48 protein-coding genes, 2 pseudogenes and 1 riboswitch (2 of these 51 cut by a window edge) are annotated in these 57,671 nt (G+C 48.5%); of the genes and pseudogenes, 33 read left to right on the top strand and 17 right to left on the bottom strand.

Going from position 1 to position 57,671, the window contains the following annotated elements; all coding sequences use genetic code 11:
• Positions 1-14: the beginning of a type II toxin-antitoxin system HicA family toxin gene (locus B5F87_RS09145; protein WP_087280070.1), read on the bottom strand. Its footprint begins 184 nt before the window's first position; only the first 14 of its 198 coding nucleotides appear in the window; the start codon lies at positions 12-14; the stop codon falls past the left edge of the window.
• Between the two features lie 173 nt (positions 15-187).
• Here B5F87_RS09145 and B5F87_RS09140 point away from each other — a divergent pair, with 173 nt between their 5' ends.
• The 8 genes and pseudogenes from B5F87_RS09140 to B5F87_RS09095 all read left to right on the top strand — a co-directional run bounded on the left by B5F87_RS09140 (position 188) and on the right by B5F87_RS09095 (position 9,881).
• Positions 188-592 (top strand): type II toxin-antitoxin system HicB family antitoxin, encoded by a 405-nt coding sequence (locus B5F87_RS09140; protein ID WP_087280143.1) that lies wholly within the window; start codon positions 188-190, stop codon positions 590-592.
• Positions 593-802: 210 nt separating this feature from the next.
• Complete coding sequence (cas13d, locus tag B5F87_RS20960; protein ID WP_158097005.1) at positions 803-3,808, top strand: type VI-D CRISPR-associated RNA-guided ribonuclease Cas13d; 3,006 nt, start codon at positions 803-805, stop codon at positions 3,806-3,808.
• Positions 3,801-4,625 carry a type II CRISPR-associated endonuclease Cas1 gene (gene cas1, locus B5F87_RS09135; RefSeq protein ID WP_158097004.1) on the top strand — a complete coding sequence of 275 codons (825 nt, stop codon included), beginning with the start codon at positions 3,801-3,803 and terminating at the stop codon, positions 4,623-4,625. Before cas13d ends, cas1 begins: the two co-directional genes overlap by 8 nt.
• The gene (gene cas2, locus B5F87_RS09130; RefSeq protein ID WP_087280065.1) at positions 4,618-4,935 is read left to right on the top strand and encodes a CRISPR-associated endonuclease Cas2; all 318 of its coding nucleotides are present in this window, start codon (positions 4,618-4,620) and stop codon (positions 4,933-4,935) included. The genes cas1 and cas2 overlap by 8 nt, the downstream gene beginning before the upstream one ends.
• Positions 4,936-5,733: 798 nt before the next feature.
• Positions 5,734-6,615: pseudogene (locus B5F87_RS09120) on the top strand (YafY family protein); the annotation flags it as partial.
• Between the two features lie 370 nt (positions 6,616-6,985).
• Positions 6,986-7,618, top strand: a complete 633-nt coding sequence (locus tag B5F87_RS09110; RefSeq protein ID WP_087280059.1) for a GyrI-like domain-containing protein — start codon at positions 6,986-6,988, stop codon at positions 7,616-7,618.
• A gap of 838 nt (positions 7,619-8,456) precedes the next feature.
• Positions 8,457-9,038 carry a TetR/AcrR family transcriptional regulator gene (locus tag B5F87_RS09100; protein ID WP_087280056.1) on the top strand — a complete coding sequence of 194 codons (582 nt, stop codon included), beginning with the start codon at positions 8,457-8,459 and terminating at the stop codon, positions 9,036-9,038.
• Positions 9,039-9,119: 81 nt separating this feature from the next.
• The gene (locus B5F87_RS09095; protein ID WP_087280051.1) at positions 9,120-9,881 is read left to right on the top strand and encodes a nucleoside phosphorylase; all 762 of its coding nucleotides are present in this window, start codon (positions 9,120-9,122) and stop codon (positions 9,879-9,881) included.
• Positions 9,882-9,890: 9 nt separating this feature from the next.
• Here B5F87_RS09095 and B5F87_RS09090 read toward each other — a convergent pair whose 3' ends face one another.
• A complete protein-coding gene (locus B5F87_RS09090; protein WP_087280048.1) occupies positions 9,891-10,793 on the bottom strand; it encodes an AraC family transcriptional regulator in 903 nt (300 codons plus the stop codon).
• A gap of 202 nt (positions 10,794-10,995) precedes the next feature.
• Between B5F87_RS09090 and B5F87_RS09085 the strand changes: the two genes are divergently transcribed.
• Positions 10,996-12,663 carry an alpha-glucosidase gene (locus B5F87_RS09085; protein WP_087280043.1) on the top strand — a complete coding sequence of 556 codons (1,668 nt, stop codon included), beginning with the start codon at positions 10,996-10,998 and terminating at the stop codon, positions 12,661-12,663.
• 74 nt (positions 12,664-12,737) lie between these two features.
• Here the strand turns inward: B5F87_RS09085 and B5F87_RS09080 are convergent, their stop codons facing one another.
• The 4 genes from B5F87_RS09080 to nadA all read right to left on the bottom strand — a co-directional run bounded on the left by B5F87_RS09080 (position 12,738) and on the right by nadA (position 16,467).
• Positions 12,738-13,277, bottom strand: a complete 540-nt coding sequence (locus tag B5F87_RS09080) for a transcription repressor NadR (RefSeq protein WP_087280040.1) — start codon at positions 13,275-13,277, stop codon at positions 12,738-12,740.
• A 102-nt stretch (positions 13,278-13,379) separates the two neighbouring features.
• Positions 13,380-14,255: a carboxylating nicotinate-nucleotide diphosphorylase gene (nadC, locus tag B5F87_RS09075; protein WP_087280037.1), complete on the bottom strand. Its 876-nt coding sequence runs from the start codon at positions 14,253-14,255 to the stop codon at positions 13,380-13,382.
• Positions 14,256-14,310: 55 nt separating this feature from the next.
• On the bottom strand, positions 14,311-15,501 hold the full coding sequence (locus B5F87_RS09070; protein WP_087280034.1) for an L-aspartate oxidase: 1,191 nt from the start codon (positions 15,499-15,501) through the stop codon (positions 14,311-14,313).
• Positions 15,502-15,552: 51 nt separating this feature from the next.
• Positions 15,553-16,467 (bottom strand): quinolinate synthase NadA, encoded by a 915-nt coding sequence (nadA, locus tag B5F87_RS09065; protein WP_087280031.1) that lies wholly within the window; start codon positions 16,465-16,467, stop codon positions 15,553-15,555.
• Between the two features lie 369 nt (positions 16,468-16,836).
• Between nadA and B5F87_RS09060 the strand changes: the two genes are divergently transcribed.
• Complete coding sequence (locus B5F87_RS09060; protein WP_204246063.1) at positions 16,837-17,880, top strand: type II CAAX endopeptidase family protein; 1,044 nt, start codon at positions 16,837-16,839, stop codon at positions 17,878-17,880.
• Between the two features lie 187 nt (positions 17,881-18,067).
• On the opposite strand, the gene B5F87_RS09055 is transcribed toward B5F87_RS09060, so the two are convergent.
• Positions 18,068-19,942 (bottom strand): CDP-glycerol glycerophosphotransferase family protein, encoded by a 1,875-nt coding sequence (locus B5F87_RS09055; protein WP_158097003.1) that lies wholly within the window; start codon positions 19,940-19,942, stop codon positions 18,068-18,070.
• A gap of 16 nt (positions 19,943-19,958) precedes the next feature.
• Positions 19,959-20,801, bottom strand: a complete 843-nt coding sequence (locus B5F87_RS09050; protein WP_087280022.1) for an acyltransferase family protein — start codon at positions 20,799-20,801, stop codon at positions 19,959-19,961.
• A gap of 311 nt (positions 20,802-21,112) precedes the next feature.
• On the opposite strand from B5F87_RS09050, the gene B5F87_RS09045 reads away from it, so the two are divergent.
• The 5 genes from B5F87_RS09045 (at position 21,113) to B5F87_RS09025 (ending at position 27,589) form a co-directional block, all read left to right on the top strand.
• A complete protein-coding gene (locus B5F87_RS09045) occupies positions 21,113-22,585 on the top strand; it encodes an O-antigen ligase family protein (RefSeq protein ID WP_143405241.1) in 1,473 nt (490 codons plus the stop codon).
• Positions 22,545-23,018, top strand: coding sequence for a YbaK/EbsC family protein (locus tag B5F87_RS09040; protein ID WP_087280016.1), 474 nt, complete (start codon positions 22,545-22,547; stop codon positions 23,016-23,018). The genes B5F87_RS09045 and B5F87_RS09040 overlap by 41 nt, the downstream gene beginning before the upstream one ends.
• Positions 23,019-23,269: 251 nt before the next feature.
• A complete protein-coding gene (gene carB / locus B5F87_RS09035) occupies positions 23,270-26,494 on the top strand; it encodes a carbamoyl-phosphate synthase large subunit (protein WP_087280137.1) in 3,225 nt (1,074 codons plus the stop codon).
• Between the two features lie 125 nt (positions 26,495-26,619).
• The gene (locus B5F87_RS09030) at positions 26,620-27,174 is read left to right on the top strand and encodes a phosphatase PAP2 family protein (RefSeq protein ID WP_087280013.1); all 555 of its coding nucleotides are present in this window, start codon (positions 26,620-26,622) and stop codon (positions 27,172-27,174) included.
• 4 nt (positions 27,175-27,178) lie between these two features.
• Positions 27,179-27,589: an Rrf2 family transcriptional regulator gene (locus B5F87_RS09025; RefSeq protein ID WP_087280010.1), complete on the top strand. Its 411-nt coding sequence runs from the start codon at positions 27,179-27,181 to the stop codon at positions 27,587-27,589.
• A gap of 75 nt (positions 27,590-27,664) precedes the next feature.
• On the opposite strand, the gene B5F87_RS09020 is transcribed toward B5F87_RS09025, so the two are convergent.
• Positions 27,665-27,886 (bottom strand): hypothetical protein, encoded by a 222-nt coding sequence (locus B5F87_RS09020; protein ID WP_087280007.1) that lies wholly within the window; start codon positions 27,884-27,886, stop codon positions 27,665-27,667.
• A gap of 530 nt (positions 27,887-28,416) precedes the next feature.
• On the opposite strand from B5F87_RS09020, the gene nifS reads away from it, so the two are divergent.
• The 3 genes from nifS (at position 28,417) to B5F87_RS09005 (ending at position 30,927) form a co-directional block, all read left to right on the top strand.
• Positions 28,417-29,604, top strand: coding sequence for a cysteine desulfurase NifS (nifS, locus tag B5F87_RS09015; RefSeq protein WP_087280004.1), 1,188 nt, complete (start codon positions 28,417-28,419; stop codon positions 29,602-29,604).
• A complete protein-coding gene (gene nifU / locus B5F87_RS09010; protein WP_087280001.1) occupies positions 29,594-30,019 on the top strand; it encodes a Fe-S cluster assembly scaffold protein NifU in 426 nt (141 codons plus the stop codon). The genes nifS and nifU overlap by 11 nt, the downstream gene beginning before the upstream one ends.
• Before the next feature lie 140 nt (positions 30,020-30,159).
• Positions 30,160-30,927 (top strand): YoaK family protein, encoded by a 768-nt coding sequence (locus B5F87_RS09005; protein WP_275532335.1) that lies wholly within the window; start codon positions 30,160-30,162, stop codon positions 30,925-30,927.
• A 133-nt stretch (positions 30,928-31,060) separates the two neighbouring features.
• Here the strand turns inward: B5F87_RS09005 and B5F87_RS09000 are convergent, their stop codons facing one another.
• From B5F87_RS09000 to B5F87_RS08985, 4 genes are read right to left on the bottom strand one after another with little or no spacing between them, the layout of a single operon-like run.
• On the bottom strand, positions 31,061-31,990 hold the full coding sequence (locus tag B5F87_RS09000; protein WP_087279998.1) for a thiamine pyrophosphate-dependent enzyme: 930 nt from the start codon (positions 31,988-31,990) through the stop codon (positions 31,061-31,063).
• A gap of 12 nt (positions 31,991-32,002) precedes the next feature.
• A complete protein-coding gene (gene porA / locus B5F87_RS08995) occupies positions 32,003-33,184 on the bottom strand; it encodes a pyruvate ferredoxin oxidoreductase (protein WP_087279996.1) in 1,182 nt (393 codons plus the stop codon).
• A 1-nt stretch (position 33,185) separates the two neighbouring features.
• Positions 33,186-33,491, bottom strand: coding sequence for a 4Fe-4S binding protein (locus B5F87_RS08990; RefSeq protein WP_087279993.1), 306 nt, complete (start codon positions 33,489-33,491; stop codon positions 33,186-33,188).
• Positions 33,491-34,063, bottom strand: a complete 573-nt coding sequence (locus B5F87_RS08985; protein WP_087279990.1) for a 2-oxoacid:acceptor oxidoreductase family protein — start codon at positions 34,061-34,063, stop codon at positions 33,491-33,493. The genes B5F87_RS08990 and B5F87_RS08985 overlap by 1 nt, the downstream gene beginning before the upstream one ends.
• Before the next feature lie 363 nt (positions 34,064-34,426).
• Positions 34,427-34,510: riboswitch (cyclic di-GMP riboswitch) on the top strand.
• A 274-nt stretch (positions 34,511-34,784) separates the two neighbouring features.
• Between B5F87_RS08985 and B5F87_RS21405 the strand changes: the two genes are divergently transcribed.
• From B5F87_RS21405 to B5F87_RS08955, 6 genes and pseudogenes are all read left to right on the top strand, one after another.
• Positions 34,785-35,777 carry a hypothetical protein gene (locus tag B5F87_RS21405; RefSeq protein WP_242964355.1) on the top strand — a complete coding sequence of 331 codons (993 nt, stop codon included), beginning with the start codon at positions 34,785-34,787 and terminating at the stop codon, positions 35,775-35,777.
• A 133-nt stretch (positions 35,778-35,910) separates the two neighbouring features.
• A pseudogene (locus B5F87_RS21590) lies at positions 35,911-36,846 on the top strand (hypothetical protein); the annotation flags it as partial.
• Positions 36,847-36,951: 105 nt separating this feature from the next.
• Positions 36,952-37,422 carry an HD domain-containing protein gene (locus tag B5F87_RS21395; protein WP_087280127.1) on the top strand — a complete coding sequence of 157 codons (471 nt, stop codon included), beginning with the start codon at positions 36,952-36,954 and terminating at the stop codon, positions 37,420-37,422.
• Positions 37,423-37,468: 46 nt separating this feature from the next.
• Positions 37,469-38,173, top strand: a complete 705-nt coding sequence (locus B5F87_RS08965) for a 2-C-methyl-D-erythritol 4-phosphate cytidylyltransferase (RefSeq protein WP_087279984.1) — start codon at positions 37,469-37,471, stop codon at positions 38,171-38,173.
• Positions 38,174-38,175: 2 nt separating this feature from the next.
• Positions 38,176-39,201: a ribitol-5-phosphate dehydrogenase gene (locus tag B5F87_RS08960; RefSeq protein WP_087279981.1), complete on the top strand. Its 1,026-nt coding sequence runs from the start codon at positions 38,176-38,178 to the stop codon at positions 39,199-39,201.
• Positions 39,202-39,758: 557 nt separating this feature from the next.
• Entirely contained in the window at positions 39,759-41,207 is a 1,449-nt protein-coding gene (locus tag B5F87_RS08955) for a sodium:alanine symporter family protein (RefSeq protein ID WP_087280123.1), read from the top strand.
• A gap of 54 nt (positions 41,208-41,261) precedes the next feature.
• Here B5F87_RS08955 and B5F87_RS08950 read toward each other — a convergent pair whose 3' ends face one another.
• Positions 41,262-42,170, bottom strand: coding sequence for a S1 RNA-binding domain-containing protein (locus B5F87_RS08950; RefSeq protein WP_087280120.1), 909 nt, complete (start codon positions 42,168-42,170; stop codon positions 41,262-41,264).
• A 308-nt stretch (positions 42,171-42,478) separates the two neighbouring features.
• Here B5F87_RS08950 and B5F87_RS08945 point away from each other — a divergent pair, with 308 nt between their 5' ends.
• The 4 genes from B5F87_RS08945 to metA are packed head-to-tail and all read left to right on the top strand — an operon-like array spanning position 42,479 to position 46,686.
• Positions 42,479-42,871: a thioesterase family protein gene (locus B5F87_RS08945; protein ID WP_087279978.1), complete on the top strand. Its 393-nt coding sequence runs from the start codon at positions 42,479-42,481 to the stop codon at positions 42,869-42,871.
• Positions 42,872-42,884: 13 nt separating this feature from the next.
• Positions 42,885-43,766 carry a pseudouridine synthase gene (locus B5F87_RS08940; RefSeq protein WP_087279975.1) on the top strand — a complete coding sequence of 294 codons (882 nt, stop codon included), beginning with the start codon at positions 42,885-42,887 and terminating at the stop codon, positions 43,764-43,766.
• Between the two features lie 13 nt (positions 43,767-43,779).
• Complete coding sequence (gene ligA, locus B5F87_RS08935) at positions 43,780-45,735, top strand: NAD-dependent DNA ligase LigA (protein ID WP_087279972.1); 1,956 nt, start codon at positions 43,780-43,782, stop codon at positions 45,733-45,735.
• A 21-nt stretch (positions 45,736-45,756) separates the two neighbouring features.
• Positions 45,757-46,686, top strand: coding sequence for a homoserine O-succinyltransferase (gene metA / locus B5F87_RS08930; protein WP_087279969.1), 930 nt, complete (start codon positions 45,757-45,759; stop codon positions 46,684-46,686).
• A 138-nt stretch (positions 46,687-46,824) separates the two neighbouring features.
• Here the strand turns inward: metA and B5F87_RS08925 are convergent, their stop codons facing one another.
• The gene (locus tag B5F87_RS08925) at positions 46,825-47,448 is read right to left on the bottom strand and encodes an N-acetylmuramoyl-L-alanine amidase (RefSeq protein ID WP_242964349.1); all 624 of its coding nucleotides are present in this window, start codon (positions 47,446-47,448) and stop codon (positions 46,825-46,827) included.
• A gap of 157 nt (positions 47,449-47,605) precedes the next feature.
• On the opposite strand from B5F87_RS08925, the gene B5F87_RS08920 reads away from it, so the two are divergent.
• Complete coding sequence (locus B5F87_RS08920) at positions 47,606-49,063, top strand: 5-bromo-4-chloroindolyl phosphate hydrolysis family protein (RefSeq protein ID WP_087279963.1); 1,458 nt, start codon at positions 47,606-47,608, stop codon at positions 49,061-49,063.
• Between the two features lie 36 nt (positions 49,064-49,099).
• The gene (locus B5F87_RS08915) at positions 49,100-50,251 is read left to right on the top strand and encodes a toxic anion resistance protein (RefSeq protein ID WP_087279961.1); all 1,152 of its coding nucleotides are present in this window, start codon (positions 49,100-49,102) and stop codon (positions 50,249-50,251) included.
• Between the two features lie 218 nt (positions 50,252-50,469).
• Here the strand turns inward: B5F87_RS08915 and B5F87_RS08910 are convergent, their stop codons facing one another.
• Both B5F87_RS08910 and B5F87_RS08905 read right to left on the bottom strand, forming a co-directional pair.
• Positions 50,470-51,357: an NlpC/P60 family protein gene (locus B5F87_RS08910; protein WP_158097002.1), complete on the bottom strand. Its 888-nt coding sequence runs from the start codon at positions 51,355-51,357 to the stop codon at positions 50,470-50,472.
• 217 nt (positions 51,358-51,574) lie between these two features.
• Entirely contained in the window at positions 51,575-54,427 is a 2,853-nt protein-coding gene (locus tag B5F87_RS08905; RefSeq protein ID WP_087279956.1) for a hypothetical protein, read from the bottom strand.
• 233 nt (positions 54,428-54,660) lie between these two features.
• Here B5F87_RS08905 and B5F87_RS21715 point away from each other — a divergent pair, with 233 nt between their 5' ends.
• The 3 genes from B5F87_RS21715 to dnaG all read left to right on the top strand — a co-directional run.
• The gene (locus B5F87_RS21715) at positions 54,661-56,319 is read left to right on the top strand and encodes an HAD hydrolase-like protein (RefSeq protein ID WP_087279953.1); all 1,659 of its coding nucleotides are present in this window, start codon (positions 54,661-54,663) and stop codon (positions 56,317-56,319) included.
• A gap of 18 nt (positions 56,320-56,337) precedes the next feature.
• Positions 56,338-57,096 carry a sigma-70 domain-containing protein gene (locus B5F87_RS08895; protein ID WP_087279950.1) on the top strand — a complete coding sequence of 253 codons (759 nt, stop codon included), beginning with the start codon at positions 56,338-56,340 and terminating at the stop codon, positions 57,094-57,096.
• A gap of 99 nt (positions 57,097-57,195) precedes the next feature.
• Positions 57,196-57,671, top strand: partial view of a DNA primase gene (gene dnaG / locus B5F87_RS08890; RefSeq protein ID WP_087279947.1) — the 5' end (the start) only. It continues 1,300 nt past the right edge of the window; only the first 476 of its 1,776 coding nucleotides appear in the window; its start codon is at positions 57,196-57,198; its stop codon lies off the right edge, out of view.

Here is a 57,671-nt window from a genome sequence, read left to right as displayed (position 1 = left end):
CTAAAATTAGGCATCGTATTCTCCTTTTCAGTGCTAGATTAATAGAGTTACAAAAAAGTCTATTACTAACCCGGAAAATACAATATCTAATTACTGTTTATTATATATAAAATCTTTGCTTAAGTCAATGGGAGGGCGTATAATTGATTTATATTAAAAAATTGTTGTGAAAGAGGAAGGCAAAATAGTGAAAGAAAATTATATTTATCCTGTGGTATTGCACAAAGAAGAAGATGGTTACCTTATAACATTTCCAGATTTTCCTGATCAAATGACAGAAGCTGAAACAGAAGAAGAAGCTGTAAAAGCAGCACAGGAAGTATTGGCACTTTGTATTAGTCAGAATGAAGATATGGGAAAGGAAAATCCGAAAGCAAAAAGTCAGGAAGAAATTACGCTTGATAAAAATAGCAAGCTTGTTTATGTTCATTTGTGGATGCCATATTTTAGAAAAATAGAAAAGGTAGTCTATGTAAAAAAGACATTAACCATTCCGAAATGGCTGGATGAAATGGCTAAAGTGAAAAAAATAAATTTTTCTGCAGTTTTAGTAAAAGGATTAAAAAAAGAGTTGGGAATTATAGAGAAATGAATTATACCCATTTTTTATAAGATGAAAAGAGTGTGTTAATTAATATCAGCAATATAAAAATCAAAAAATAGTAGGAGGTAAACTGTGAAAATGGATAAGTGGACTATTGCTAGAATAATCGCCAAAGTTGTGTTGACAGTTGTTGACGAAATTCAAAGATAAGGAAAACAAGTTACTTGTAGCAGTTGCAAAAGAATAGGGAGGAGTAATATGGCAAAAAAGTTAAGACCAAAAGAACTTAGAGAAAAAAGAAGAATGGCAGAAAAGGAAGAACATAAAAAACAAGAAAAATTAAGGAAAGAGCAAGAAGAATTAAGGAAAAAGCAGGAGAAACAAAGGGAAGATCAAAAAGAATTGGAGAAAATTAAGAAAGAAGAGGGAGGAGAGGGCGAAAAAAAGAAATCCGGGGCAAAGGCCCTTGGTTTGAAATCAACATTTATTTTGGACAGAGATGAGCAGAAAATGTTAATGACCTCTTTTGGGAGGGGAAATAAAGCAGTCCGAGACAAATATATTATCGGAGACAAAGTTTCAGATATCGATGATAGCTGGGAAAATAAAAAAGCAGCGTTGTCGGTGGAGGTTTGCGGAAAAAGCTTTAATATATCAAAAAAAGAAAATGATGATTGCGAGCCCGTGAAAGTGAATAATCCAGTTTTATCTGGAAATAAAAAAGACGATGATTTGATTCATTGTCGGAAAAATTTGGAAGAAATGTATTTTGGGCAACAGTTTAAAGATAATATACATATTCAGCTTATCTATAATATTCTTGATATAGAGAAAATTCTTGCTGTTCAGATAAATAATATCGTCTTCATCCTGAATAATCTTTTGAGGTGGTCGGGAGAAGAAGAGTTTGATTTGATTGGATCGTTGGGGGTAAATCATACTTATGAAGAATTTCGTGGAAGGAATAAAAATTATGGTAAGTTTTCTGAATTGATAAAACAATCACAGATGAGATATTTTGGAAGTACGTTTTGCCTTTTTAATGAAAATGAGGAGAGGATTACCAGCGAGAATAAAAAAGAGTGGAAACGGTTTGAGAAGAAATGCTATCATTTGCTGGCTGTTCTTGGAATGATGAGACAGGCGACGGCACATGGTGATTCAAAAAGACGCGCAGAAATTTACAAATTGGGAAAAGAATTTGATAGATTAGAGGCGCGAGGCTGTCGACCGGAAGCAAGGAAAGAATTAGATGAGTTGTATAAGAAGAAGATTCATGAAATGAATCAGGGCTTTTTGAAGAATTCAAAAAGTGATATTCTTATGCTGTTTCGTATCTACAATGCAGAGAGTAAGGAAGCAAAAAGAAAACTGGCGCAGGAGTATTATGAATTTATAATGCTAAAGAGTTATAAAAATACAGGTTTTTCTATTAAACATTTGAGAGAAACTATGATCGACAAGATGGATGAGGATAAAAAGGAAAAGCTCAAAGATGATAAATATAATCCAATACGAAGAAAGATCTACAGAATAATGGATTTTATGATTTATCAATATTATCAGGAACCGGAACATCAGGAAGAAGCAGAGGAACTTGTCAGAAAACTTCGCAATGCTGAAATAGAAGCAAAAAAGGAACTGGCATATCGTAAAGAGGCAGAGAAGTTGAAGAAAGAATTAGAAAAAATTATTTTTAACAGTGTTCTTCCTTCATGTGATAGAATTCTTTCTGAAATGGATGAAAGACGTAATAAAAAAGTAAACCAGGAGTCTTCAGATACAGACAAAGAAGAGCCTTTGGATTCGGAAATAGCAGAAGGAATTACCTTTATAAAAGAAACCGCACATAGTTTTAGCGAAATGATATATCTGCTGACAGTATTTCTGGATGGAAAAGAGATTAATATTTTGCTGACACAATTAATCCATTGTTTTGATAATATTAGTAGTTTTATGGATACAATGGAAGAAGAAAATCTCCTGACAAAATTAAAAGAAGATTATGAGATTTTTGAAGAAAGTAAAGAAATATCAAGGGAATTACGAATTATCAACAGTTTTGCAAGAATGACCGAACCGGTCCCGAAAACAGAAAGAATTATGTTTATTGAGGCAGCGCAGATTTTAGGATATTCCAATGGTGAAAAAGAATTGGAAGGATATGTTGATGCCTTGCTGGATACTAAAAATAAAACAAATGATAAGAAGAAAAAAGGATTTGTAAGATATATTTGGAACAATGTAATTAAATCAACGAGATTTAGATATCTGGTGCGTTATGCTGATCCTAAAAAAGTACGCGCATTTGCTGCAAATAAAAAAGTTGTGGCATTTGTTTTGAAAGATATTCCGGATGATCAGATTAGAGCGTATTATAATAGCTGCTTCAGACAGAATAGCGATTCTAGTAGCAATAATAGCAATGCATCTTGGGATGCTGATAGCAATAAAAGAGATATTTCCGTTTCGGACATGAGAAAAGCGTTGACAGAAAAAATTACAGGTCTAAATTTTGGGGATTTTGAAGAAGAATCGAAAAAAGGCATAAGAAAGGAAGAAAGCGATAAGAATATTATACGTTTATATTTGACTGTGCTTTATCTCGTGCAGAAAAATTTGATTTATGTTAATTCCAGATATTTTCTTGCGTTTCATTGTGCCGAAAGAGATGAGATGCTTTATAACGGAGAAACAATAGATAATAATAAAGAGAAAGGCTCAGAAAAAGATTGGAGAAAATTTGCTAAACAATTTATAATGGAACATTCTCCGAAAAAAAAGGTGAAAGATTATTTAGCAAAGAATTTTGAATATTCAAATAAGTGGTCACTAAAAGAATTTCGCAATTCTGTACAGCATTTGAATGTAATTCGTGATGCTCATAAATATATTAAATACATTAATGATAATAAAGATGTGCAATCATATTTTGCTCTCTATCATTATCTTGTACAGCGTTATATTAGTGAGCGGGCTGCAAATCGAACAGACAAGGAAAGCCTGTCAGAAGGAAGGCTTCAGTACTATTTAAGTCAGGTAAAAGAGTACCGGACATATTGTAAAGATTTTGTGAAGGCCTTAAATGTACCGTTTGCATATAATTTACCTAGATACAAAAATCTGTCCATTGATGAATTATTTGACAGAAATAATTATCTGCCAAATAAAGCAAAAAAGTGGATTCCTGAGAAAAAGGAGAATGGCGAATATGTCATGGAGGACTGTGGTAACAAAGACGCAGGACAAGTTGAAAATGCGTGACAATCAGATGGTCATTATATCAGAAAATGAGGAGAAATGTTTCCCGGTCGAACAGATTGGGAAACTCCTCATAGCTTCCAATATTGGCAGTATCTCATTTCCACTATTAGTAAAATTAGCGTCACAAAATACAAAGGTTATATTTTGTGATGGAAAAATGAATCCGGTGTGTGAGGTCAATGCGTATTTTTCAAACTATGAAACCGCAGGAAGATTGATGGATCAGGCGGTATGGACAAAACGAAAAAAGGGTGCAATCTGGAGACAGCTGGTGAAAATGAAAATTTCGCGGCAAATGGACCTTCTTAAAGTTTTAAAATTAGATATTCCGGAACAAATGGTGGATTATTTAAATCAAGTGGAAGTAGACGATGTGACTAATCGAGAGGCAATGGCGTCAAAAATATATTTTAATGTTCTTTTTGGTAAAGAATTTCGACGTTTTGATTCTGATAATATTAACGCAGCATTAAATTATGGATATACCATTTTATGCAGTGCATTTAACCGGGCAATTACAATGATGGGATATAGTACTGCTTTGGGAATCCATCATTGTAACAGACAAAATAATTATAATTTTTCCTGTGATTTAATGGAACCATTCCGACCTTTTGTTGACAACATAGTTTACAGATATCAAAATTGTGAATTGGATTGGACATATCGACAGAAATTAATAGGTTTGCTTCGGAATGAGTGTATTTATAAAGGGAAAAAGACAGAGTTAGAAACGGCGATACAAGTTTTTGTAAAGGACGTGGCAAAAGGAATGAGTATGTCACGTTATCATGTAGAGGAGATACAGTTTGCATAGACGCAGAGCAGTTGTTTTGGTAATGTATGATTTACCCGTAAAAACGGGTGACAATAAAAAAGAAAGTGAGAAATTTCGGAAATATTTAATTCAGCATGGATATGTGTTTGTTCAAAAATCCATATATGTAAAGTTACTTAGGAATAAGGCAGCACTACGGCATGAAGTTTCATTATTGAAAAAAGAGGCTCCTAAAGGAGGGAGCATAAATATTTTGCCTTTATGTATTAATGATTTTTGTAAAATGGAGTCGATATCTGAATCATCGTTCAATATGTCGAGGTTTGCTGATGATATGATTATCGTTTGACGAAATATGCAGAAAGAAGAAATATTTTTTCAAATTGGAGTAAAACTGTTTGTTTTGTTTGACATCCAGAATTGTAAAAAGTATAATAAAAACAAGCTCTATACAAAGTCTATTTGTGTAGAGGAACTACACTCTGGCTGAAAGTCAGGGTCTAAAACAAAACTCTGATGGATTATCTGCTTCTGATAAGAACTACACTCTGGCTGAAAGTCAGGGTCTAAAACATGAAACTTCTGGTGGAATTTCTCCATTTTCGGAACTACACTCTGGCTGAAAGTCAGGGTGTAGTTATATAAATGAATTTAGAAAAGAAAAAAATTAACTTATTTGTAAGATGAGGTGTAAATGCAGATTGATGGATGAGATTGTCGTATATATGGAGGATTAAAAAATGATTGGAAGAAATGTAATTGTTCGGAGGTTGCGAACAGCTGTACTAAAGTAAATTAACATTGAATTGGGATTTATAATCAGATAGAGATAAAGATGAAAAATGTAACATGACAAATAAATGTATAATCCGTAATTTGTGATAGAATGAGCGAGCTTTCAGGAAAAATTTTTGTATGACGTTCTTCATATTTTAAAAGCTGTGAAAGTTTTCGTAGGAAGTATCAAAAAAGTTCGAAACGGGGATGGTACGTTAAAACTTTGGAAAAAGGTATTGGTTTACAAAAGACCTGCGGTTACCTTAAATAAAGTAACCGCGGGTCTTTTTTCGTATCTTCCAAAATGTTATGATAAGCATGACAGACAGTTGTCATGTTTGGATTGTTATGATACAAGCGGGAGGGGCAAATGAAAACAGATCGACTGATTGGTATTTTGTCGGTTCTTTTGCAGAAGGAGAAATGCACCGCTCCGGAGCTGGCGGAGAGGTTTGAGGTTTCAAGGAGAACGATCAACCGGGATATAGAGGCGCTGTGCAGGGCAGGGATACCTATCTGTACCATGCAGGGAGCCGGCGGTGGTATCCGCATTATGGACGGATACCGGATGGACAGGACATTGTTGACTTCCAGGGATATGCAGATGATTCTGGCGGGACTGCGCAGTCTGGACAGTGTCAGTGGAAGCAGTTATTACAGGCAGTTAATGGAAAAACTGCAGGTGGGCGGAGCGGATTTTGTCAGCGGCAGGGATTCCGTACTCATCGATCTGTCCTCGTGGTATAAGGAATCCCTGGCTCCCAAAATCACACTGGTCCAGGATGCCATTGCCGAAAGAAAGCGGATTACATTTCATTATTACGCGCCGGGAGGAGAGAGTGTCCGGCAGGTGGAGCCATATTATCTGGTGTTCAAATGGTCCAGCTGGTATGTGTGGGGATGGTGTCTGACGCGAAAGGATTTCCGGTTATTTAAACTGAACCGGCTGGAACATTTAAAAATGCTGGAGGAAGGTTTTGCACCCAGGCAGGTGCCGATGCCGGATTTGTCCAATGAGAGAATCTTTCCGGCGAATATCCGGGTTAAAGTTGTATTTGAACCAGATGCAAAATGGAGACTGGTGGAAGAGTTCGGTCCCGGATGTTTTGAGGAGCAGGAAGACGGGCGCCTTCTGTTTCAGATGGATTATACCGACGAGGAATCCCTGCTGAGCTGGCTGCTGACCTTTGGAGCGAAGGCGGAGGTTCTGGAGCCGGAAACAATAAAGGAAAAATTGCTGAGAACGGCGGAAGGCATGATGTACATTTACCGAAAAGGAGGAAAGCTGATGGCACAAAAAGAACTGGCGCTTTATGTGGCGGAACAACTGGAACCGCTGGGAGATATCCGATACATTCCCATGATGGGCGGCTGGTTGTTTTATTATCGGGAAAAGCTGATCGGAGGCATATACGAAGACGGATTTGCCGTGAAGGACACCCCGGCGTCCAGAAGATTTATGCCGGATTGCCGGGATGAGGTGTGGGAAAATACTCCGGTGGCACTGCTGCCCTGCACTATTTTGGAAGACAGCGGGAAGCTGTGTCAGATGGTAAGGGAAATGTATCCGGAACTTCCGGCTCCGAAGGCGAAGAAACCGGGAAAAAGAAGGAGGAAATCAGATGGCATTTGATTATAAGAAAGAATACAAAGAATTTTATCTTCCGGGCAGGAAACCGCAGATCATAGAAGTTCCGAAAATGAACTTTATCGCAGTCAGAGGAATGGGCGATCCCAATGAGGAGGGCGGCGCTTATAAAGAATCCATCAGCCTTCTGTACGGCATTGCATTTACCATTAAAATGAGCAAGAAGGGCAGCCATCAGATAGAAGGATATTTCGATTATGTGGTGCCGCCGCTGGAGGGCTTCTGGAAACAGGAAGGCGTTCAGGGAATGGATTATGAGCAGAAAGATAAACTGCAGTGGATTTCAGTCATCCGCCTGCCGGATTTCGTGCAGAAAGAGGATGTTGACTGGGCAGTTGCGGAGGCAGAGCGAAAGAAAAAACAGGACTATTCCAAGGTGGAATTTCTTACCATAGAAGAGGGGCTGTGCGTCCAGTGTATGCATATCGGAGCCTTCGATGACGAGCCAGCGACCGTTGATCTGATGAATACATTTCTTGAGAAAAATGGTTATGTAAATGATTTTTCCGATGACCGGATGCATCATGAGATTTATCTGTCCGACGCCAGACGTGTCCCGGCGGAAAGATGGAGGACGGTGGTACGGCATCCGGTGAGGAAGGTGTGACAGATTAAAATATGTTTTGTTTAGTCAATAAGTTCTGCAAGCATGATTTGTTCCAGGCGAGTTATATCTGGAAACACAACTTTTTTTCCTCTTGCATGAAGATGACGAAGTCGTTTCATGTTGGTGCTGACTTCTTTGTGGATGGAGTGTTTTACAGGTACGGGGTTGTTATTGCGGGTATGTATATGATCCAGATAGTACTCCCGGACTGGAAACATATTCTGAAGGGGTACTTAATGGGACCATCCACAGCAGGGAGGTTTTTGTGTCACGGAGACAATAAAAGGTAGGACGATATGTGCCGTTTTCTTTATTCTGCATTAGACTGCTGTCGTGCACTTTTTCGAAATATTCGTCTTTAATATGGTAAACATAACCTTCCTGATAAATCATTTTTCCTCCCTATAAAAATCAGCCCTGCCATGCAGCAGGGCCGAGAATTTTCAAGCTGGACATTTATTAGACGCTTCCGGTGAGCGAGCCATATTTTCGAGCCGTTCATTTATAGGCCGCCAGCGGTAAGCGGACAATATTTTCGATGACAGGAATCCCTGTCGCTATCATTATTATATGTTTGCACATGAAATATGTCAATGAAAATAAGAAAAAAATATAGTATAAAGAATGTAATAATGATAAAAATATTATACATGAACGTGGTTATATTTGATTTGGCGGTATAAAACAAGAATAATTTCATCACCGGTTTGTGGTCATACGCAGACCGGTTTTTTCTTTTTTCGGGAAAATGTATTGACAAAGCGACATCGATGTCGCATAATATAGAAAGCGACATACATGTCGCAAAAAAATAGAAGCTGGAAATGAGGGATGGAAGATGGGAAAAAAGGGTGATGGGACCAGGAAATTGATTCGGGAAAGAGCAGCCGGGCTGTTTGCACAAAGAGGTTTTAAAAATGTAACGATGAACGATATTTGTCAGGTAACAGGATTGAGCAGAGGCGGGCTGTACAGGCATTATGACAGCACAAAACAGATTTTCTCGGAGATTGTGGATGAATTGATGCAGGCACAGGATAATGAACTATCGGAGAAAATGAGGGCAGGGCTTCCGGCGACACAGATTCTTGACGAGATTCTGGAACGGTATCGTCGGGAGATGATGGATGGAGAAGCGTCTTTGAGTGTGGCAATTTATGAATATTACAGTGGTAGCAGCGCGACAGATGATCGGGAGAATCTGCTCTCAAAGCAGTATGAGTATTCGGTGGAGATGTGGAGCGCTTTTATATCTTATGGTATAAAACGGGGAGAGTTTAAGGAGACGGATGCCAGAGAGCTTATTGATATTCTTCTGTTTGCTTATCAGGGAGTGCGGATGTACAGCACCATTATGCCTTTGGATGAGCAGATACCGGCGCGTATCATTCATCATGTAAAAAGAACATTAACTATGTAAAGAGAATATTAATCATACAAAAAATATAAACTATGTAATCATGATATATAATCATCATAGAAACAGAGCAGGAGACAGGGAATGGGAACTATTTTTCAAAATTATCCAAAAGAAAAGAGAGCGTTTATTAATCCGGAAGATGTAACGAAGAGAAATGAGGATTTTCCTGAGAGGTGTGTCTCCACATTTTCTGAAAATATTATCAATAAATTTGCTTCTCTGGATGGTGTGGAAGTTATCGATTATCTATATACGGCCAATGGGCGAACTCCTGTTTATCAGTTTATTTACAGGAATACTCCTATTGCTTTTTATTTGTCGAGAGTCGGAGCGCCTGCCTGCGCTGCCGGGCTGGAAGAAGTGATTGCCATGGGAGCAAAGAAAATTCTGCTGTTTGGAAGCTGCGGGATTTTAAATTGTGCTGCCGATGATAAGATTATTATTCCGGTATCTGCGGTTCGTGATGAAGGTACCAGCTATCATTATCTGGAGGCGGCAGATGAGGTATCTGCCGACGCAGACGTCATTGAGAGACTGACAGCATGCTTTGAGAGATGCGGGCATCAGTATATCAAAGGAAAGACTTGGACCACCGATGCCATTTACCGTGAAACGGCCGCGGTGATTGCGGAGAGGAAAGAGACGGGCTGCCTCTGCGTGGAAATGGAATGCGCGGCAGCCATGGCAGTGGCAAAGTTCCGGGATATTCCTTTTGCTCAATTTCTGTACGGCGCGGACAATCTGGACAGCGACAGCTGGGATCCGCGGGACTTGACAGAGTACGGGCTGTCCGGTGCTGAAAAATATATGGCCTTGGCTTTTGAGGGAGTGCTTGCGCTTTAGCGAAAAGCCTCACACAATAGGCACCGCCCCCGGATGCTCCATCTTGCGGAACACAGAGGGGGTGCAGCCCTTACAGTGTTTAAACTGTCGGATGAAATAGCTCATATTATCGAAGCCGGTGTCCATGGCGATCTCTGTGATCGGGGCATTGGTGGTGAGCAGAAGGGCAGCGGCCTGATTGATACGGTATTCATTTAAGTAGGAAAACGGTGTTTTTCCTACTTTTTGTTTGAAAAATTTGCAAAAATAGTTTTTGTTCATATGAAGTCTGGAAGAAAGCTGTTCCAGGGTGATTCGCTCCTGATAATGCTGTTCGATATATTCAAATACCGGGCGGAGAGAATACTCTTCGGAGGATTTCCAGCGGGCGTTGTCACCGGATGGCAAGAAGGCCTGCCTGGAGAACAGAATTTCCAGAATCTGCAACAGAATGATCTTGATGGAAAGGGAGGCAGGAACCGCAGGGTCCGTATTATGGTACAGCTGTTCCGCCTGTGCGATCAGCTGCCCGATTTGCACGGAAGTCTCCGGCTCGAAGGTGTCTCCCGGAGGAAACAGAAGTTTGCCGGAGAAGAGAGGTTCCAGATATCGGTTCTGGCAGACATCGTATTGGGCGAAGCTGAGCAGTTCCAGACCGAAAACCAGCGCATAGTGATGGGAAACCTCACTGTTGCCAAATAAGGCATGGGCGGTCCCCGGATTAATGAAATAAATCTGACCGGCAGTCAGAAGCTTCGTGCTGTTTTCTGTGCGGAGCGTGATGCTTCCTTCTGTCACATATAGAAATTCCGCTTCATCGTGCCAGTGATAGGGAGCAAAATACTGACCGCAGGTGTCCCGCTGGGAGAATGCCTGAAAGCGGAATTGCGGAGTTCCATGTTGTGCTTCTTTTTGAAGGTGAATTTTGTTCATGTTTTTCTGCTCTTTCTGTTGACTGATTGAATAGTAAGTGAATATTGTACATGTTTAGAATAACATATTGCAAGAAAGAACAAAAGAAGTTTTTTATACTGAATCTATATGAAGTGCATAATAAATGGGAGGAAGAAGTTTGGAAGTGAACTTCCAAATCTACCATTATTGACGCAGTAAATGCGTCAGGAAGGAGGAAAACATGAACAACAATTTATGGTGGAAAAAGAGCGTGATTTATCAGATATATCCGAGAAGTTTTGCGGACAGCAACGGGGACGGTATCGGAGATCTGAACGGTATTACCGAACATCTGGATTATCTGAAAGAGCTGGGGGTGGATGTGATCTGGCTGTCTCCGGTCTATCAGTCTCCTAACGATGATAATGGATATGATATTTCGGATTATCAGGCTATCATGAAAGAGTTTGGGACCATGGAAGATTTCGACCGGATGCTTTCGGAAATGCATAAAAGAGGATTGAAGCTGGTGATGGATCTGGTTGTCAACCATACGAGCGATGAGCACCGCTGGTTCGTGGAGAGCAGAAAATCAAAAGACAATCCTTACAGAGATTATTACATTTGGAAGGATGCAAAGGACGGAAAGGAGCCGAATAACTGGGGAAGTTCTTTTGGCGGTTCTGCATGGCAGTATGATGAGGAGACGGAAATGTATTATCTCCACTGTTTTTCTCCGAAACAGCCGGATCTGAACTGGGAAAATGAAACGGTTCGGAAGGAAGTCTTTGATATGATGACCTGGTGGTGTGAGAAAGGCGTGGATGGCTTCCGTATGGACGTGATCAGTATGATTTCCAAAGACCCGGCTTATCCGGACGGGGAAGTTGTGAATGGATTATACGGAAACAAGGATCCATATGTCTGCAACGGCCCGAGAGTGCATGAGTATCTGCAGGAAATGAATCAGAAAGTGCTGTCCAAGTATGATCTGGTGACGGTGGGCGAGACCGCCGGTGTTACCATCGAGGAAGCGAAGAAATACGCCAATCTGGACGGCAGGGAATTAAATATGGTGTTCCAGTTTGAACATATGGATATTGCCGCGGGCGAGCATGGAAAATGGACCACAGACAGAATACCGATGAAAAAACTCAGAGAGGTACTGAATAAATGGCAGGAAGAGTTGGAAGGTGTGGCCTGGAACAGCCTGTACTGGGATAATCACGACCAGCCAAGAGCGGTTTCCAGATTTGGAAACGACGGTCCGATGTACCGGGAAGTATCCGCCAAAATGATCGCGACCTGTCTGCATATGATGAAGGGAACTCCGTACATTTATCAGGGCGAAGAAATCGGTATGACCAATGCTTATTTTAAGAATATTGAAGATTACCGGGATATCGAGTCGATCAATGCATTTTATGAATACACAGAAAATGGGATCATGAATGAGGAAGATATGCTGGATGCGATCCGGGCGATCAGCAGAGATAACGCCAGAACCCCGATGCAGTGGGATGACAGCGCCAACGCGGGATTTACGACGGGAACGCCGTGGATCAAGGTAAATCCAAATTATCTGATGATAAATGCAAAACAGGCCATGGAAGATCCAGACAGTATTTTTTACTACTATCAGAAATTGATCCGGCTCCGGAAAGAGCAGGAGATCATCGTAGAGGGAGTTTTTAAAGGGCTGCTGAATGATGATGAAAATATTTATGCGTACCAGAGAACGCTCGGCGATCAGAAACTGGTAGTTGCCTGCAATTTCAGTGATCGCGAGGTTGCCTGCAATCTGTTCGAGCAGCAGGAGGGAGAGGAACTGATCTCCAACTATCATTTTCATAAAGAAGGCGTTTTAAAGCCGTATGAGGCAAGAGTGGTGCTGTACGAAAATGTTTGATGAAAGCGTTTTGCTGATGATGCCGACAACGTAAAAAATGTTTTGCAACACAAAAAAATGAGATTCAGACGAATCTAAATCTCATATTCCATGTAATCAGCAAGATAATGTTTCTGGCGCAGCGCCTCCTCGATCTCATCGAGAATCTCCTCGCTGTCAGCGCGGATGGTGTGGTAGTGATAACCGGAGGTGGCGCTTGACAGCAGGGAGGACTTGCTGGTGTCGAGTTCTGATTTGAAATTGTGGGTGTCACGCCGGCTTTTGATGTTCAGGGGAGCGGAGACCTTGCCGTAGACCCGGTGATTGATGCTCACATCCACGATGCATCCGCCCAGATCCACGATGGTCTGCAGCTCGTCCTCCACCTGCGCGTCGCTGTGGCAGACCTTCAGGACTCTGGTGCAGCCGCCAGAAGTCTCATTTAAAATGTATCCCCGGCCTGTGGAGAGGATGGGATAGCCGGCGGTGCGCAAAAGAGCGATGTCCTGCACGACAACCTGTCGGCTGACGCCGGTTTTCTTTCCCAGCCGGGTTCCTGACAAGGGAACGTCAGACTGGGAAAGAAGAGACAGGAGCGTCTTCCGCCTGCTTTTGCCGTCTAGTTCTTTTTTCATGAAATCTGCCTCCTTTTCTGACAGGCATAGATTTGCACATCCAGAATGTCGAGTATTTTAAACTTCGGTTCCTCATTCTGAACAGTTTTCGTTCAGATATCTTTATTCATCCAGTACCCGCAGGTGTTTCAGACTGATGTCGAGAATCGGCGCGGAGTGGGTCAGGGCGCCGCTGGAAATGTAATCAACACCCAGGGAGGTGATGGTTTCGATGTTTTCTTTGGTGATGTTGCCGGAACATTCCGTCTCGGCTCTGCCGTCGATGATGCGGATCGCCTCTGCCATCATTTCCGGACTCATGTTGTCGAGCATAATGATGTCGGCGCCGGCTTCCACAGCTTCCCGGACCATATCGAGATCTTCTGTCTCCACTTCGATCTTGCGAACGAAAGGAGCGTAGGATCTGGCGGCCTCGATGGCTTCCTTAACGCCGCCGGCAGCGTCGATGTGATTGTCTTTTAAGAGAACGCCATCGGACAGGTTGTAGCGGTGATTGCATCCGCCGCCGATGCGGACGGCGTATTTTTCAAAAATGCGCATGCCCGGGGAGGTCTTGCGGGTGTCGAGAAGCTTTGTTTTGCTGCCCTTTAACATATCGGCCAGATGACGGGTGTAGGTGGCGATGCCGCTTAACCGCTGCAGATAGTTGAGGGCCGTGCGCTCACCGGATAACAGGACGCGGATGTCGCCGGTTACAACGGCAAGCGCCTGTCCTTCTTCCACCCGGTCGCCGTCCTGGATGGTTCTTCCGTTGGTCTCGATGAAGGTGACCTCTGTGTTCTCGTCCAGCAGCTTAAATACCCGCTCGAAGATCTGCAGACCGGCGATGATGCCGTCTTCCTTGGCAAAGAGATAAACCTCGCCTTTTTTATATTCCGGCATCACGGCGTTGGTGGAAACGTCCTCGCTGTTGATGTCTTCTTCCAGTGCGATTTTAATATATTTATCGGCAACCAGCCGAAGGGTAATTGGATTCATGTGACTGTTCCTTTCTATTAAAAAGATGTATCATTTTCTGCGATATGTTGTGCTATCATTTTTCGCGATATGCCGTGCTGTCATTTTCTGCGATATGCTGCGCCGCCCGCTTGGCAAATACCAGGCTTTCCAGCAGGCTGTTGCTGGCCAGCCGGTTCCTTCCGTGGACGCCGTTGCAGCTTGTCTCGCCCACGGCGTAGAGATGGGGCATGGTGGTGGCGGAGTTGCTGTCCACGTGGATACCGCCCATAAAATAATGCTGTGCCGGGACGATAGGAATCGGTTCCTTCAATATATCATACCCGTGTTCCAGGCAGTATTCATAAATATGTGGAAAATGTTCGAGAATCGTTTCCTTCGGTACATTTTCAAAGGAAAGAAACTCATGGTCCACATTTTCTTTCTTCATTTCTTTTTCGATGGCGGCGGAAACTACGTCCCGCGGCTCCAGCTCGTTGGTAAAGCGTTCTCCCTTATGATTTAAAAGAATGGCGCCCTCCCCCCGGGCTGATTCGGAGATCAGGAACTGGCGCCCCGGTTCTTCGCTGTAAAAGCTGGTGGGATGAATCTGCACGTAGTCCATATGTTCCAGTGCTACGCCGTGTTTTTCTGCGATGCGGCAGCCGTCTCCGGTGAGAATCGGATAATTGGTGGAATGTTTGTAAAGGCCTCCGATGCCGCCGGTGGCAAAAATAGTATCTTTGCTGTGGATCTGCAGCGTTTCTCCGTCAGCCGTCTCGGCAGTCATGCCGGTACACTGTCCGTCTTCCACCAGAATGTCGGTCATGGTGGTGTATTCCATGATGGTGACATTGGAAAGAGCCTGCACGGTGCGCAGGAGGACGGTGGTGATTTCCTGCCCGGTCACATCTTCGTGAAAACAGATGCGGGGCCGGGAGTGAGCGCCTTCCTTTGTGTAGAGAAGGGATCCGTCCGGATTTTTGGCGAAACGGACGCCCAGACGGAGCAGATGATCAATGACGGCACGGCTGCCCCGGATCATGATATCGACGCTCTCCCGGCGATTCTCGTAATGGCCGGCCCGCATGGTATCCTCAAAGTAGGAATCGTAATCATCGTCATCCCGGAGGACGCAGATGCCGCCCTGGGCCAGCATGGAATCGCAGGTGGAAAGGCTGCCCTTGGACAAAAGCAGTATTTTCTTGTCGGAAGGCAGGTGGAGGGCAGTGTAGAGCCCTGCAACGCCGCAGCCGGCGATGGCCGCGTCAAAGTATAAATGTTTCATAAGTAGTGTTCTCCATTGTAAATTATTTGGTCTGCCGGGCTGTGCGGCTCTCTATTTGGCCAGCTTAAGCATATTGGAAAGCGCCTGTTCGGCCTGCTGTGCCAGCGTTTCCGGCGGCATGGCCACCTCATTTTCTCCCGTTGTCAGAACGTGGATGACCTGATCGAGAGTAATCTGCTCCATGTCCGGGCAGGACGGCCGTGTCTTTGGGAAGTAGAATCGGGCGTCCGGGCGTTTTTCGCTGAGCTTGTAGACGACGCCGGACACGGTGCCGATGATAAACTCGGAACATTCGGTATGTTCTCCGGCGTAGTTAATGATGCCGCTGGTGGAGCCGATGTAATCGGCCAGGTCGAGAATCTGCCCGTTACATTCCGGATGAACGAGAACCTGTGCCTGCGGGTGAGCTTCTTTCAGTTCGCGGACTTCATCGGCAGACATGAACTCGTGTCTCGGGCAGTAGCCTTCATTATAGAGGAAATGTTTCTCCGGCACCTGCTCAGCCACAAAATGTCCCAGGTTGCGGTCCGGGATAAACAGTATGTTCTTATTTGGCAGATTGCGGACAATCTTTACCGCGTTGGCGGAAGTCACACATACGTCGGACCAGGATTTGATCTGCGCGGTGGAGTTGATGTAGCAGACCACGGCCAGATCCTCGTACTGTTCCCTGGCAGCGTCGATGACCGCTTTGTCCACCATGTGCGCCATCGGGCAGTCGGCGGTGGCGTCCGGCATGAGAACGGTCTTCTCCGGATTCAGAAGCTTGGCGCTCTCTCCCATGAAGGAGACGCCGCAGAACACGAGAACCGGGTTCGTAAGCTGCACCGCCAGCTTGCTCAGATAAAAGGAGTCTCCGATATAATCGGCAACTTCCTGCACCTCCGGAGGTGCATAGTAATGCGCCAGAATAACGGCGTTTTTTTCTTCTTTTAACTGCTGGATTCTTTCTTTTTTTGTATTCATAATTCCTTCTCCATAATAGCTGTAAATGTACGGTATGATTCGCACGGAATGACTGGCCTGCGTTTTACCTGCAGCGTTGTCGTTCTTTGGCGCACGCTTGCTGCGCCTCGCTTTTTCCGCTGAAATCTTTAAGAGTATACCACGTGTTTTTGCAGGTGACAAGACATATGTAAAGAAAAATGTAAATAAAAGTAAAATACTGACCACTGCATGAACAGTAACAAATGCTGTGTCAGGGAGAAGGAGCTTATGCAGGACAAAAATATCGCAACAATTTATTTATATTGACGGAAGTATTCTGGTGTTATAGACTGAGAGAGAAAAAGGACGCGTGAGAAGGCGTCTGGAAAAGGAGGATATGAGAAGATTATGTATTCACAGACTGAGAAACGGCAGTTTACTATTTTCCTGCTGATTGCCTACGGGCTTACGTATGTGATGGGATTGTTTATGTGGTATGGTAATGCATCTGCCATGGATGTCAGTGTTTTCCCAAATGCTCAGATGATGTATCCGGCGGCCGGCGTGGCGCTGGCCTATCTGATCACAGGAAAGAAAGAGCAGAACTATCCAAAAGGTTTCTATGCGACGTTTTTTGTGCTGGCGATGATCATGGCGGCGATGGCACTTATTTCCGTTTTTGTGGCGCTTCCAACCCTGGGAACAGCAGAGGCGCCTGTCTCCATGTGGACGCTCATCTCACAGGTTGCGATCATCATCGGAAGTATTGTCGGCTGGATCGCGCTGGGGGTTTCCGGTAAGGAGAAGCGGGAGAGCGGAGGACTGCGCTGGAAGAAGACAGGGACTTCCGTATTCTGCATCGTGCTGTTTCTGGTGATTTATATACTTCGGACAGTGGTATCTTACGCGCTGAGCGGCCAGCTTTCAGACATCGCGCAAACATTAGCCAGTCCGTATACCTGGATTAACCTTGCGGCGATGATTCCGAACTTCTTCCTTGTGTTTATCGCTTTCTTTGGGGAGGAATACGGATGGAGATATTATATGCAGCCGTATCTGCAGAGAAAGTTTGGCCTGCGGGGCGGTGTGATTGTGCTCGGAGTTGTGTGGGGACTGTGGCATCTGCCGATTGATTTCTTCTATTATACAACCCCGGACATGGGAATCATCATGGCGGTATCCCAGCAGGTAACCTGTATTTTCCTGGGGATTTTCCTGGCCTATGCGTATATGAAGACCAACAATATCTGGGTCCCGGTTATTGTACATTTTCTGAATAATAACCTGATTCCGGTGCTTTCCGCTGATTATTCGGCTGATATCCTGCAGAACCAGCAGGTGACATGGGCCGGCGTGCTGTTTGGTCTGATACTGAATGTAATCTGCTTTGGCGGATTCCTGTTTGCTAAAGAATTTAAGAAAAAGGATGCCGGAGAAGGTGGAGAGCTGTAAAAAGAAGAAGGCGGTTGGTGAGTGGACGGTGGAAACATTGTCAGAGAACTCTGTCAGAAAATATAAAATAATACAATAAAAGAGCTGCTGCGGGAGCCGGTTTTGTGAAGCATCCATGCGCCTGAATGTGGAAGGCAGAAAATGCTTCGCAAAGACCCGGCAGGCCCGCGGCAGCTTTTTGTATGTTCTACATCAGTTCCAGTTCCCGGAGGCTGTCGCAGATGCGCTCGATATTTTTGCCGTCGGAAAATTCATTGATGGTCTGATACCGCCGTTCAAATTCTTCGGTGCGGAAGTAATCAAGAAGAATGCTCCCGTCCTGGAATCCGTCTTCCAGAACAGCTTCCAGTTCCTCAAAGGAAAAGGCGCGTCTTCCGATGTATTCATCGTCCGCCGGAATCAGTTTTCCGTTTTCTTTCTCGTATAATTCCAGATCTTCCTGGAAGAAGACCACGCCGCCGCCCTGGTAGAAGCTGTTGTAGCAGACGGAAGAATAGTCCGTGATCAGCAGCTTGGCGATGCCCAGCACCTCGGAAATGGGCTGCGTCCAGATGGAGGAGGCCAGAGATGTGTTTTCCAGATGACCGTTGGTCTTCGGATGAATCACGATTTTGATATGATCGGCGGGAAGATACCGCCGGAGAATCTCATAAATGCCCATCGTGTTTTTGTAGTAGCTGGTCTGGGTAAAGTCTTCCGCGGCATCCTCGTAGGGCTTCCAGGTCAGCATGATGACCGCGATATCCGGGGAGGCCTGGGTCAGATGCCGGTAAGGGATTTTGCTGAAAATGGCCATGCCGGTTTTCAGGATGCGGTCGGGAGTCAGCATGAGCATCCGGGCAATGACATTTTTCTCTTTCTCGCTGTCCACGATGATGTAGGATGGCGCGGCTTCCCTTCCATATACAAAGGTGGAATTTTTGCCCTGGCATTTCAGATAGGTGATGCCGTGCTGAAGAAAAATAAAGGCATTGTCGGCAATGGACTTTCGGAAATACCGGTTGTTAGAGCGCAGCACGCTCAAATGTGTCGGAGCCTCTGTGGATATGTACGAGGAAGCCCGGAACAGGAGCCAGTAATATTTGGCGGAAAACTGCGGCACCACCCGGGGATTCTCTTTGAGCCGTTCATAATCGGCGGAATCCCGGTTGATGAGAAAGTAAGCGTGGCCCGGATTCTTTTGTTCCGCCTCCTGAAAGATCTCCCAGGTTCCCTCCTCGGCTTTTTCGCAGAATTTCTCGTAAAATAGAGCGATTTTCTTCGGGGAGCGGTGTTTGAAAAAGCGTCCCAGATGATAGAGTGCGCCGGAGACAAGGGTGCTCTCCCAGAAGCGGAACCGGCGGCTGTACTCGATTTTTGCCATGGGCCGGCAGATGAAGATGATATTTCCGTTGGGCGAATATTTCAGCTGAACGGCGCGCTGGTCCGCGTAGAAGCTTGTGACAGGCACGTGCCGGTACGGGCCGTCCGCCTCCGGAGCCGCCTTGATTTTCATGGGATAGGTCACCTCATATCCGTTGATATGAAGGGAAATGGTGATCCGGGAGTGAATCTCCGTGCGGCTTTCCATCAAATCCTGAAGACTGAAATGAAAATGGTGCATGCACGCTTCCCGGCTGACATTTTTTGCACTTTTTTCTGGAAAAACAGGCAGATTGAACGGCTGCGTCAGTCGGTTCCCGATGTTCACTGCGGCATCGGAAATCTGCACGTCCATGGGATTGACGATGCCGCCGGCCCAGCGGATATCCAGGCCGTTTCTGTTAAGGGAGACAGAGACGGCTTCATTTATTCTCTCTATGAGACGAAGGTGAGCCGCATTTTCATCGGCCAGGATACATTTGACAGATCCAGCCTTGGAAAATACCATCAAAATGTTCTGGTCCACTGGCTGCCAGAGGAAGAGTCTGTATTTATTTTCCGCGTCGGTGGATAAGAAAGTGTCTTCCAGAGTATTCAAAGTAAGATCCGGAAGATTTTTCGTCCAGACGGCAGCGGAGGAATCTTCCGTGCTTTTGGTCACAACGAGGGTGTTGTCGTCAATGCGCGTGTAAAAAGTCATAGGGGCCTCCATACAATCACGAAGGATTGTTTCTCTCTAGTTTATTGATGAAGCTGTAAAAATGCAGTTTCTTTTTTAGAAATTCAATTGCCATGGACATCAGTACCGTGATGACCAGCGCGGCCAGAATCAGCAGGTGAAACAGGAAGAGCACGGGCCGGGGTATCTTTTTCAGGCGTGTGTCCTCCCACGTTTTCCAGCGAGTAAAAAGGTCGCTCTGGGCGCAGTACATGCCGAGAACCATGGCGAAGGTGTAATGGAGCAGGTTGGTGTTGGCAACCTTGAGATTTAAAAAGCGCGGCAGCAGCATCACGGCGAATACAAAGATCCACCGGTACTGCCGGTACAGTTTCACAAACAGCGGGAACAGCACGATCAGAACGATGGCCAGGCTCATATACCACCAGGTTCCCACGTAGGTAGGGGTCTTGAACAGCTTCGCCAGACCGAACATGTCCACGAGCACGTAGAGAACGGAGGAGCCGGAACGTCCGTAGATCTCAAAAAATCTGCCGGTAGGAAAACTTACGATGATGACCAGCAGATAGACGAAGATGAAGTTGGAAAGTAGCGAAATCAGCCGGTGCCGGGTGTAGGACAGCGTGTCCTGAGGGGATACGTTTAAATCCGGATGATTTTTCTTCAGGGACTGGATCATGCCGTAACCGGTGATGAATACGAATATACAGACGCAGGTTTTGAAAAATTCTGCGATATAGACGGTCATATCCGCCGTCAGCGGAAAAAAGTCGACGGCATAGCCGGCCCAGCGGTCCGGACTCAGATAGAAATGATGCACATACATCATCAATATGGCAATGCCTTTCAGTGCCAGAGAATCGTTCTTGGAAAGCTGCATATTTCTGTCTCCTTTATGTCTGAGTGATTGCTGTAAAAGTTAAGTCCATTGTAAAAAATGCGGGTAAAAAAAGTAAAATCTTTTTATTAAGTTTAGCAACAGAAAAATGATTTTACAAGAGGGTTTCCGTGGAAAAAGAGGATAATTTGAAGAAAATGCAGCGGTGCGCCCGATAAATGTGGTATCTTCATTAGACATTTCCGTAAAAGTGGGATATAATCAGCAATAGCAAAATGGCAGATTGCCGGAATGATGGAAGTTTTTCCATCTGTTTACAAAGATAAATGACGGAAGAGAGAAGCAGGAGGTTTATGATGAATACTCTTAATGGAAAAGCTCCGGGGCGAAAGTTCTGGAGAACAGGCAGTCATAGTTTAAATAAAGAAGATTATCTGGATACTGCCGCTTCTGTAGTGCTGAAAATCATGCTGATCGTGGCGCTGTTTTGTCCCATCAGTACGACCATGGAGGGCAGCAGACATCCGCAGTATTATCAGGAGTTTCTTCTGGTAAATGCCGTGGCTGTTATTTTTCTGCTGTTCTATGGGATCGCGACGATCTGGCAGAAGCGCTGGAACAGAGAGAACCTGGTCTTTTGTATAAAGTTTCTTTTTGTGATGTGCTGTTACGTTTTCTTCTATTATCTGATGATGGATTCCATCCAGTGGAAGTGGCAGGGCGTGAACTGCGTCATCAGCTTCGGATTCTTTCTGCTGCTGATGTGCGGCAGAAACCAGGAGTGGTTTGACCGGCATCACATCATTGAGTTTGCCAACCGGAGTATCGTCATCTCCAATCTGATTGGTATCCTTGTATATCTGCAGGGATACGCTTCTGTGTACTGGTATGATTTTAAGTTTCAGCTGATGCTGCCGCAGACTTTCTATGGAGAAAAGAGGTTTGAGTGGATTTATTATCACAAATCCCAGTATGCCCTCATGCTGCTGCTCAGCCTGGCGTTTGTTCTGGTGCACCGGAAGAAGTTTATCAACAGGGTGACTCTGGCGCTGAGTATCGCCGTGCTTCTGGCAGGCCTGTACATTTCCCATGTAAATACGGCCATAGTTGGCGGCGGACTGATTCTGGTCAGCTTCTGCGTGGACTGGTTTATCAGGAACTTTAAGAAAATAAAACTCTGGATCAAGGTCGTGGTAATCCCGCTGTTTGGAGCGGGAGTGCTGGGCGCCGGTGTGATGGCGTTTCAGAAGATCGCGGCGGAGCGTTCCGTTCTGACCCTCGGTTCCCGGACCTATATCTGGCAGAGCGCCATTGACTTGATTCTCAAACGGCCGGAGGGACTGGGGCTGCGGTTTACCTTCAAGAAACTTCACTTGGAAGGACTGGGAGGCATGGTAACCACCAACAACGGCCACAACATTTTCCTCAATGAGATTCTGCGGCTGTCCATCCCGGTGGGCGTCTGCTTTATCATCTTCTTTGTACTCATCATCGTGTACTCGCTGGAGAAGAAGTTCTCCTTCTTTACGCTGGGTATCTGGGGAGCCCTTCTCATGTCCATGATGATGGATTACGCCGTGATGAATTCCGGCTGGACGCTGATGGTATTTTTCTTCTATACAATCTTCTTCCTGGATGTGGGAGCGCGGAAGAAGGAGGCGGCAGTCAGCGGCGCCGGAGGCGAACCTCAGGATGACCGGGGAATTTCGGAAGCAACCAGCGCGGAGGCGGCAAAAGCGCCGGATAGCCCGGATATAATAATCAGACAGGAAGGAAGAACACAATATGTCCATAGAAAGAGCAAGAGAGTATCTGAAACAATATAACATGGAAGACCGGATTCTGGAGTTTGACGTATCCAGCGCCACGGTGGAGCTGGCGGCGCAGGCTCTTCACTGCGAACCGAAGAGAATTGCCAAGACGCTGTCTTTTAAGGTGGGAGAGGACGCGATTCTCATTGTGGCGGCGGGAGACGCCAAGGTAAACAACGCAAAGTACAAGGCGCAGTTTGGCACGAAGGCCAAAATGCTCTCGCCGGACGAAGTGGAAACACTGGTGGGACACGCCGTGGGAGGCGTCTGCCCGTTTGGCATCAATGACGGCGTGAAGGTGTATCTGGATGAATCACTGAAACGGTTTGAGACGGTGTTTCCGGCCTGTGGCAGCAGTAACAGTGCCATAGAGATGAGCATGGAGGATCTGGAGAAATACTCGGGATATGAGCAGTGGGTGGATGTGTGTAAGCTGCCGGAACAGTAGGGCAGAAAAGGGAGACTTTTGCAGCGTATAACGAAATAATCCTTTTTGAGAAGAATCTTTATTTATTTTTGTATAAAATGCCACAAAATGCATCAATCGGGTAAAATGACTTGTGATTTTTCCATTTTCAGATATAATATTTTATCAGATATGAAGTTATGGGATGGAAAATGGTTTCAGCAGGTGATGAAAGAAGCGCCTGGGGAGCTGCCATCCGTGATGCACTTAAAAATCAACAGGAGGGTGAATTTATGCCAAAGAGAACAGATATTCATAAGGTATTAATTATCGGCTCAGGTCCGATCGTGATCGGACAGGCCTGTGAGTTCGATTATTCCGGTACACAGGCATGTAAGGCGCTGCGCAAGCTGGGCTATGAGATTGTCCTGGTCAATTCCAATCCGGCAACTATCATGACTGACCCGGAGACCGCAGATGTGACTTACATTGAGCCGTTAAATGCGGAGCGTTTGGAGCAGATTATCAAAAAGGAGCGTCCTGATGCCCTCCTGCCGAATCTGGGCGGTCAGTCCGGACTGAATCTTTGTGAGGAATTATATAAAAAAGGAATTCTGGATAAATATAACGTGCAGGTAATCGGCGTGCAGGTAGACGCTATTGAGCGCGGCGAGGACCGCATCGAGTTTAAGAAGACCATGAACAAGCTGGGCATCGAGATGGCCAGAAGCGAGGTTGCCTACAGTGTGGAGGACGGTCTTGCCATCGCTGAGAAGCTCGGTTATCCGGTGGTTCTCCGTCCTGCCTATACTATGGGCGGCGCCGGCGGCGGTCTGGTTTATAATAAAGAAGAACTGAAGACAGTCATGGCAAGAGGACTGCAGGCCAGTCTTGTGGGACAGGTGCTGGTGGAAGAGTCTATTCTTGGCTGGGAAGAGCTGGAGCTTGAGGTTGTCCGCGATATGGAAGGCAACATGATCACTGTCTGCTTTATCGAGAACATCGATCCGCTGGGCGTGCACACAGGTGATTCCTTCTGTTCTGCGCCGATGCTGACCATTTCCGAGGAATGTCAGAAGCGCATGCAGGAGCAGGCGTATAAGATCGTGGAATCCGTACAGGTTATCGGCGGAACAAATGTACAGTTCGCCCATGACCCGGTATCTGACCGTATCGTCGTTATCGAGATTAACCCGCGTACTTCCCGCTCTTCCGCCCTGGCTTCCAAGGCGACCGGATTCCCGATCGCTCTGGTATCCGCCATGCTGGCAACGGGACTTACTTTGAAGGATATCCCGTGCGGCAAGTACGGAACTCTTGATAAATATGTGCCGGACGGCGACTATGTGGTGATCAAGTTCGCCCGCTGGGCGTTTGAGAAGTTCAAAGGCGTGGAGGATAAGCTGGGAACCCAGATGCGTGCCGTGGGCGAAGTTATGAGCATTGGAAAGAACTTCAAAGAGGCGTTCCAGAAAGCCATCCGCAGTCTGGAGATCGGACAGTACGGTCTCGGCCATGCGAAGAATTTTGATACCATGACAAAAGAACAGCTTCTGCAGAAGCTCGTTTCTCCGTCCAGCGAGAGATATTTTGTTATGTATGAAGCTCTGAGAAAGGGCGCCACTGTGGACGAGATCTTTGAGCTTACCAAAGTAAAACATTATTTCATCGAGCAGATGAAAGAGCTGGTGGAGGAAGAGGAAGCGCTTGCTGCCTGCAAGGGAAGCCTTCCGTCCGACGCTATGCTGACAGCTGCCAAGAAAGATGGATTCTCTGATAAATATCTGAGCCAGATTCTGGAGATTCCGGAAGACGATATCCGGAACCGCAGAATTGCCCTCGGCGTAGAGGAAGCATGGGAAGGCGTTCACGTGAGCGGAACACCGGACAGCGCTTATTATTACTCCACCTACAATGCACCGGACAAGAATCCGGTATCCAGCGACAAGCCGAAGATCATGATCCTCGGCGGAGGTCCGAACCGAATCGGTCAGGGTATCGAGTTTGACTACTGCTGTGTTCACGCTTCCCAGGCATTGAAGAAAATGGGATTTGAGACCATTATCGTCAACTGTAATCCGGAGACTGTATCCACAGACTACGATACATCCGACAAGCTTTATTTTGAGCCGCTCACACTGGAAGATGTACTGAGCATTTACAAAAAGGAAAAACCGCTGGGCGTGATTGCTCAGTTCGGCGGCCAGACACCGCTGAATCTGGCGGCAGATCTGGAGAAGAACGGCGTGAAGATTCTTGGTACCTCTCCGTCTGTCATCGACCTGGCAGAGGACAGAGATCAGTTCCGCGCCATGATGGAGAAGCTGGAGATTCCTATGCCGGAATCCGGTATGGCATCCACTGTGGAGGAAGCCCTTGCCGCAGCGGACAGAATCGGTTATCCGGTTATGGTTCGTCCTTCCTACGTGCTGGGTGGCCGTGGCATGGAAGTCGTTTACGATAAAGAAGCTATGGTTGGCTACATGGAAGCTGCTGTTGGAGTGACACCGGATCGTCCGATTCTCATCGACCGTTTCCTGAATCATGCCATGGAATGTGAGGCGGACGCCATCAGCGACGGCACCCACGCTTTCGTTCCGGCGGTTATGGAGCACATCGAGCTGGCCGGCGTGCATTCCGGTGATTCTGCATGTATCCTTCCATCAGTACACATTTCCGATAAAAATGTGGAGATCATTAAGGAATACACACGTAAGATTGCGGAAGAAATGCACGTCAAAGGTCTGATGAACATGCAGTATGCCATCGAGAATGATAAAGTATACGTGCTGGAGGCCAACCCGAGAGCGTCCCGTACCGTACCGCTGGTATCCAAGGTATGTAATATCCGGATGGTACCTCTGGCAACGGAAATCATCACGTCAGAGATCACAGGAAAACCGTCCCCGATTCCTTCCCTGAAGGAAAAGAATATTCCATACTATGGCGTGAAGGAAGCGGCATTCCCGTTCAATATGTTCCAGGAAGTCGATCCGGTTCTCGGACCGGAAATGCGTTCCACCGGTGAGGTCCTTGGTTTATCCCACTCCTACGGTGAAGCCTTCTTCAAGGCACAGGAAGCAGTGCAGGCAAAACCTCCGCTGTCCGGCACCGTTCTCATTTCTGTGAACAGGAAAGATAAAGACGAGGTTGTGGATGTGGCGAGAATGTTTGCGGACAATGGATTCCGTATCCTGTCCACCAAGCACACCTGTGATCTGATCAAAGAGGCTGGTATCCAGGCAGAGCAGGTGAAGAAGCTCTCCGAAGGCCGTCCGAACATCTATGACCTGATCACCAACGGAAAGATTGACATCATTGTCAACTCTCCGGTTGGAAAAGACAGCGTCAACGACGACAGCTACCTGCGTAAAGCGGCTATTAAAGCGAGAGTGCCATATTATACAACCATTGCAGCAGCCAAAGCAGCAGTGGAAGGAATCCATTATGTGAAAAAACACAGCAGCAGCGAAGTGGAATCCTTACAGGATTACCATGCAGAGATTACGGATAAATAACTAGCCTCGTATTGAATGAACAGATTATACTGAAAATGTAAAACATAGAACAAATTGACAAAAAGAAAAGGGTATTGCGTGACGCGATACCCTTTTCCTGTAATTACATGAAAGGAGGCGGCGCTATGACATGGCTGCAAAATATAGATGCATCGATTCTGCTGTGGATACAGGAAAACCTCCGGGCAGACATCTGGACACCTTTTTGGAAGGCTGTCACTTTTCTTGGAAATGGAGGCTGGTTCTGGCTGGCTTTGGCAGTCTTGCTGCTGTTTATAAAATCAACCAGAAAAGCAGGAATTTTAAGCCTTCTGTCCATGGGGATAGGAGCGCTGCTCACAAATGCATTTCTGAAACCTGTGGTGGCAAGGATACGTCCTTACGAGGCGGTACCCGATATTATTCTTCTGGTGGAAAAACAGCATGATTTTTCCTTCCCTTCAGGACATACTTGTGCCTCTTTTGCCTGTGCCCTTGTTCTGTGGAAAATACTTCCGGGAAATAAAGGGCTGCCGGCATTGATTCTTGCAATACTCATTGCATTTTCCCGCCTGTATGTGGGAGTACACTACCCCAGCGACGTCCTGGGAGGATTTTTGGTGGGACTGCTCAGCTGCGCGGTTGTCTGCTGGGGAAATCAGCGTTATATTTTAAGAAAAAAGATTAAGGAAGAAGGGTGATAACATGATTATATCGTCCAGAGGAAGATACGCGCTGCGGGTCATGATTGACCTGGCGCAGCATGACAACGGAGAACTGATTTCCCTGAAAGATATCGCCGAGAGACAGGAAATCTCCATGAAATACCTGGAACTCATTGTCAGCACCTTAAATAAAGGAGGCATGCTCATAAGCGGCCGGGGAAAAAAGGGCGGATACCGGCTGAAACACCAGCCGGAAGAATATTCTGTGGGTTCCATCCTGAAACTGACAGAAAAGACCCTGGCGCCTGTAAACTGCCCGGAGATAGAAAATGAATGCTGTGAGCGGGCGGGAGAATGTATTACGCTGCCTCTCTGGAAGAAACTCGATGAGATGATCGGACAATACCTGGCAGGAGTTACCCTGAAGGATCTGCTGGAGGGGAAGGTGTGAGAAGACTTTTTAAGGAAAAATGAAGCCCCCTCTGACAATATTATCTCAGAGGGGGCGTTTTGGAAAATCGTGTATTTACTTTGTATCAGGCAGTTCGTATCCTGCATTCTTCATCCCGGTGAGAAATTCTTCCTCTGTTTGATGCAGCTCCTCGGAAGCATCGGAAATGGAGAGTTTCCCATTGGCGGTCAGACTATATAAGGTTAATTCAATGCCTTGCTCAATACCCAACTCAATACCTTGCTCTATGCCGCGCTTTATTCCTCTCTGTTCTAATCTCTCCGCGACATCACACATTGTTATCCCCTCCTTCGGGCCGGGAGAGAAGAGTCTGGTATATCTCTTGTCTCCGGTCATGACTGATAATAGTTTTAAGACTTCATCTACGTGCTGTATTATACGGTGGTCTGATTTTCCATGCTGAAGAGCGCCATATGGATCTTTTGTTTCTCCCAGTATTTGGAGACATCGCGTTCCTGTTCGTGGAGAATGTCATCGTCGGCCTTGTACTGTGAATGGACGGCCGTGGCCGCCAGGTCTTCCGGCGAGATCTGACGTTCCCCCTTTCCTGAATGATCGTAAAAACAGGAGGAAGTCCTTATAGGAATCCCTGCATCAATTGCAGTTTTATATTATCATAAAAAATAAAATAATGCTATACATTTCTCGATTTTTGGTGAAAAAAATGATTCTGGAGAAAATGTTGTCTATATTCCTATTGACAAAATAGGAATTAAAACTTATAATCCGTAGTATAGAGATAGGAATTAATAATAAAACGCAGAACATTTGCCATAATAAATAAAAAAGGAAATGAGGGAGATAAAATGTATATTTATGCTGATAACGCGGCAACAACGAAGATCAATCCTGTAGCCATGGATGTTATGAATAAATGTATGACGGAGGTTTACGGGAATCCGTCAAGCCTTCACAGTGCCGGACAGAAGGCGGCGGAGGCTATGCAGAAGGCGAGAGAGGATATCGCACAGGTTCTCGGCGCCGACTTCCGGGAGATTTATTTCACCTCGGGAGGGACGGAGGCAGATAACCAGGCGATTTATTCCGCAGCAGCTTTCGGGGAGAAAAAAGGAAAGAAGCATATCATTTCTTCCGCAATTGAACATCATGCGGTGCTGCATACGCTGCAGCGGCTGGAAAAAGAAGGCTTCGAGATCACTCTCCTTGATGTGGGAGAGGACGGCATCGTCCGTCCGGAAGATGTCCGTCAGGCCATTCGGGAGGATACTGCTCTGGTGACCATCATGTACGCCAACAATGAAATCGGCACTCTTCAGCCGATCAGTGAGATCGCGGCAATCTGCCGGGAGAAAAAAGTGATTTTTCATACGGACGCCGTACAGGCGGTGGGACATGTTCCGATCAACGTGCGGGAGCAGAATATAGATATGCTGTCTTTGTCGGCTCATAAGTTCCACGGGCCGAGAGGAATCGGAGTGCTGTATGTGCGCAAGGGCGTGCCGCTGTTTAATCTCATCGAGGGAGGCGCCCAGGAACGAGGGCGGAGACCTGGAACAGAGAATCTGCCGGCCATTGCAGGGATGGCAGCCGCTTTGAAAGAAGCGGTTTCACACATGGCAGCTGCGGAAGAGAAGGTGAGCAGCCTGAGGGACATTCTCATCGAAGGATTATCGAAGATTCCTCACGCCAGACTAAACGGCGATGCAAAAAGGCGTCTTCCGGGAAATGTGAATTTCTGCTTCGAGGGAATTGAGGGAGAATCCCTCCTGCTTCTTCTTGATAATAAGGGCGTTGCCGCTTCTTCGGGAAGCGCCTGCACGTCAGGTTCTCTCGATCCGAGCCACGTACTTCTGGCGCTGGGACTGCCCCACGAGGTGGCCCACGGCTCACTGCGATTGTCCCTGAGTGAAGAAAATACAAAAGAAGAAATGTACTATATCATAGATGCCGTCCGGGAGGTTGTGGAATATCTGCGCGACATGTCCCCGGTGTGGGAGGCTTTGGAGAAAGGAGAAAAAGAACATGTTATATAGTGAAAAAGTGATGGATCATTTTCAGCATCCGAGAAATCTGGGAAAAATGGAGAACGCCGACGGCGTCGGCGAGGTAGGCAACGCAAAGTGTGGAGATATCATGAAAATGTATATCAAGGTGGACGACGGTATCATCACCGATGTGAAGTTCAATACATTTGGCTGCGGCTCAGCCATCGCCACCAGCTCCATGGCCACGGAGATGATCAAAGGAAAATCTGTGGAAGATGCGCTGGAGCTGTCCAACCAGGCGGTGGTGGAGGCACTGGATGGACTGCCGACTCACAAGATCCACTGTTCCGTACTGGCGGAAGAAGCGGTAAAGGCAGCTGTAAAAGATTATTACGACAGAAACAACATTTCCTATGACGCCGCGCTGTTTGCGGAAGGCGAATGTCCGCACTGCCACGAATAATCGGCGCCGCTGCGGCAGTCCCCGCATTGCCATAATATAAAGCCGTCCCCGACATTTCCTCTTTACATTTCTTTGAAGCGTATTATAATTAGGAAGGGTTTCAGAGAAATGTACAGAAGACGAAAGGAAAGGGCCGGGATATGAGTGGCGAAATGCTGAACAGAAAAGAAAATAAAGGTTCTGCTGGAGAAAATGTATGGCATGTGGAGAATCATTCTCTGCAGAGAAAGGAAATCCAGACCTCGGAGACGCTGAAGCTTGGTATTCTTCTGGCGTTGAGCGGAGGATTTATGGATGCGTATTCCTACATCTGCCGGGGAGGAGTGTTTGCCAATGCCCAGACGGGAAATATGCTTCTGCTTGGAGTGAATCTTTCTTCAGGACAATGGAGAGAGGCGGCAGGGTATGCGCTGCCGGTCACCGCCTTTGCGCTGGGGATCGCCATCGCGGAATTTATCCGGTTTGGCATGAAGGATAAAAGCCTGCTGCACTGGAGGCAGATGACGGTGTTTCTGGAAGCACTGATTTTGCTGCTGGTGGCTTTTATACCGCTGAATCAGAACTTTCTGGCTAATGCGCTGACATCTTTTGCCTGCGGCATGCAGGTGGAGAGCTTCCGCAAAATACACGGCAACGGTATTGCTACTACCATGTGTATCGGAAATCTGCGCAACGGAACGCAGCATTTTTGTGAATTTGTGGAAAAAAGGGAGAAGAAACATCTTAAAAAAGGAATTCTCTACTACGGAATTATCGTGTTTTTTGTAATTGGCGCTGTCATCGGCAATCAGGTGATTCGATGGCAGGGAAAAACCGCGATTATTGTATCTTCCTTCCTGCTTATGATTGCCTTTCTCATGATGTTTGCGGGCAGCAGGATGGAATCAGAGAAAATAGGATCAGAGTAGACGCAGCAAAAATGTATAAAGGACCAACCACAATGATATGTTTTTTCCGGGCAGATAGTCAGAAGATTGAAACTGTCTGCCCGGAAGGAAATATACCAGAGGGTTGGTCCTTTTTTATTTATTATAAACAGATTTATTTTGCCCGTTTTAGAAGCTCGTCCCAGCGGCGGTCCACTTCTGCCTGAATGTCGGCGATGAGGTGCTCCTTACCCGGCTTAAACAGGTGTTTGAAACGACCCTGCGGACGGAGGAAATCTTCGATTGGAAGCTTTTTCTTAGGCTCGTAGTTGAGAATCCATTCGCCGTCGATGACCTCGAAGAGCGGCCAGAAGCAGGTGTCCACAGCCAGCTGGCAGATCTCAAGGATGTCGGACATCTCGTAGCGCCAGCCGCGCGGACATGGGGCCAGCACATTTAAAAAGGCAGCGCCCGGGGTGTAGATGGCTTTCTCTGATTTTACGTGGATGTCCTTGAAGTTCTTCACAAAGGTGGTCTGTGCCACGTATGGAATGTTGTGGGCGGCGATGACCTGAGCCAGATCCTTGCGGTTCTGATTCTTACCTTCCGAATCTGTGCCCACAGGGGTGGTGGTAGTGTCCGCGTAGAGCGGAGTGGCGGAGGAACGCTGGATACCGGTATTCATATACGCCTCGTTGTCATAGCAGACGTAAACCATGTCGTGGTTTCGTTCCATGGCGCCGGAGAGGGACTGAAAACCGATGTCGTATGTACCGCCGTCGCCTCCGAAGGCGATGAACTTGTGGGTGTTTTTGACTTTGCCTTTTTTACGCAGAGCGCGGTAGGCAGCCTCCACGCCGCTGCAGGTGGCGCCGGCATTCTCGAAGGCGTCGTGGATGAAGGAATCCTTCCATGCGGTGTACGGGTACATGAAGGAGGAAACCTCCAGACAGCTGGTGGCGCAGGTGATGACAGCCTCGTCGCCGTCATGGAGACCACGGAGTACATTTCTTACGGCGATGGTGGCGCCGCAGCCGGCACACATTCTGTGACCGGGAGATAAACGTTCTTCTTTATTTAATGTCTGTTTTAAATTATAAGCCATGATGTGTTCCTCCTATTCTCTGACAGATAAATACCGGTAAGTCTCGCCGGTGTCGCCGGTTTTCTCAATCTGCATCAGGTCATTGAACACGGATGTGAGGCTCTCCACCGTCACATCCCGGCCGCCGAGACCGTAACAGTAGTTGATTACTGCCGGATGGAGATTTTTATTGTAAAGGGCGGATTTGATCTCTGCTCCGAGAGGGCCGCAGTTGGTGTTGAAATCCTCGGTCCGGTCCATGATGGCCAGGTATTTCACATGGGAGAGCGCCTCGGCGATCTCCTCAGCCGGAAATGGACGGAAGAGTCGGATCTTCAGGATGCCTGCTTTGACGCCCTGCTCCCGGAGCTGATCTACGGTGTCCTTGGCGGTTCCTGCTGCGGAGCCGATCAGGACCATGGCGTAGTCGGCGTCCTCCAGCTTATACTCTTCAAACAGGCCGTATTTTCTGCCGGAGATGCCGGCAAATTCTTCCGCCACATCGAGGGCAACCTGTTTGGCGTTGCGGAGACCCTGCATCTGTGCCCGGCGGGCTTCCATGACGTAGTTGGTCACGGCGTAAGGGCCGTAAGCGATGGCTTCGCCGTCCTTTAAAAGGTAATGTTCCGGCTCATATTCGCCCACGAAGTTTTTCACCACGTCATCTTCCAGAAGTTCGATGTTTTCCACGGCGTGGCTGGTGATGAAACCGTCCTGGCAGATCATGATCGGAAGCATCACGTCTTTGTGTTCGGCGATGCGGTATGCCTGAATCATGTTGTCGTAGGCTTCCTGATTGTTCTCGGCAAAAATCTGAATCCATCCGGTGTTTCTCGCGCCCATGGCGTCGGAATGATCGCAGTTGATGTTGATCGGGCCGGAGAGGGCGCGGTTTACAAGGGCCAGACAGATCGGGAGCCGGTCGGAGGCAGCCACATTTAAGACCTCCCACATGAGGGCCAGACCGCAGGATGAGGTGGCGGTGATGGTTCTTGCGCCGGCCGCCTCGGAACCGATGCAGGCGCTCATGGCGCTGTGCTCGCTCTCCACCGGTATGAACTCGGTGTCCACCTGTCCGTTGGCCACAAAGCTGGTGAAATACTGCGGAATCTCTGTGGAAGGAGTGATCGGGTATGCCGGCATGACGTCGGGATTGATCTGGCGCATGGCGGTGGCAACCGCTTCATTTCCGGATAAACGTTCTTTGATACCCATGTTATCTTACCCCCTTTAACATGACGATGGCGTCGAAAGGACAGGCTTTCACGCAGATGCCGCATCCCTTGCAGTGGTCAAAATCAAAATCTCCCCGTTTGCCATTAACAATCGGGATGGCGCTGTCCGGGCAGGCCGGCGCGCAGAGGAGACACTGTTTACATTTTTCTTCGATGAACTTTGGCGTGTCTGTCCGCCATTCTCCGGTATTGAACTCGGCGGCGGTGCAGCTTCCAACGACAGTACAGCCCAGAGTGAGGTCCTGCCATTTCACATCCAAACCTAATTTGCTGATATCTGATGCCATTACTTAACCTCCTGTAAAGCCAGTGAGAGAGCTTTCATGTTTCCCTCGATCACTTCCGGCTTTGATGCAAACTTATGCGCGTAGGACTTGCGCATTTCCTCTAAGAAACGTTCCTCCTCCATGATGCCGCTGACCTTCACGATGGCTGCCAGCATCGGAGAATTCGGGAAATACTGTCCCAGCGCTTCTATAGAAATCCGACGGGCGTCGATGGTGTACACCTTTCCTTCGTATCCGTGAAGATGAGGAAGAATCTCCTCCTTCGGACGGGCGGTGTTGATGACGATGGCGCCGTCTTTTTTGAGACCGTCGGTCACGTGGACAGAATCCAGCAGGGTCTCATCCACCACGACTACGTAATCCGGGTCGTAAATGTTGGAATGAACCCGGATAATATCGGAGCTTAAACGGTTATAGGCGGTGATAGGCGCGCCCATACGCTCCGGGCCGTATTCCGGGAAGCCCTGCACGTACATTCCCGTGTTGAAAGCGACGTCGGCAAGGAGCAGAGCCGCGGTTTTTGCACCCTGACCGCCCCGGCCGTGCCACCGGATTTCGATTAAATCTTTCATGATATCCTCCATTCTATGTTCAGGTATGTAAATGTAACGCTGTAAATATAATATATGAAAACAGCATGTCCGCAGGGATATTCACGGACTGTATGCTGTAGAAAAACGAATGTCCGTGCTGTGCGGATAAAAATGATTAAAAAAAGAGTCCCGCTCGCGGAATAAGTACGCTGTATGCCTTCTTGAAGAGAATACATTTTTCCTCGTGCAGGAATTACTTTATGAAAATTCACAACGAATTCGATTATATCATTATTCATTGTTTTTGTGAAGAGAAAATATATAAAAAGCTCCGTATAATGTATAAAAAAGGGCCGAAAACGGGTTGACAAACAATCTTAGACATATTATACTTGATTCATAAAATTTCAAAGGCAAACCCGCCGAAAGACGGGGACGCAAAGCCACGGGTCTAAGGTCTTCTGACTATGACAGCCGGTTGCCGCATTTATTTTACAATGTGTATCAGATATTTAGATGATTCTGTAATTTGGCGACCGCTTATATACCTGTATAAGCGGTTTTTCTATATTATAGGAATTTTCGTTGGAATTCCTATAATACAGAAGCCCTCCGGGCGGGATGCACACTCGCGCGCAAAGAACTTTGTCGCTAAAGCGACCGCGCTCGGCGCGAGAGTTCTGACGGACAGAACTCTTTATTCTTCACAGGACACCATGAATCGGAAGAGTCTGATGCACCCAGACAGGGGAGGATGTGTATGATGAGAAAAAACAGAAATGATAATTTAAAAGAAAATACTACAGGAAAGAAAAGACTTACTTTTGCAGGAAAAGCAGCCATATTGTGCACGGTGGTCATGCTTGCTGCCGGCGGTGCCTACACATGGCATATACATACGACGAATGTGCCGGAGCTTACCACATTCGTCGATCATGAGGGAGAGACTGTGATCATTGGCGGTGAGGAAGTGCCTTTAGGCGGCGAGCCGAAGGTGACTACTGACACCAAAACCAAGAAAAAGACAGTGATGCTGAAGAAACCGTCTAAGAAGACCCGCACCAAGAAGTCCACAAAGACGAAGAATTCTACAGATACTCAAAAAAATGGTTCGAATGTTGTTGTAACTGAAACGACGGTGGTGACGGTGAAAAGACAGAAGTTCAAAAAGAATTCCAGGAAAAAAGTGATCATCACAAAGATTACAACGACGAAGAAGGTCAGCGTACAGGCGGCGGGCAATGTGCAGACACAGTCTGCTTCCCAGAACAGCGCTGACGCCGGAGCAACAACGGCGGATATCAAGACGCTGGCTCCTAGGCTCAACGGCACGCTCATGAATGCGTATACGACATTGGGATTCACGGTAACCATCGATCCGACAGTATCCTATTCAGGATATTTTAATGCGAGAAATCAGTCTATTATTTTGAGAAAATCGGGAGATACCATTTATCATGAGATGGGACATTTCCTTGCATTCGTTGCAGGCAATGTGGATAAGAGATCGGATTTTGCCTCTATCTATAATGAAGAAAAAGGGAAATACGCAGGCACCAATACAAATTATGTGACACAGAATGCCTCTGAGTATTTTGCAGAGTCTTTCAAAGATTATACATTAAATGCATCGGCACTGCAGAAGAGCCGTCCAAAGACCTATCAGGCTATTGTGAGCGCACTCTCTAACGTAACATCGCAGCAGATCAATAAGCTGAAGCTGGCCTACGGTCCGATTTGGAATCAAAATTAACAGAGACTTTACCAGAAGCCGGGAGGATTGTTCTCCCGGCTTTTTAATATATGTGGGAAAAATTTGACATTCATTTACTGATTTCAGTATAATAGGAAAGAATATTTTCATGCGGTGAGATGGAGGCAGAAGAATGGAGAAAACTTACAGAACGGATTTGACTTGTTTTCTTGGGGATGAAGAGAAGGAGAGCGTCGAAGGCACTCTCATGGGAGTCATGATGGAAGCCGGATTCCGGGCGCAGGAGCTTCCTTTCCGGCATGCTGCCTTTTCCATAAAGGAGGGCGGGCTGAAAAGAGCGATGGATGCTGTCCGGTGTTTGGGCATCAGGGGAGCGTATCTGGCGCCTGTGCACAGAGCGGATGTGCTTTCCTGTCTGGATGAGCTGTCTGCCGCAGCCCGGCTCACCGGCCAGGCAGACGCGGTGTTTTGCCTGGATGGAAGGCTTATGGGAGAGAACACCGGAGGCAAGGGATTTGTCACCTCTCTCATGGAAAAAGGCGTTTTCCTTACCGGGAAGACTCTTACCATACTGGGGACGGGAGATGACGCCCGGGCAGCCGCTGTGGAAGCGGCACTTTCCGGAATCAGCAGGATATATATCACAGGCAAAGATGAAGAGCAGGGCCAGACGCTTGCCCGGCTGCTCACCGAACACACCCGGACGGAAGCATCGTATATTTTCCGGGCGGAGGGTGAAGCAACGCGGATACCAGAAGATACAGATATTGTATTGCGGGCGGAAGCTAAGCAGCTGGAAGAAGCCGGGCCGCAGCCGGAAGAGAAGCTGCGGGCGGAAGAGGAACAGGACTCCCCGGCTCCCGGGGAAGACCAGCACCAGCTTCCGGCTGAAGACGATGGCGCTATAAAGTCCGGCACAGAGTGCTCGGGCATCCGCAGCCATATGATCGTGTGTGATATGGCGCTTTCCCCGCGAAAGACCACCTTTTTAAAACAGGCGGAGGACTGCGGGGCCAAAACCGTGGACGGTCTTGAAATGTTTGTCAATCAGGCGGTGCTGACCTACAGTTTATGGACGGAGCACATCGCACCGCGGGACATTTTTTATGACGCTGCTCTGAGGGCGCTTGACCCGGAAGACGGGCAGGAGGACGGCGGTGCGGAGCCGGCGGCGGAAACAGCGGAAGCGGCGGATCGCCGTCTCATAGAAAAGATGATGGACTATTACGCCGGAGACCCGAAGCGGATTCAGCATTTCCTGAAAGTGTATACATTTGCTAAAATGATCGGCGAAGAGGAGGCGCTGCCGCCGGAGGAGCTTTTTGTACTGAGAACGGCAGCCATCGTCCATGATATCGGTATCAGGGTCAGCGAGGAGAAATACGGCAGCTCGGCCGGAAAATATCAGGAAAAGGAAGGGCCTGCCGTGGCGGAGCCTCTCCTTTTGTCCTGCGGCTATGAGGAAGAAGTCATTGACCGGGTGCTGTTTCTCATTGCAAACCACCACACTTATGATAGAATAGAAGGAGCAGATTATCAGATACTGGTGGAAGCAGATTTTCTGGTAAATCTTTACGAGGACGGATGCAGCCGGGAGACGGCGGAAAATGTAAAGAAAAACATTTTCCGGACGAAGGCGGGCGTCCGCTGTCTGGAACAGATGTATCTGAATATTCAAAAATAACAAAGAGACTTCGGAGAAGGATACCGGGGTCAGCAAGGAGGAAACCATGATATTTGGAGTAATTTTGGCCGGGGGAATCGGCAGCAGAATGGGAAATGTGGAGAAGCCGAAGCAGTTTCTCACCATCGGCAGCAAGCCGATCATCATTCACACCATTGAAAAGTTTTATGCCAACAGCAGATTTGAAAAGATCATCGTACTTTGCCCGAATCAGTGGCTCAATCACACAAAGAATCTGATCCGGAAGGATTTTAAGAACACGGACCGCATCGTGGTCATCGAGGGCGGAGACACAAGAAATGAAACTATTATGAATTCCATCCGCTACATTGAGAAGGAATACGGACTGGATGACGATACGATCATCGTTACCCACGACTCGGTCCGTCCGTTCCTGACACACCGTATTATCGAGGATAACATCAATTACGCCATCAAATACGGCGCCTGCGATACGGTCATTCCGGCTTCGGACACCATCGTGGAGAGCAAGGGACACGCGGTCATCAGCAACATACCGGATCGTTCCATCATGTATCAGGGACAGACGCCGCAGTCCTTTAAAGCAAAACGCTTAAAGGAGCTTTATGAATCACTGACGGAGGAGGAGAAAAAGATCCTCACCGACGCCTGCAAGATCTGCGTGATGAAGGGAGAAGACGTGTACCTGGTGGAGGGAGAGGTATTTAATATCAAGATTACCTATCCGTATGACTTGAGAGTTGCTGAGACTTTGATAAAAGGAGAATAGACATGTTAAATACAGTATACCGTCTGGTCGCTCCCAGAAGATTTGAAGTGGCATTTAACGATATTGACTTAAACGGGGAGCAGGTGGTGGTCCGTCCGACGCATCTTTCCATCTGCCATGCAGACCAGCGTTATTATCAGGGAAGCCGTCCCATGGACGTTCTTGCAAAGAAGCTTCCTATGGCATTGATACACGAAGGAATCGGCGATGTGGTCTATGACCCGCTGGGCGAGTTCAAGCCGGGCGAGCTGGTGGTCATGATACCGAACACGCCGGTGGAAAAAGACGAGATCATCGGAGAAAACTATTTAAGAAGCTCCAAGTTCCGCGCCAGCGGATTTGACGGTTTCATGCAGGACAATGTGGCTCTGGACAGAGACCGGGTGCTGCGTCTTCCCCCGGACATCGACCGGACCGTGGCGGCCTTCACGGAGATCGTCACCGTGAGCGTGCAGGCTCTTCATCGTTTTGACCGTTTCGCCCATGCCCGCAGGAACATCGTGGGTATCTGGGGCGACGGCAACCTGGGCTATATCACTTCGCTCTTTTTCCGTTACATGTATCCGGATACGAAGCTGATCATTTTCGGTACGGATAAAGAGAAGCTTAACAGCTTTTCCTTCGCCGACGAGACCTACCTGGTGTGGGACGTGCCGGAAAATGTAGAGATTGACCACGCCTTTGAATGTGTGGGCGGCGACGCCTCCCAGAAGGCTATCAATCAGATCATCGACCTGATTCATCCGGAGGGAGCCATCTCCCTGCTGGGCGTATCCGAGTATCCGATTCCGATCAACACCCGTATGGTGCTGGAGAAAGGTCTGCGCCTGTTCGGAAGCAGCCGGAGCTCCCGCGAGGACTTCGAGAAGACCGTGGAAATGTACCAGAAGCATCCGGAGATCCTCGGATACCTGAGCAACATCGTGGGCGCCCAGGTGGAAGTCAAGTCCATCGCTGACATGAATAAAGCTTTTGAATTAGATATCCATAAAATGATGGGCAAGACAGTCATGATCTGGAATAAATAAAGATTCGTCAAGGTGAAAAGGAATGATGCACAGACGATAACGTAGGACCACAGGCAGGTTCGTCCGACTTGACCCTCAGTCGGACTGACAAAAGATATCTCTGCTTCAGAGCTATGTCAGTCCTCCTTCACAGCTCGCGGCCGAAAGCTGTCTGTGGTCAAAACGTCATCTGTGTTGTGTAAGATTGCCTGTGCCGTATCACCTTGACATAATAACAACACGTAAAAATGCCGGAGATTCGTAAGAAATGCAACGTGAATCAGCCGGAGGTTGCTGGCTGGTGCAGTTCTGATGACACCGGTTGTCAAAAACATTCCTTCGAACGTTTGACCAGACGACTGTGAGTGCAGGCGTTTGACATATGAAGCTGGATGTGTACGGAAGAAACGTCTGCTGAGGTGGAGGAGGAAAACTTCTATCACATGACTTGTCTTTTCGCGGCAGAGATTTCTGTGGGTTACAGAAGAAATGCACAAATCTTAATTTCTAAACATAATACCCCCTTTGTTTCATACAATAGAATACAAAACACCCGTAAGGCGGAAGGAAGAGTGTCCATGGATTATCTGGCGGAAATGATTGCAGCGGTGGATCGTGCGGTATGGGGATCGGTCATGCTTGTGCTGCTGGTGGGAACCGGCGTGGTGCTGACGGTACGCTGCCGTTTTCTTACGTGGAGGAATCTGCCCTGGGCTGTTCAGGTGACTTTAAGCCGGGAGGCCCGGCAGAAGAAGGGGAGCGGTGATGTGTCGTCGTTTGCGGCTCTCACCACAGCCCTGGCGGCCACCATCGGCACGGGAAATATCGTGGGCGTCGCCACAGCCATGGCGGCCGGCGGACCGGGAGCATTGGTGTGGATGTGGGTTTCCGCCTTTTTTGGTCTTTCTTCCAAATTCGCAGAATGTATGCTGGCGGTGAAGTACCGGGAGAAAAATGAGCGGGGAGAGATGAGCGGCGGGCCCATGTATACCATGAAGAATGCGTGGAAACTGAAATATCCGAAGTTTGGGGCGGTGCTAAGCGGCTGCTTTGCCTTTTTTGCGGTGCTTGCTTCTTTTGGTATCGGAAATATGACGCAGAGTAATTCTATCGCTGCATCGCTCCGAACCGCTTTTGGTTTGTCCGAGGTAAAGGTGGGAGTAGTCCTTACTGTACTCGCATTTCTGATCATCATGGGCGGCATCCGGAGCATTGCGAAGATATCTTCGGTGGTGGTGCCGGTCATGGCGGTATTCTATATGGGCTGCGGCCTTATTGTCATCCTGGGTAATCTCCATAATCTTCCCGCCGGTATTTGTATGATCTTTAAGATGGCGTTCAGTCCCAGGGCGGTGGGCGGCGCCCTCGGCGGTAATCTCACCGCGTCTTTGTGGACTGCTCTCCGCTATGGGGTGGCCAGGGGCGTTTTCTCCAATGAAGCGGGCATGGGTTCCGCCGCCATCACGGCGGCGGCAGCCACGGCCGACCATCCGGTACGTCAGGGTTATATCAATATGACTGGAACCTTCTGGGATACTCTGGTGGTATGTACCATCACAGGTTTGGTCATCGCCTGCTCCGGCGTGCTCGGGCAGGTGAATCCTGCCACCGGAGCAGCCTACGAGGGCGCGGCCCTTACCATCGCCGCCTTTTCTACAGTGCTTGGCAGGACAGGCGGCGCGCTGGTGACCATCGGAATCGTCCTGTTTGCATTTTCTACTATCCTTGGCTGGGAATATCAGGGAGAGAAGGCATTCGAATATCTGGCGGGAAGCCGCCGTTACAATCGGATATACCGGCTGCTTTTCTCGCTGGCCGTCTACATCGGAGCGACCCAGACCCTGGAACTGGTGTGGGGATTTTCCGACATAGCCAACGCGCTGATGGCGCTGCCGAATCTCATCTCGCTGCTGCTTTTAAGCGGGGAGGCGGCAGCGGAAGCGAAAGAGTATCAGAACGTCATTGAGAAAGAGAAGCGGCTGGCGCGGATAAGAAAAAATCCCTCCGGATGCCGCCGCTTCCGGTAAGAAAAATAAAAATCCTCCGGAAAAACTCCCGGAGGATTAGAGATTGCCTATCGTTTAATTATCCAGTTTAATGCCTGCCAGCAGTGCGCCCAGTCCGGTGGAAGCGCTGCCCTCGTCCTTGTAGGATACGGAAGGTTTCTCTTCCGGTGCATCCTGCGGCTCTTCGTCCTGAGCAGCTTTGATGCTCAGGCTGATCTTGCCGTTTTCTACTTTGAGAACTTTCACTTTGACTTCCTGTCCGGCTTTTAAGACTTCGCCAGGGGATTCAATACGTTTGTTGGCGATCTGGGAAATGTGCACCAGTCCGGAGAGACCGTCTCCCAGGTCAACAAATGCGCCGTACGGCATCAGGGATTCCACTTTGCCGCTTAAAACGGAGCCCGGAACCACTGCGTTGATCTTTCTCTCTTTTTCTTCCCGGCGTCGGTCGTAGAGCACTTCCTTCACGGATAAGACGAGACGGTTTTTCTCCTCGTCTGCGGTGATAACCTTCGCGTCCACCGTCTTGCCGAGGTAAGGATTGGTATCTTCCACGTATCCGATCTCCAGATGGGAAGCCGGGATAAAGCCGCGCAGGCCTTCCACATAAACGATAACGCCCTTGTTGACGATTCCTCCGATCTTCAGGCTGAGAACCGTACCTTCTTCCATGTATTTCTTCACGGTCTCCCATGCCATCGCTTTGGATGCCTCTTTAACAGAAAGAGAGACATTTCCTTCGCCGTCGTCATCGGATAAAACCACAGCCTTCACAGTGTCGCCCACCGGAACGCTCTGCAGGGAGAAGGAAGGATCGTCGCTGTAGTCTTCTTTTTTGACGATGCCCTGGGCATGATAGTTGATGTCCAGATAAACGGCATTCTCATCCACGCCGGTGATCACGCCTTCCACCACGTCGCCTTCATTGAGCTTCCGGAAGGAAGCTTCCAGTTCCTTTTCAAAATCTGCCATTGTTTCGCTCATAATCGTATTCCTCTTTTCTTCTATATTTTCTGTCTGGTAAGAAATGTGTCTGATGTTCTCATGGAATGGCGCGCTTTTCCGTGGAAATGGCGCCTTTTGCATTCCATACTATAAAATAGTAACACATTTTTCAGGCTCTTCGCAATGGATAAATGCAAAGAAATACAGCCTTTCCGGTAGAAAAACGGGAGAATCTTTGTTATACTAATAAGAACTGCCCGGAGCATGGCAGAAAATGTCAAATCCGGCAGAACAAGAAACAGGCCGGTGTTTGCAAAAAACGGAAAACATATGAAGGAGGCAATATAATGGATTTAAATACAGGAATGAAAATGACATTAACGGATACAGTAACAATGGATAATGCGGCGAAGACTCTTGGCAGCGGCAGTCTGCTGGTGTACGGAACTCCGGCCATGCTTCTGCTGGTGGAAAAGACAGCGGTGGCTCTGCTTGAGGGACATCTGGATGAAGGAATGACCACGGTCGGCACCAACTTAAACGTGGACCATGTGTCCGCCACACCGCTTGACGCCGAAGTTAGCTGCCAGGTGGAGCTTACAGAGATCGACAGAAAGAGACTGGTATTTTCTGTGGAAGTAAAGGACGCCGCCGGAGTCATAGGCAAAGGAACCCACGAGAGATTCATCGTGCAGGCAGACAAGTTCCAGCAGAAAGCCAACGGCAAGTTTCAGGCATAGGCGAAGCAAAGGTATGAGTGGACAAAGAGAGAAGAAGTATCGAGAGAAAAATTATCAAGAGAAGAATCAGCATAGAGAGAGCCGTTCGCAAGTGACAGACGGCAGACACGGCGGCCCGGAGCAGACAGCGGAAAGTACTGCGCCCGTCCGCCTGAACAAATATTTGAGCGATGCCGGCGTCTGCTCCAGGCGGCAGGCCGACCGCTATGCGCAGGAGGGCCGGATTACCATCGACGGCCAGGTGGCGGAGCTTGGGCAGAAGGTGCTGCCGGGCCAGAAGGTATGTGTTGACGGCCGGCCGGTGGACACCGAAGGGGGCGTCAGCCACAGAAGAATCGTGCTGGCGGTCAACAAGCCAAGGGGAATTGTCTGTACCACTTCCCGGCAGGAAAAAGATAACATTGTGGACTTTATCGGCTATCCGGAGCGCATTTATCCCATGGGACGGCTGGATAAGGACTCGGAGGGACTGATCCTCATGACCAACGACGGAGAGCTGATGGATGAGATACTCCGGGCGAGAAACGGCCACGAGAAGGAATACGAAGTGCAGGTAAACCGCCCGGTCAGCGAGCGGTTTTTAAAAGAGATGGCGGGAGGCGTCCCGATTCTTGATACAGTGACCCGGCCATGCCGGATCAGAAAGACCGGAACCTTTTCGTTCCGTATCATTCTGACTCAGGGACTGAACCGGCAGATCCGCCGCATGTGCGAGGCCCTCGGCTACCGGGTGCGGGCGCTGAAGCGGATCCGCGTCATGAACATCCATCTCGGGGAGCTGCCGACCGGCGCTTACCGGGAGCTTAGCGAAGCGGAGATTTTTGAACTGATGCGGCTGACCGGAAAGACGGGGCCGGCTGCAAGAAAACCAACCCGGCGCCAAAGACCAGATTGAGGAAAAGGAGAACATCGTGGAAAAACAACAACGAATCAAGGAGCTTGTCTCAAAACTGAATGAGGCCGCCAGAGCCTATTATCAGGAGGACCGGGAGATCATGTCCAACCGGGAATATGACGCCCTTTATGATGAGCTTGCCGCTCTCGAGAAGGAGACGGGCATTGTTCTGGCGGGCAGCCCGACGATGCAGGTGGGCTATGAGGTGCTCAGTGAGCTGGAAAAGGTTCCGCATGACTCTCCGATGCTCTCGCTGGACAAGACCAAGAGCCCGGAGGCGCTCCGGGACTGGCTGGGAGACAGGAAGGGTATGCTTTCCTGGAAGATGGACGGTCTCACGGTGGTGCTCACGTACCGGGACGGGGAGCTGCAGCGGGCGGTGACCAGAGGCAATGGCGTCATCGGGGAGGTTATCACCAACAACGCCCGGGTATTTAAGAATCTGCCGGCGAAGATTCCTTTTGACGGGGAGCTGGTGCTCCGGGGCGAGGCGGTCATCCGCTATTCGGACTTCCGCAGGATCAATGAGAGCATAGAAAATGTGGAGGCAAAATACAAGAATCCCCGGAACCTTTGCAGCGGTTCTGTGCGGCAGCTTAACAACGAAGTGACCGCCAGAAGAAATGTATTTTTCTTTGCATTTTCTCTGGTGAGCGCCCAGGGCAGAGAGTTAAGCAACTCCGTGGAAGAAAATATGCTCTGGCTGGAAAGCCTTGGCTTTGAGATTGTGCCGTACCGGATGGTGGACGGAGAGACCATCGTGGGCGCAGTGGCGGCGTTTGCAGAGAAAATCACGGAAAATGATTTCCCATCCGACGGGCTGGTACTTATCTACGACGACATCGCCTACGGCAACTCGCTGGGAGCCACGGCCAAATTCCCGCGAAACTCCATCGCCTTTAAATGGGCCGACGAGGAGGCGGAGACGGTGCTGGAGAGTATCGAGTGGAGCCCGTCAAGGACCGGACTCATTAATCCGATCGCTATTTTCTCTCCGGTGGAGCTGGAGGGAACGATGGTGAGCCGCGCCAGCCTTCATAACTTAAGCATCATGGACAGCCTGGAGCTGGGCGTGGGCGACCACATCAAAGTGTATAAAGCCAACATGATCATTCCGCAGGTGTCGGAGAATCTGACAAAGAGCGGCTCTTACGAGACGCCGGAGCACTGCCCGGCCTGCGGCGGAAGAACGGAGATCCGCATGGAAAATGATGTGAAGTCTCTGTACTGCCCGAATCCGTTTTGCAGCGCCAAGAAGGTGAAGCTTTTCGGACACTATGTGAGCCGGGACGCCATGAACATCGACGGACTGTCCGAGGCTACCCTCACCAAAATGATCGACAAAGGATTTCTCTCGGAGCTTTACGATCTGTACGAGCTGAAACCGTATCAGAGTGAGATCGTGGAGATGGAAGGCTTTGGAGAGAAGTCCTGCGCCAACCTGCTGGACTCCATCGAGGCGTCCAGAAATACTACCCTGCCGCGTTTTGTTTACGGCCTGGGAATCCTGAATATCGGCGCAGCCAACGCCAAACTGCTCTGCAAACATTTCGGCTACAGCCTCTCCGCACTCATGGGAGCTTCCGTGGAAGACATGGTGGAGATTGAGGGCATCGGCGAGGTGATCGCAGCCAGCGTCCGGGATTACTTTGACAATGAACACAATCAGCAGGTGATAGAGAAGCTGCTGTCCTATCTTACATTTGAGGAGATGCCTGCGGAGGCAGAGGGCAACCAGCCGCTTTCCGGCAAGACCTTCGTGATCACCGGCTCCGTGACGCATTTTAAGAACCGGAAGGAACTGAAAGAGCGAATCGAGGCGCTGGGCGGCAAGGTTACCGGTTCCGTGTCCAAGAATACGGACTACCTGATCAACAATGATAATCTTTCAAATTCAACAAAAAATAAAAAGGCAAAAGAACTGGAGATTCCAATCCTCACTGAGGAGGAATTTCTGGAAATGATATAGGAAGGGAAGAGATGATACGATATGCCAATTAGAATTGACGCCAATTTACCGGCAAAAAAGATTCTGGAACATGAGAATATATTTGTGATGGACTACGAGCGTTCCATGCGGCAGGATATCCGACCGCTGCGCATCGTCATCATGAACCTCATGCCGACTAAGGAAGAGACGGAGCTGCAGCTTCTCCGGAGCCTGGCAAACACCCCTCTGCAGGTGGACATCTCCTTTCTGAAAACAGAAATGCACAATGCAAAAAATGTGTCCGCCAACCACCTGGAGGCGTTTTATACCACATTTTCTGAGATCAAAGACGACTATTACGACGGTCTGCTCATCACCGGCGCGCCGGTGGAGACTCTGCCGTACGAGGAGGTCGATTACTGGCCGGAACTGGTGGCGGTGATGGAATGGTCAAAGACCCATGTAACCTCCACCTTCCACATCTGCTGGGCGGCTCAGGCAGGACTCTACTACCACTACGGCGTGCGCAAATACCTGCTGGATGAGAAAATCTTCGGAATCTTCAAACACCGGACCATCCACAGAAAGACGCCGCTGGTGCGCGGCTTCGACGATGTATTCAACGCGCCGCACTCCCGCCACTCCGCCATCGTCCGGGAGGACGTGGAGAACAATCCGGCCCTCACTATCCTGGCAGACTCCGAGGAGGCCGGCCCGTTCATCATCATTGCCAAGGAAGGCCGTCAGATCTTCGTGACCGGTCACCCGGAATACGACGTGGTCACCCTCGACCAGGAATACCGCCGCGATCTGGCAAAAGGCATGGACAACGTGCCGTTCCCGCAGGGATACTACAAAGACGACAACCCGGACTTAGGCCCGGTCAAATCCTGGCGCTGCCACGCCAACACCCTGTATACCAACTGGCTCAACTACTATGTATACCAGATGACGCCGTACATTTCTGAGGAGATCAAGAATCTGAAGTAACGGAAAAACGATGGGCATTATGAAAATGAAAGTATAACAGGCTGCCGCCAAAGCACACGTTGTGACGAACACAGACACATTTCATAGAGATATGTGACGTTCGCCCGCGGGGTGCATGGCGGCAGCCTGTTTGGCTGTTTAGGAAAGAATCTGCGGCAGACCCAGGTAGTTCAGAAGTCCTACGTAAATGCCATAGGCGAATTGGTAGGGTTCCTGCTGCATGAGCTGGTTATCCTCGTAGTTGGTGATGTAGGCAAGCTCTACCAGGATGGCGGGCATGCGGGTGTTGCGCAGCACATAGAGGGATGGGTTGGTGAAGACGCCGTTATATTTGGTGCCCAGCCGCCTCACGATCTCTGCCAGCACGTCGAGAGCCAGATACCAGGCGGCGGAGTAACTTTCCATCACATAAACCTCGGAGCCGTTGGCGTCGGGATTTTCGCTAGCGTTGGCATGGATGCTGATGAAGTAGTCCGCCGGCCAGTTGTTGGCCTGGGTGACCCGTTCCCGCAGGCTGCTGGTGTTATTGTAGCCTAAGGTGGTTTCGGGGGTGGGGCGGGAGAGCTTTGCCGTAAAACGGTAGTCTTCCGATAATATGTTATACAGATATTGTCCGACCTGATAGGTAATATCCTGTTCGCGGATGCCGAAGCCTTCGGCGCCGGCGTTGACCCCGGCCGGGTTATGTCCCTGATCGATATAAATACGAATCGCCAATGTGACAGCCTCATTCTTTTTTTTCAGTATATTCTGTGAGGACACAAAAGATGCGTAGAAAAAACCGAAGTTTCATGGTATACTGGTAAGGCGTGATGTAAGGCGGCAGAGGCTGTCAGCAAAGGAAAAACAGCGCGGAAAAAGAACAGGACAAACGTGCAAACGAAATTATGGTAATATTGATGAAAAGAATGATGAATATATGAGTAAGGACAGATGGAAGAATCATAAAAACGAAGAAAAAAATGAGTATGACAACGGCAGATATGACGGTGGAACCCGCATCGACGAAGATGCGGCCGGGTTTCGTGAAAGGAAGGGAAAGAAAATGTCTGCCGACGACCTGGGGGAATGGATTCAGGATATGGTGCAGGACGCCGTAGAATCCATGGATTTCAGTCAGCTCAGCCAGAATATCCGTGATGCAGTGGATACTGCGAAAGACGCGGTGGGGTCTGCCCGGGAAACTATGGCAGAGCAGATGAAGGAAAGGTCTGAAAAGTCAGGGAAAGCGGAGAAAAAGCGGTATGGAAAGAGGTATCGCTGGCCGGATGACAGCCGGGTGCAGCGGCCGGTGGAGAGCCGGCAGCCGCAGGAAAAGGGATGGCTCAGAAAGATTCCCGGACAGTGGAGCGGCCCGGTGCGGACGGTCACAGGTGCGTGCGGTCTTGTGGTATTCGGCGCGCTGAGTCTCGGTTTTGGCCTGGCAGGCCTTGGTTTCGCCATGACAAACGGTATCATTACCACGGCCACTATCGTTCTGGAGAGTGTGTTCATACCGCTTACTCTTGTGAGTGGAGTGATTCTTGGCACCGGGCGGTCTGCCGGACAGCGGGCGAAGCGCCTGCGGGAATATGCCGCAGTGTGGGGTGAAAACGGTTTTGTCATGCTGGAAGACCTGAAGAATGCGACGGGATACGCCATGAAGCGGATTCAGAAGGATATCCGGTTTCTTATGGAACGGAGATTGATTCCTTATGCGAGGCTGGATGAGAATAAAACCTGTCTGATGCTTACGAAAGAGGCAGGGGAACAGTATGATGCGGCTGTGCGTTCCAGGATGGAGAGGGAACGTCAGGAGACGGAGCGTCAACGGACAGAAGGACAGTTTGACGGAAAAACAGCCGCGGACGGGCAAACGGAGAAAAGGAGCGGGAAGCGCCCTGAGGATATGTCGGAAGAAGAACGGAAAATGTACGAACTTCAGCAGACCGGCGGCAGTTATCTGCAGGAACTCCGGAATCGCAGAAAGAGGATTCAGACGCCGGAAGTGACGGAAAAACTGGATCATCTGGAGCTGCTGCTCAGCCGGATTTTTGTGTGCATCCAGGAATATCCGGAGAATATTTCCCAGGCGGACAGGCTGATGGAATACTATCTTCCGTCGGTGATGAAGCTGGTTCGCGTGTATGAGGATATGGAGAAGCAGCCGATACAGAGTGTGAATATCATAAAAACCCGTATGGAGATCGCCGAATCTCTGGACACAGTAAATCAGGCGCTGGAAGCCATGTATGACGACATGTTCCAGGATGTGGCCATGGACATTTCCTCTGATATTAAAGTGCTGGAAACCATGCTGGCAAAGGATGGCTGGGGCGGACAGACGCTTCGTTCCGGGGCAGAACCGGGGGCATCCATCTGGGATAAAGGGGAATAAGGATGTATAGTCTGATATCAGACAGAAAGGAGACCTATGGATATTGAGCAATTATTAAAGGAGGGACCGTCTCTGACGCTGAATCCTGAGGAGGAGTTCAGTGATCTGGTCGTGAAGGAGCCGCAGAAGGAAGAAGTGCAGGCGGAGAAAGCCTATGAAGAAGAAAAATATCTGACAGATGCGGAGAAAAAACAGGTGGACGCCTTTGTCAAAGAGATTGAATTAAAGGACTCTGCAGCGATCCTGCAATATGGTTCCGGCATCCAGAAAAAGATGTCCGATTTTTCAGAAGGAACGTTGAACAAGGTTCGCAATAAAGATCTTGGCGAGATTGGAGAGCTTTTGAGTGGTGTTGTGACAGAATTGAAAGAGTTCGACGAGGAAGAAAGCAAAGGCGTGTTTGGTTTCTTCAAGAAGAAGATGGCAAAGGCAGAAGCGCTGAAGCTCAAATATGACAAGGCGGAAATAAGCATTGAGAAGGTTTCAAAGACACTGGAAGGTCACCAGATGCAGCTTCTGAAAGACAGTGCTCTTCTCGATCAGCTTTACGATCTCAATAAGGTGTATTTCCGGGAACTGAACATGTACATTCTGGCAGGAAAGAAAAAGCTCCGTCAGGTGATGGAGGAAGAGCTGCCGCAGGCGAGAGCGAAGGCTTCCGCTTCCGGAGCGCCGGAGGACGCCCAGGAGGTCAGCGACATGGAAGCCATGTGCAACCGCTTTGAGAAAAAGATCCACGATCTGGAGCTGACCAGAATGGTTTCCCTGCAGATGGCGCCGCAGATCAGGATGATTCAGTCCAGTGACGCCATGATGGCGGAAAAAATCCAGTCCACGCTGGTCAACACCATTCCGCTCTGGAAGAGTCAGATGATCATTGCTCTCGGTGTGGAACATTCCAGACAGGCGGCGGAGGCTCAGCGGGAGGTGTCAGACTTTACCAATGCTCTGCTCAGAAAGAATGCGGAGAAGCTGAAGACAGCTACTGTGGAGACAGCGAAGGAGAGCGAGAGAGGCATTGTGGATATGGAGACCCTTATTGCTACTAATGAGAATCTCATTTCGACCATTGACGAGGTAATGCGGATTCAGAGTGAGGGAAGGCAGAAGCGAAGAGAGGCAGAGGTGCGCCTCACAGAATTGGAAGACCAGTTGAAAAACAAACTGCTGGAAACCTCCTATAAATAAGTAAAAACCGGGAAAGCTCTGGTCTTGTGATTTTAATTAAAAAAGAGTATAACAAAAGCATCCGCTATGTGATGATTCCCAGAAACTGAATCAAGAATTCAGTAATCGGGAATCAAAACATACAGGATGCTTTTTTATTCATATATGTATCGGATATCATTAAGTATATCAGAGAATCTCTGGTATACGGTACATTTGCTGAGAAAATGTATCAGTGATTAGTTAAAGATTCTTCTGATTGTAACGATGGAGCGGTAAGCTGCATTGTTGGAAATCTTGATGCCGTCTTTTGGATTGCTGGCGTGAACAATCTTGTTATTGCCCATGTAAAGCGCAACGTGTCCGTTGTAGCAGATGATATCGCCAGGTTTTGCAGCGCTTAAGCTGCTGACTCTGGTTCCACAGCTTCTCATAGCACTGGAAGAGTGTGGAAGAGACTTACCAAAATGTCTGTATATGCTCATGATATATCCGGAGCAGTCGGCGCCGTTTGTCAGGCTTGTGCCGCCCCAGCGGTAAGGATTGCCAACGAACTGTAATGCAAAGTTTACAACTTCCTCTCCTTTTGTATAAGGATTCTTGGCAGTTCCGCCGTCTTCCAGCTCAATCTTATTACCTTTGGTGTATCCGGTCTTACCGTTAACGAAGACCTTTACCCATTTAGAACCGGTGGTAAGAACGGTGAGCTTTGTTCCCTTCTTGACCGTTGCCATCCAGGAAGCGTTTTTACCTTTTCCGGTACGGATAACAAGCTGTTTTGCCTTTACGGTTCCCTTCACTGCGTTTGCATCCGGATCAGAAGCAGTTCCGGACTCTGTGTTGAGATATCTGCCTTGTGTATAACCGGTTTTGCCGTTCACATTTACCTTTACCCATTTGGAACCGGTAGTGAGAACTTCTACCTTATCGCCTCTGTCTAAAACAGTGATACGTTTGGAATTCATGCTTTTCTTAGTTCTGATATTCAGAAAGCTTGAATTAACAGTACCGATTGTGCTTGCGTCTACAGTAGCAATATTATTTCCAGCGGCTGGGAGAATTGCGATATTTAAAACGAGTGCGGAAATCGCCAGACTTGTGCCCAGCCGTTTATATGTATTTGACATTTCTGTAACCTCCATCGTCATTAATAATTCCTTCATATCTGTTTCATATCTGTGATGTTCTTCGGTAATTATAAAACGACAATGTGTTTGAAATGTGACGTTTGTTACATTTTTTAATAAATACGTAATAATAACCGATGAAATAATAAAAAAGTGTTATAGAGTTATTATCTTGCTGCAATTATTCACAATAATTTTGTATTTTTGGACATAATTATTATTCATAAATGTCAATATAGCTCTTCGGATTGAAAAAAGCGTCTTCATTAATTTCATAAATGCATCGCCCTGTATCGAAAGAATCCGGGATTTCCCCCTTAAAAAGATTGTCGCGGAAAGGCGTTTCCCGGTAGAAAATCGTGTCCGTCCGCTGTTTGCCGTTGTCGCCCAGCACGTAACGGATTCGTTCTATATCTCCGTCAAACCATTTCTCCAGGAGAGGGATAAGCTGCTCGCGGAAAATCCGTGCCAGAGAGATGAACGGATCTTTGTCCGCTTCTCCCAGGAAGAAGCCCTCGCCCAGCTGAAAGTCCGCGCCCAGAAAATAGGACAGACGCAGGTTGACGGTAGCCATGAGACGCTCTAGCAGGATGCCCTCTACCCGGATGCCCCGCAGCACGCTGGAATCCGGCGCAATATGACGGATGAAAAAGTCGTGGCTGATGGCGCCGAGCACTGTGTCCTCACTGACATTGGAGTCGCAGGTGGCTACGATATAAAGATTGGACGGAAGCCGGAATGTCTCCTTGGAATATTTCAGGGTGACGGCAGTCTCGCTTCCGGTGCCCTCCCGGCGGTTGTCTCTTAATAAAACGGCCGTTTCCCCGAAAAGATGCATCCAGTTCACATCCACTTCCTCCATCATGACCACATATCGGCCGTCCGCACAGCGATTGGCAAACTCCTTGAAGATACCGTCCCGGATTGCAGGGCCGTTTTTAGATTCGATCCAGTTGTCATAGCCCTGTCCGTCAATATCAGGATAGGAAATGTGCATGATGCGCTTTTCTTCCACATAGTTCTTATAATGTTCCAGAATATCCGGCACAGGTTCGATCCGCATCATATTGGAATCCTTTCCCTCGATGATGCCCACGGCGGTCAGCATGGCCTCGTGATATTTGGCTGTCTTTAACGGCCCGCGGATCAAAGTGTTCTTCGGATACAGATGAAAGCCCTGTTCGCTCCGGTCCGGATGGGTGGATACAGGAACCTTTTCTTCATTATACCAGTCTGGCAGGATCACAGAGCCGGCCGCCCTGGCCGCACCGCTCTGAGTGGCTTCCTCACGTCCGAAGTCCCCGGTGCTGCCGGTTCCCGTACCTGCCGGTGCACCGGTAAATGTCTCGTCATCGTCATAAGCTTCGTAAGCGGCCGCGGCATTGCCGTCAAAGCTGTTCTCTGTATTTTCCGGAGCCTCGTCTTCCTGTCCGGAAGGCACGTCGTAGCCCTGCAGCACCTTGGTCACGTACTCGGTGGTAGGCGAGATGCCACCCTGCTTGTAGATAATCTGCGGGCCCGGAACCTCTCTGGCAGGCCGGTATTTTAACTTGGAGCCGAGAGCGGCGGCAAACGGGTCTTCCTCCGGCATCTCATCGGCGGCAGGATAATAGTTCTGGCAGATATCTGTATAATAGGAAGCAAATATTTCCGTGGCTGTGGACATCATGCCGACGATGTCCTCCTCCTTCATGGTCTTGAACTCCTCATAGGAATAGAGAACGGAAGCCTTGATCTTCTGGCTGTCATCGGTCAGGTCGAATCCTTCGGTGGCCACATTTTCCACCTTGAACGGAGCGGAAGTCATGAGGGTGAGCATATTACATTTATCCTGAATATCCAGCATGGCTTCCTCGCTGCTGCAAAACGGGAGATTCAGAGCAATCTCAATATTGACGGCGTCCCCGTCCGGCACGGTCAGGAAGGAGATGCCTGCATGGGTGTGGGCATAATTTTCCATGGATAATACGTCGCAGAAAATGTATGAAATCCTTCCTTCCGAAGGCTGGAACCAGTCTGCCTTCCGGGCGTAAGTAAAGTTTGGGTATTCTTTGATCAGCGCGTCCGCCAGCATATGGAAGGTGGTCACGCAGTCTTCGCCGTCCGCCCGCAGGGAGAGCGCCTGCTCGGAGGTATCTTCCGGATTGTACGGCGCGCCGCCCTGTCTCGTGAGGAAATCCGCCAGGCGCACGAATCCGTTGGAGGCGTTCAGCTCCACATAGGACTCGTCCACCAGATGGGCGTACTCATGCTCGATAAAGTCCAGAAGCTCCTGCAGGGTCATGTAACCGTAGATGGAGTAAATGTATGCATTATAATCGAAGTTTTCCGGATCCGGCCGCTCTCTGTCTCCCTCGAACTCGCCCGGAAACGCCACCCGGTAATATTTGTAAATGTCCCTGAGATAATTAAAGCGGTGTCCCCGCTCGTCGGCGTTGCAGATCTGTGTGATGGTATTGACGTTGATGTCCTGCCCGAACACCTTCTGGGCGCGGGTCTGCACTTCGTACTGCATCAGAAGAATCTCGTCGGCGGAGATACCCGGATTCTGGTAATATTTCTCATAGAGAAGGACGGCGGCCGCCACCCAGACGGCATCTTCCTGGTTGTACCGGATCTGAAGACTGCGCTCCACATCGTTCATGAAAGCGTAGTATTTCTCCTCCGCCTCCGGCCAGAGAGCGCCGATGGCCTCGGTGAGCTCCGGATGTAGCTTTAATTCCAGCGTGCCGGCGTCAGTGTTCTTGCCCCAGAAGTACAGAAACCACCAGTATTCATTTCCCTCAAAGTCCACCTCCGGCTTTATGTCATTGGCCTTTGCAAGCAGCTCGCCCATGGCGTTTACCTGTGCGAGAAGCTCCACCTCCGTGGTCTTATTGTGAAATGCCAGCTGAACAAGAGTGGCGGCATGATTGAAGGAACCGTATATCTGCTTTAATAACGAAATATCCTCATCGGAAAGCTGCCCGGAGCTCAATATGTTGTTCCACTGCTCCTCCGTGTACCGGCTTTTTGACTGATAATCGCCGTCATATTCATAATCCCGCTGTCTCTGTTTGTCTGTGATCATATGTCCCCCTGCCCTTTCTGCGCTGTTGTTTATGCTATATTATATTTTATAACCGAAATGCTGTCAATTATCCGGATTGGCGACCGGGGGGAATTTACTGTTGTAGCGAATCTGGTTGTATTTTACGGCTTTTTCTTTTATACTGTTCTATATATGTAAAAGGAGGGTCAATTGCCGGCAGAAGGAGAGGAGCCGATGGCGGCGATTGGATATGAAAAGAAGGAGACAGGATAATGAAGCGTTACATATTTTTTGATCTGGACGGAACGCTGACGGACCCGATGCTCGGCATCACTTCCTCCGTGCAGTATGCCCTGGCGAAGTTCGGGATCTCCGTCCGGTATTTAAAGGAGCTGATTCCTTTTATCGGGCCGCCGCTGGCACAATCCTTCCAGCAGTTTTACGGATTCTCCGAGGAACAGGCGAAGGAGGCGGTGGAGTATTACCGGGAATATTTTTCGCCGAAGGGAATCTTCGAAAATGAGATCTATCCGGATATCCCGCAGCTGCTCCGGGCATTGTATGACGCCGGTTTTGAGCTGGCGGTGACGACTTCCAAGCCGCGGGTGTACGCGGAGCGGATACTGAAGCATTTCGGCATCGACGAATATTTTACCCTGGTGGCAGGAAGTGAGCTGGACGGGACAAGGGTGAAAAAGGATGAGGTCATCCGGTACGCGCTGGACGCTTACGGAATTGAAGGAAAGAAGGCGCTGATGATCGGCGACCGGATGCATGATATGGAAGGAGCGGCTGTCTGCGGCGTGGAATCCGTGGGCGTGCTCTACGGTTACGGTTCCCGGGAAGAGCTTACCGCGGCAGGAGCTGTTCATCTGGTGGAATCGGTGAAAGAATTACGGGAATTTCTGTTCAGTCAGGATGCAGAAAAAGAGGAGGAGGATACGACCATGGTACGATTTGGTTTTATTGGAACAGGAAAGATTGCGGAGAACTTCTATCAGGCCAACCGTTTTATCAACGGCTTTGAGCTGACGGCGGTGTATTCAAGAACAATGGAGAAGGCAAAGAAATTTGGCTTCCGCAAAGGTAATCTGGCCTATTTTGATAATCTGGAAGAGTTTGCCGGCAGCGACGCATTTGACGCGGTCTATCTGGCAAGCCCGAACTGCTGCCATCACGACCAGGCCATCGCCATGATGCGGGCAGGCAAACATGTCATCTGTGAGAAACCGCTGGCGTCCAACTACGAAGAAGCAAAGGAAATGTTTGCGGTGGCGGAAGAAGAGGGCGTGATTTTAATGGAAGGAATGCGTTCCATCTATACGCCGGGATTTCAGAAGATGACCGAGTATATGGAGACCCTGGGCACCATCCGCCGGGCGACCATCCAGTACTGCCAGTATTCTTCCCGCTATGATAACTTTAAGAGAGGCATCATTGAGAACGCCTTCAATCCGGAGTTGTCCAATGGAGCGCTCATGGACATCGGCGTCTACACCGTGGCCTGTATGATCCGGCTCTTCGGCGCGCCAAAGAGCATCAAGGCGTCGGGCGTCCGCCTGTCAAACGGCGTGGACGGTGAGGGAACCATCCTCATGGAATACGACAACATGATCGGCGAGGCAATCTACTCCAAGATTACTAACGCCGCCATGCCAAGCCAGATTCTGGGCGAGGACGGCGTCATGCTTGTGACGGAGATGGAAAACGTAAAAGATCTTCATATTAAGAGAAGAACTGTGGATCAGACCATACATTTTGAACAATCCGATAATATCCTGAATTATGAGACCGCCGCTTTCATAAAAATGGTAAAAACAGGAACCGGATGGGAGACTGCCAGGGATATCACGCTGGAGACCATGAAGGTGCTTGATGAAGCCAGACGGCAGATGGGAATTGTGTTCCCGGCAGATCAGAAGACAGAATAGAAAGAAGGAGAAACATCAATGGGAGGACAGACAGAATTTCTGGAGGCGGTGCGGGAACTGGAACGCCTCGCCGAGACTAACAACAACCATTTAGATATGGAAGAAATCCGTGCGTATTTTTCTGATATGGACTTGAAAGACGAGCAGCTGGATTACATTTGCCGCTATCTGGAGAGCCGCCGGATTTTCATCGAAAACCGGGTGAAGCGCGGACAAAATGAGATCGCGGACGATGAGGTCACCACAAAGGAAGACCCGCTGGACGCGGACATGGTAAACATTTATATGGAAGAGATCGGGAAAGCAAGCCGGGTCAGCGAGGAGCAGGAGGAGATGCTGGTGCGCAAGCTCATCAACGGAGATGAGAACGCCAGAAACCTTCTCATCGAGGCCAATCTGGCTTACGCCACCGCTCTGGCAAAGGAATATACGGGCCGCGGCCTGCTGCTGAGCGATCTGATTCAGGAATGTAACATCGGTCTGATGATGGCGGTCAACGAATACGAGCCGCGGATGCACGGTAGGTTCCGCCAGTATAAAGAGAAGGTCATTCGCAAATACGTGGAGGACGTGATGGCGGAGTACAATCAGTCCACCCGGTCCGCCATGAAGATGGCAACCAGAGTCAACGAATTAAACGACCTGGCCACCGCATTTGCCAAGGAGTACGAGCGGGAAGCGAAGCCTTCCGAGCTGGCGGAGCGCATGGGCATCTCCGAGGAGGAGGTCCGGGAGCTGATGAAGGTATCTCTGGACGCTATCGCGGTGATCGAATAGCGGGTGCGGCGCAAAATCGTCTTTCCTGCGCAAATCAGCGAAAAAATGTGCATGGTTTGACGGCTTGTGACATATAATTAGAAATGAGAAAGAGGCAATATGAGATACGAGGATGATGTAATCGAAGAGGTCAGGGAAAAAAATGATATCGTGGACATTATTTCCCAATACGTTTCCCTGAAAAAAAGGGGCTCCTCCTACTTTGGACTTTGCCCTTTTCATAATGAAAAATCCCCCTCCTTTTCCGTCAGCCGGGAGAAGCAGATGTACTACTGCTTCGGCTGCGGACAGGGAGGAAATGTGTACACATTTTTGATGGAATATAACCGGCTTTCCTTTGTGGAGGCGCTGCAGGAGCTGGCCAGACGGGCCGGCGTGGAGCTTCCGCAGGGAGAGCAGACGCCCGAGGAGAAGCGGCAGGCCGACGCCAGGGTCACCTTGAAGGAAATGAACAAAAAGGCCGCGGTGTATTTCCATTATCTGTTGAACAGTCCCCGGGGAGAGCACGCCATGGCGTACCTGAAGGGCAGAGGCATCTCTGAGGAGATGATCAAGCACTTCGGTCTCGGCTATGC

Origin of the sequence: Eubacterium sp. An3 (genome assembly GCF_002159465.1) — a bacterium.
GTDB classification, from domain to species: Bacteria; Bacillota; Clostridia; order Lachnospirales; family Lachnospiraceae; genus Anaerobutyricum; species Anaerobutyricum stercoris.
The sequence above is the reverse complement of the archived record's forward strand: the minus strand, read 5'-3'. Positions and strand labels throughout refer to the sequence as shown.

Bases quoted from the DNA above. Each gene is read 5' to 3' on its own strand.
- cas13d (WP_158097005.1), top strand. From the start codon at position 803: ATGGCAAAAAAGTTAAGACCAAAAGAACTTAGAGAAAAAAGAAGAATG.
- cas1 (WP_158097004.1), top strand. From the start codon at position 3,801: ATGCGTGACAATCAGATGGTCATTATATCAGAAAATGAGGAGAAATGT.
- B5F87_RS09110 (WP_087280059.1), top strand. From the start codon at position 6,986: ATGGCATTTGATTATAAGAAAGAATACAAAGAATTTTATCTTCCGGGC.
- B5F87_RS09100 (WP_087280056.1), top strand. From the start codon at position 8,457: ATGGGAAAAAAGGGTGATGGGACCAGGAAATTGATTCGGGAAAGAGCA.
- B5F87_RS09095 (WP_087280051.1), top strand. From the start codon at position 9,120: ATGGGAACTATTTTTCAAAATTATCCAAAAGAAAAGAGAGCGTTTATT.
- B5F87_RS09090 (WP_087280048.1), bottom strand. From the start codon at position 10,793: ATGAACAAAATTCACCTTCAAAAAGAAGCACAACATGGAACTCCGCAA.
- B5F87_RS09085 (WP_087280043.1), top strand. From the start codon at position 10,996: ATGAACAACAATTTATGGTGGAAAAAGAGCGTGATTTATCAGATATAT.
- B5F87_RS09080 (WP_087280040.1), bottom strand. From the start codon at position 13,277: ATGAAAAAAGAACTAGACGGCAAAAGCAGGCGGAAGACGCTCCTGTCT.
- nadC (WP_087280037.1), bottom strand. From the start codon at position 14,255: ATGAATCCAATTACCCTTCGGCTGGTTGCCGATAAATATATTAAAATC.
- B5F87_RS09070 (WP_087280034.1), bottom strand. From the start codon at position 15,501: ATGAAACATTTATACTTTGACGCGGCCATCGCCGGCTGCGGCGTTGCA.
- nadA (WP_087280031.1), bottom strand. From the start codon at position 16,467: ATGAATACAAAAAAAGAAAGAATCCAGCAGTTAAAAGAAGAAAAAAAC.
- B5F87_RS09060 (WP_204246063.1), top strand. From the start codon at position 16,837: ATGTATTCACAGACTGAGAAACGGCAGTTTACTATTTTCCTGCTGATT.
- B5F87_RS09055 (WP_158097003.1), bottom strand. From the start codon at position 19,942: ATGACTTTTTACACGCGCATTGACGACAACACCCTCGTTGTGACCAAA.
- B5F87_RS09050 (WP_087280022.1), bottom strand. From the start codon at position 20,801: ATGCAGCTTTCCAAGAACGATTCTCTGGCACTGAAAGGCATTGCCATA.
- B5F87_RS09045 (WP_143405241.1), top strand. From the start codon at position 21,113: ATGATGAATACTCTTAATGGAAAAGCTCCGGGGCGAAAGTTCTGGAGA.
- B5F87_RS09040 (WP_087280016.1), top strand. From the start codon at position 22,545: ATGTCCATAGAAAGAGCAAGAGAGTATCTGAAACAATATAACATGGAA.
- carB (WP_087280137.1), top strand. From the start codon at position 23,270: ATGCCAAAGAGAACAGATATTCATAAGGTATTAATTATCGGCTCAGGT.
- B5F87_RS09030 (WP_087280013.1), top strand. From the start codon at position 26,620: ATGACATGGCTGCAAAATATAGATGCATCGATTCTGCTGTGGATACAG.
- B5F87_RS09025 (WP_087280010.1), top strand. From the start codon at position 27,179: ATGATTATATCGTCCAGAGGAAGATACGCGCTGCGGGTCATGATTGAC.
- B5F87_RS09020 (WP_087280007.1), bottom strand. From the start codon at position 27,886: ATGTGTGATGTCGCGGAGAGATTAGAACAGAGAGGAATAAAGCGCGGC.
- nifS (WP_087280004.1), top strand. From the start codon at position 28,417: ATGTATATTTATGCTGATAACGCGGCAACAACGAAGATCAATCCTGTA.
- nifU (WP_087280001.1), top strand. From the start codon at position 29,594: ATGTTATATAGTGAAAAAGTGATGGATCATTTTCAGCATCCGAGAAAT.
- B5F87_RS09005 (WP_275532335.1), top strand. From the start codon at position 30,160: ATGAGTGGCGAAATGCTGAACAGAAAAGAAAATAAAGGTTCTGCTGGA.
- B5F87_RS09000 (WP_087279998.1), bottom strand. From the start codon at position 31,990: ATGGCTTATAATTTAAAACAGACATTAAATAAAGAAGAACGTTTATCT.
- porA (WP_087279996.1), bottom strand. From the start codon at position 33,184: ATGGGTATCAAAGAACGTTTATCCGGAAATGAAGCGGTTGCCACCGCC.
- B5F87_RS08990 (WP_087279993.1), bottom strand. From the start codon at position 33,491: ATGGCATCAGATATCAGCAAATTAGGTTTGGATGTGAAATGGCAGGAC.
- B5F87_RS08985 (WP_087279990.1), bottom strand. From the start codon at position 34,063: ATGAAAGATTTAATCGAAATCCGGTGGCACGGCCGGGGCGGTCAGGGT.
- B5F87_RS21405 (WP_242964355.1), top strand. From the start codon at position 34,785: ATGATGAGAAAAAACAGAAATGATAATTTAAAAGAAAATACTACAGGA.
- B5F87_RS21395 (WP_087280127.1), top strand. From the start codon at position 36,952: ATGATGGACTATTACGCCGGAGACCCGAAGCGGATTCAGCATTTCCTG.
- B5F87_RS08965 (WP_087279984.1), top strand. From the start codon at position 37,469: ATGATATTTGGAGTAATTTTGGCCGGGGGAATCGGCAGCAGAATGGGA.
- B5F87_RS08960 (WP_087279981.1), top strand. From the start codon at position 38,176: ATGTTAAATACAGTATACCGTCTGGTCGCTCCCAGAAGATTTGAAGTG.
- B5F87_RS08955 (WP_087280123.1), top strand. From the start codon at position 39,759: ATGGATTATCTGGCGGAAATGATTGCAGCGGTGGATCGTGCGGTATGG.
- B5F87_RS08950 (WP_087280120.1), bottom strand. From the start codon at position 42,170: ATGAGCGAAACAATGGCAGATTTTGAAAAGGAACTGGAAGCTTCCTTC.
- B5F87_RS08945 (WP_087279978.1), top strand. From the start codon at position 42,479: ATGGATTTAAATACAGGAATGAAAATGACATTAACGGATACAGTAACA.
- B5F87_RS08940 (WP_087279975.1), top strand. From the start codon at position 42,885: ATGAGTGGACAAAGAGAGAAGAAGTATCGAGAGAAAAATTATCAAGAG.
- metA (WP_087279969.1), top strand. From the start codon at position 45,757: ATGCCAATTAGAATTGACGCCAATTTACCGGCAAAAAAGATTCTGGAA.
- B5F87_RS08920 (WP_087279963.1), top strand. From the start codon at position 47,606: ATGAGTAAGGACAGATGGAAGAATCATAAAAACGAAGAAAAAAATGAG.
- B5F87_RS08915 (WP_087279961.1), top strand. From the start codon at position 49,100: ATGGATATTGAGCAATTATTAAAGGAGGGACCGTCTCTGACGCTGAAT.
- B5F87_RS08910 (WP_158097002.1), bottom strand. From the start codon at position 51,357: ATGTCAAATACATATAAACGGCTGGGCACAAGTCTGGCGATTTCCGCA.
- B5F87_RS08905 (WP_087279956.1), bottom strand. From the start codon at position 54,427: ATGATCACAGACAAACAGAGACAGCGGGATTATGAATATGACGGCGAT.
- B5F87_RS21715 (WP_087279953.1), top strand. From the start codon at position 54,661: ATGAAGCGTTACATATTTTTTGATCTGGACGGAACGCTGACGGACCCG.
- B5F87_RS08895 (WP_087279950.1), top strand. From the start codon at position 56,338: ATGGGAGGACAGACAGAATTTCTGGAGGCGGTGCGGGAACTGGAACGC.